55 protein-coding genes, 2 tRNA genes and 1 pseudogene (1 of these 58 cut by a window edge) are annotated in these 56,158 nt (G+C 68.2%); 23 read left to right on the top strand and 35 right to left on the bottom strand.

The genetic code is table 11. The annotated features are described in order from the left end of the window. The 3 genes in view from ABZS29_RS10460 to ABZS29_RS10450 are tightly spaced (at most 19 nt apart) and all read right to left on the bottom strand, a layout consistent with a single transcriptional unit that may run on beyond the window. Nucleotides 1-464: the 5' portion of a glycoside hydrolase family 43 protein gene (locus ABZS29_RS10460; protein ID WP_355460453.1), read on the bottom strand. Its footprint begins 376 nt before the window's first position; only the first 464 of its 840 coding nucleotides appear in the window; its start codon is at nt 462-464; its stop codon lies beyond the left edge, outside the window. Nucleotide 465: 1 nt separating this feature from the next. Next, the gene (locus ABZS29_RS10455) at nt 466-2,685 is read right to left on the bottom strand and encodes a family 43 glycosylhydrolase (protein ID WP_355460451.1); all 2,220 of its coding nucleotides are present in this window, start codon (nt 2,683-2,685) and stop codon (nt 466-468) included. Nucleotides 2,686-2,704: 19 nt separating this feature from the next. After that, on the bottom strand, nt 2,705-4,198 hold the full coding sequence (locus ABZS29_RS10450) for an alpha-N-arabinofuranosidase (RefSeq protein ID WP_355460450.1): 1,494 nt from the start codon (nt 4,196-4,198) through the stop codon (nt 2,705-2,707). 128 nt (nt 4,199-4,326) lie between these two features. On the opposite strand from ABZS29_RS10450, the gene ABZS29_RS10445 reads away from it, so the two are divergent. Further along, the gene (locus ABZS29_RS10445; protein WP_355460449.1) at nt 4,327-5,349 is read left to right on the top strand and encodes a LacI family DNA-binding transcriptional regulator; all 1,023 of its coding nucleotides are present in this window, start codon (nt 4,327-4,329) and stop codon (nt 5,347-5,349) included. Here the strand turns inward: ABZS29_RS10445 and ABZS29_RS10440 are convergent. Both ABZS29_RS10440 and ABZS29_RS10435 read right to left on the bottom strand, forming a co-directional pair. Further along, on the bottom strand, nt 5,335-7,038 hold the full coding sequence (locus tag ABZS29_RS10440) for a M14 family metallopeptidase (RefSeq protein WP_355460447.1): 1,704 nt from the start codon (nt 7,036-7,038) through the stop codon (nt 5,335-5,337). The two genes, ABZS29_RS10445 and ABZS29_RS10440, sit on opposite strands and share 15 nt — an antisense overlap. A gap of 67 nt (nt 7,039-7,105) precedes the next feature. Beyond that, nucleotides 7,106-8,287, bottom strand: coding sequence for an NAD(P)/FAD-dependent oxidoreductase (locus ABZS29_RS10435; RefSeq protein ID WP_355460445.1), 1,182 nt, complete (start codon nt 8,285-8,287; stop codon nt 7,106-7,108). A gap of 76 nt (nt 8,288-8,363) precedes the next feature. Here ABZS29_RS10435 and ABZS29_RS10430 point away from each other — a divergent pair, with 76 nt between their 5' ends. Further along, nucleotides 8,364-8,921: a TetR family transcriptional regulator gene (locus ABZS29_RS10430; protein ID WP_355460443.1), complete on the top strand. Its 558-nt coding sequence runs from the start codon at nt 8,364-8,366 to the stop codon at nt 8,919-8,921. Here the strand turns inward: ABZS29_RS10430 and ABZS29_RS10425 are convergent. The 3 genes from ABZS29_RS10425 to ABZS29_RS10415 form a co-directional block, all read right to left on the bottom strand. Next, nucleotides 8,908-9,675: a sugar phosphate isomerase/epimerase family protein gene (locus tag ABZS29_RS10425; protein ID WP_355460442.1), complete on the bottom strand. Its 768-nt coding sequence runs from the start codon at nt 9,673-9,675 to the stop codon at nt 8,908-8,910. The two genes, ABZS29_RS10430 and ABZS29_RS10425, sit on opposite strands and share 14 nt — an antisense overlap. A 2-nt stretch (nt 9,676-9,677) precedes the next feature. Continuing rightward, the gene (locus tag ABZS29_RS10420) at nt 9,678-11,786 is read right to left on the bottom strand and encodes a DUF4328 domain-containing protein (RefSeq protein ID WP_355460440.1); all 2,109 of its coding nucleotides are present in this window, start codon (nt 11,784-11,786) and stop codon (nt 9,678-9,680) included. A 205-nt stretch (nt 11,787-11,991) separates the two neighbouring features. Further along, on the bottom strand, nt 11,992-12,660 hold the full coding sequence (locus ABZS29_RS10415) for a DUF4328 domain-containing protein (protein ID WP_355460438.1): 669 nt from the start codon (nt 12,658-12,660) through the stop codon (nt 11,992-11,994). A gap of 172 nt (nt 12,661-12,832) precedes the next feature. On the opposite strand from ABZS29_RS10415, the gene ABZS29_RS10410 reads away from it, so the two are divergent. The 3 genes from ABZS29_RS10410 (at nt 12,833) to ABZS29_RS10400 (ending at nt 14,395) form a co-directional block, all read left to right on the top strand. Next, nucleotides 12,833-13,381: a rhomboid family intramembrane serine protease gene (locus ABZS29_RS10410; protein ID WP_355460436.1), complete on the top strand. Its 549-nt coding sequence runs from the start codon at nt 12,833-12,835 to the stop codon at nt 13,379-13,381. Between the two features lie 12 nt (nt 13,382-13,393). Next, nucleotides 13,394-13,903, top strand: coding sequence for a methylated-DNA--[protein]-cysteine S-methyltransferase (locus ABZS29_RS10405; RefSeq protein ID WP_355460434.1), 510 nt, complete (start codon nt 13,394-13,396; stop codon nt 13,901-13,903). A 162-nt stretch (nt 13,904-14,065) separates the two neighbouring features. Next, on the top strand, nt 14,066-14,395 hold the full coding sequence (locus tag ABZS29_RS10400; protein ID WP_355460432.1) for a hypothetical protein: 330 nt from the start codon (nt 14,066-14,068) through the stop codon (nt 14,393-14,395). 63 nt (nt 14,396-14,458) lie between these two features. Here the strand turns inward: ABZS29_RS10400 and ABZS29_RS10395 are convergent, their stop codons facing one another. Further along, nucleotides 14,459-15,202, bottom strand: a complete 744-nt coding sequence (locus ABZS29_RS10395) for a DUF5324 family protein (protein WP_355460430.1) — start codon at nt 15,200-15,202, stop codon at nt 14,459-14,461. Nucleotides 15,203-15,369: 167 nt separating this feature from the next. On the opposite strand from ABZS29_RS10395, the gene ABZS29_RS10390 reads away from it, so the two are divergent. Both ABZS29_RS10390 and ABZS29_RS10385 read left to right on the top strand, forming a co-directional pair. Further along, nucleotides 15,370-15,900: a peptidylprolyl isomerase gene (locus ABZS29_RS10390; protein ID WP_355460858.1), complete on the top strand. Its 531-nt coding sequence runs from the start codon at nt 15,370-15,372 to the stop codon at nt 15,898-15,900. A 64-nt stretch (nt 15,901-15,964) separates the two neighbouring features. Then, the gene (locus ABZS29_RS10385) at nt 15,965-16,708 is read left to right on the top strand and encodes a rhomboid family intramembrane serine protease (RefSeq protein ID WP_355460428.1); all 744 of its coding nucleotides are present in this window, start codon (nt 15,965-15,967) and stop codon (nt 16,706-16,708) included. 170 nt (nt 16,709-16,878) lie between these two features. Here the strand turns inward: ABZS29_RS10385 and ABZS29_RS10380 are convergent, their stop codons facing one another. Genes ABZS29_RS10380 through ABZS29_RS10370 form a run of 3 tightly spaced genes read right to left on the bottom strand, consistent with a single transcriptional unit; the run spans nt 16,879 to nt 20,185 of the window. Continuing rightward, nucleotides 16,879-17,898, bottom strand: coding sequence for an S-adenosylmethionine:tRNA ribosyltransferase-isomerase (locus tag ABZS29_RS10380; protein WP_355460427.1), 1,020 nt, complete (start codon nt 17,896-17,898; stop codon nt 16,879-16,881). Next, entirely contained in the window at nt 17,895-18,614 is a 720-nt protein-coding gene (locus tag ABZS29_RS10375) for an SDR family NAD(P)-dependent oxidoreductase (protein WP_355460425.1), read from the bottom strand. Before ABZS29_RS10375 ends, ABZS29_RS10380 begins: the two co-directional genes overlap by 4 nt. A gap of 29 nt (nt 18,615-18,643) precedes the next feature. Beyond that, nucleotides 18,644-20,185, bottom strand: coding sequence for an FAD-binding oxidoreductase (locus ABZS29_RS10370; protein ID WP_355460423.1), 1,542 nt, complete (start codon nt 20,183-20,185; stop codon nt 18,644-18,646). Between the two features lie 114 nt (nt 20,186-20,299). On the opposite strand from ABZS29_RS10370, the gene ABZS29_RS10365 reads away from it, so the two are divergent. From ABZS29_RS10365 to ABZS29_RS10355, 3 genes are read left to right on the top strand one after another with little or no spacing between them, the layout of a single operon-like run. After that, nucleotides 20,300-20,920, top strand: a complete 621-nt coding sequence (locus ABZS29_RS10365) for a helix-turn-helix domain-containing protein (protein WP_355460421.1) — start codon at nt 20,300-20,302, stop codon at nt 20,918-20,920. After that, nucleotides 20,920-22,446 carry a glycerol-3-phosphate dehydrogenase/oxidase gene (locus ABZS29_RS10360; RefSeq protein WP_355460419.1) on the top strand — a complete coding sequence of 509 codons (1,527 nt, stop codon included), beginning with the start codon at nt 20,920-20,922 and terminating at the stop codon, nt 22,444-22,446. The genes ABZS29_RS10365 and ABZS29_RS10360 overlap by 1 nt, the downstream gene beginning before the upstream one ends. 44 nt (nt 22,447-22,490) lie before the next feature. Next, nucleotides 22,491-23,369, top strand: a complete 879-nt coding sequence (locus ABZS29_RS10355) for a DUF4328 domain-containing protein (RefSeq protein WP_355460417.1) — start codon at nt 22,491-22,493, stop codon at nt 23,367-23,369. On the opposite strand, the gene ABZS29_RS10350 is transcribed toward ABZS29_RS10355, so the two are convergent. Both ABZS29_RS10350 and ABZS29_RS10345 read right to left on the bottom strand, forming a co-directional pair. After that, complete coding sequence (locus ABZS29_RS10350; protein ID WP_355460415.1) at nt 23,351-24,112, bottom strand: protein phosphatase 2C domain-containing protein; 762 nt, start codon at nt 24,110-24,112, stop codon at nt 23,351-23,353. The genes ABZS29_RS10355 and ABZS29_RS10350 overlap by 19 nt on opposite strands. 4 nt (nt 24,113-24,116) lie before the next feature. Next, entirely contained in the window at nt 24,117-25,013 is an 897-nt protein-coding gene (locus ABZS29_RS10345) for an NAD(P)-dependent oxidoreductase (protein ID WP_355460414.1), read from the bottom strand. A 105-nt stretch (nt 25,014-25,118) separates the two neighbouring features. On the opposite strand from ABZS29_RS10345, the gene ABZS29_RS10340 reads away from it, so the two are divergent. Beyond that, a complete protein-coding gene (locus ABZS29_RS10340; protein ID WP_355460412.1) occupies nt 25,119-25,730 on the top strand; it encodes a pentapeptide repeat-containing protein in 612 nt (203 codons plus the stop codon). Nucleotides 25,731-25,827: 97 nt separating this feature from the next. Here the strand turns inward: ABZS29_RS10340 and ABZS29_RS10335 are convergent, their stop codons facing one another. Continuing rightward, entirely contained in the window at nt 25,828-26,460 is a 633-nt protein-coding gene (locus ABZS29_RS10335; RefSeq protein WP_355460411.1) for a VanZ family protein, read from the bottom strand. Nucleotides 26,461-26,697: 237 nt separating this feature from the next. On the opposite strand from ABZS29_RS10335, the gene ABZS29_RS10330 reads away from it, so the two are divergent. Genes ABZS29_RS10330 through ABZS29_RS10320 form a run of 3 tightly spaced genes read left to right on the top strand, consistent with a single transcriptional unit; the run spans nt 26,698 to nt 28,830 of the window. Then, entirely contained in the window at nt 26,698-27,108 is a 411-nt protein-coding gene (locus ABZS29_RS10330) for a hypothetical protein (protein WP_355460410.1), read from the top strand. A gap of 10 nt (nt 27,109-27,118) precedes the next feature. Next, complete coding sequence (locus ABZS29_RS10325; protein ID WP_355460408.1) at nt 27,119-28,228, top strand: sensor histidine kinase; 1,110 nt, start codon at nt 27,119-27,121, stop codon at nt 28,226-28,228. Further along, nucleotides 28,225-28,830: a response regulator transcription factor gene (locus ABZS29_RS10320; RefSeq protein WP_355460406.1), complete on the top strand. Its 606-nt coding sequence runs from the start codon at nt 28,225-28,227 to the stop codon at nt 28,828-28,830. The genes ABZS29_RS10325 and ABZS29_RS10320 overlap by 4 nt, the downstream gene beginning before the upstream one ends. Here the strand turns inward: ABZS29_RS10320 and ABZS29_RS10315 are convergent. Next, a complete protein-coding gene (locus ABZS29_RS10315) occupies nt 28,827-29,369 on the bottom strand; it encodes a hypothetical protein (protein WP_355460404.1) in 543 nt (180 codons plus the stop codon). The genes ABZS29_RS10320 and ABZS29_RS10315 overlap by 4 nt on opposite strands. Then, complete coding sequence (locus tag ABZS29_RS10310; protein ID WP_355460402.1) at nt 29,366-29,926, bottom strand: RNA polymerase sigma factor; 561 nt, start codon at nt 29,924-29,926, stop codon at nt 29,366-29,368. The genes ABZS29_RS10315 and ABZS29_RS10310 overlap by 4 nt, the downstream gene beginning before the upstream one ends. Nucleotides 29,927-30,136: 210 nt before the next feature. Between ABZS29_RS10310 and ABZS29_RS10305 the strand changes: the two genes are divergently transcribed. Next, nucleotides 30,137-31,723 carry a M1 family metallopeptidase gene (locus ABZS29_RS10305; RefSeq protein ID WP_355460400.1) on the top strand — a complete coding sequence of 529 codons (1,587 nt, stop codon included), beginning with the start codon at nt 30,137-30,139 and terminating at the stop codon, nt 31,721-31,723. 13 nt (nt 31,724-31,736) lie between these two features. Here ABZS29_RS10305 and ABZS29_RS10300 read toward each other — a convergent pair whose 3' ends face one another. The 3 genes from ABZS29_RS10300 to ABZS29_RS10290 form a co-directional block, all read right to left on the bottom strand. After that, the gene (locus tag ABZS29_RS10300; protein WP_355460398.1) at nt 31,737-32,345 is read right to left on the bottom strand and encodes an FMN-binding negative transcriptional regulator; all 609 of its coding nucleotides are present in this window, start codon (nt 32,343-32,345) and stop codon (nt 31,737-31,739) included. 93 nt (nt 32,346-32,438) lie between these two features. Next, nucleotides 32,439-32,864 carry a hypothetical protein gene (locus ABZS29_RS10295; protein WP_355460396.1) on the bottom strand — a complete coding sequence of 142 codons (426 nt, stop codon included), beginning with the start codon at nt 32,862-32,864 and terminating at the stop codon, nt 32,439-32,441. Then, the gene (locus ABZS29_RS10290; protein WP_355460394.1) at nt 32,861-34,150 is read right to left on the bottom strand and encodes an epoxide hydrolase; all 1,290 of its coding nucleotides are present in this window, start codon (nt 34,148-34,150) and stop codon (nt 32,861-32,863) included. The genes ABZS29_RS10295 and ABZS29_RS10290 overlap by 4 nt, the downstream gene beginning before the upstream one ends. Nucleotides 34,151-34,225: 75 nt before the next feature. Here ABZS29_RS10290 and ABZS29_RS10285 point away from each other — a divergent pair, with 75 nt between their 5' ends. The 3 genes from ABZS29_RS10285 to ABZS29_RS10275 all read left to right on the top strand — a co-directional run bounded on the left by ABZS29_RS10285 (nt 34,226) and on the right by ABZS29_RS10275 (nt 36,545). Further along, on the top strand, nt 34,226-35,218 hold the full coding sequence (locus ABZS29_RS10285) for a pyridoxal-phosphate dependent enzyme (RefSeq protein WP_355460392.1): 993 nt from the start codon (nt 34,226-34,228) through the stop codon (nt 35,216-35,218). A 253-nt stretch (nt 35,219-35,471) separates the two neighbouring features. Next, nucleotides 35,472-35,963, top strand: coding sequence for a GNAT family N-acetyltransferase (locus ABZS29_RS10280; RefSeq protein WP_355460391.1), 492 nt, complete (start codon nt 35,472-35,474; stop codon nt 35,961-35,963). 15 nt (nt 35,964-35,978) lie between these two features. Next, complete coding sequence (locus ABZS29_RS10275; protein ID WP_355460389.1) at nt 35,979-36,545, top strand: ATP-binding protein; 567 nt, start codon at nt 35,979-35,981, stop codon at nt 36,543-36,545. Here the strand turns inward: ABZS29_RS10275 and ABZS29_RS10270 are convergent. Beyond that, a complete protein-coding gene (locus ABZS29_RS10270) occupies nt 36,483-37,178 on the bottom strand; it encodes a nucleotidyltransferase domain-containing protein (protein WP_355460387.1) in 696 nt (231 codons plus the stop codon). The two genes, ABZS29_RS10275 and ABZS29_RS10270, sit on opposite strands and share 63 nt — an antisense overlap. A gap of 4 nt (nt 37,179-37,182) precedes the next feature. Beyond that, on the bottom strand, nt 37,183-38,130 hold the full coding sequence (locus ABZS29_RS10265; RefSeq protein ID WP_355460385.1) for an aminoglycoside phosphotransferase family protein: 948 nt from the start codon (nt 38,128-38,130) through the stop codon (nt 37,183-37,185). A 163-nt stretch (nt 38,131-38,293) separates the two neighbouring features. On the opposite strand from ABZS29_RS10265, the gene ABZS29_RS10260 reads away from it, so the two are divergent. After that, nucleotides 38,294-38,857 carry a dihydrofolate reductase family protein gene (locus ABZS29_RS10260; RefSeq protein WP_355460383.1) on the top strand — a complete coding sequence of 188 codons (564 nt, stop codon included), beginning with the start codon at nt 38,294-38,296 and terminating at the stop codon, nt 38,855-38,857. A 379-nt stretch (nt 38,858-39,236) separates the two neighbouring features. On the opposite strand, the gene ABZS29_RS10255 is transcribed toward ABZS29_RS10260, so the two are convergent. The 6 genes and pseudogenes from ABZS29_RS10255 to gyrB all read right to left on the bottom strand — a co-directional run bounded on the left by ABZS29_RS10255 (nt 39,237) and on the right by gyrB (nt 45,421). After that, nucleotides 39,237-39,309: transfer RNA gene (locus ABZS29_RS10255), tRNA-Ala, on the bottom strand. 12 nt (nt 39,310-39,321) lie between these two features. After that, on the bottom strand, nt 39,322-39,450 hold the full coding sequence (locus tag ABZS29_RS10250) for a DLW-39 family protein (protein WP_338033958.1): 129 nt from the start codon (nt 39,448-39,450) through the stop codon (nt 39,322-39,324). Nucleotides 39,451-39,486: 36 nt separating this feature from the next. Beyond that, nucleotides 39,487-39,563 (bottom strand) — tRNA-Ile (locus ABZS29_RS10245). A gap of 96 nt (nt 39,564-39,659) precedes the next feature. Then, nucleotides 39,660-40,592, bottom strand: coding sequence for a DUF3566 domain-containing protein (locus ABZS29_RS10240; RefSeq protein ID WP_355460381.1), 933 nt, complete (start codon nt 40,590-40,592; stop codon nt 39,660-39,662). 209 nt (nt 40,593-40,801) lie between these two features. Continuing rightward, a pseudogene (gene gyrA, locus ABZS29_RS10235) lies at nt 40,802-43,285 on the bottom strand (DNA gyrase subunit A); the annotation flags it as partial. A 93-nt stretch (nt 43,286-43,378) separates the two neighbouring features. Next, nucleotides 43,379-45,421 (bottom strand): DNA topoisomerase (ATP-hydrolyzing) subunit B, encoded by a 2,043-nt coding sequence (gyrB, locus tag ABZS29_RS10230; protein WP_355460380.1) that lies wholly within the window; start codon nt 45,419-45,421, stop codon nt 43,379-43,381. 328 nt (nt 45,422-45,749) lie between these two features. Here gyrB and ABZS29_RS10225 point away from each other — a divergent pair, with 328 nt between their 5' ends. Genes ABZS29_RS10225 through ABZS29_RS10215 form a run of 3 tightly spaced genes read left to right on the top strand, consistent with a single transcriptional unit; the run spans nt 45,750 to nt 47,538 of the window. Continuing rightward, nucleotides 45,750-46,382, top strand: coding sequence for a hypothetical protein (locus tag ABZS29_RS10225; RefSeq protein ID WP_355460378.1), 633 nt, complete (start codon nt 45,750-45,752; stop codon nt 46,380-46,382). Nucleotides 46,383-46,384: 2 nt separating this feature from the next. Continuing rightward, nucleotides 46,385-46,984 (top strand): hypothetical protein, encoded by a 600-nt coding sequence (locus ABZS29_RS10220; RefSeq protein WP_355460376.1) that lies wholly within the window; start codon nt 46,385-46,387, stop codon nt 46,982-46,984. Then, entirely contained in the window at nt 46,981-47,538 is a 558-nt protein-coding gene (locus ABZS29_RS10215; RefSeq protein ID WP_355460374.1) for a hypothetical protein, read from the top strand. The genes ABZS29_RS10220 and ABZS29_RS10215 overlap by 4 nt, the downstream gene beginning before the upstream one ends. A 13-nt stretch (nt 47,539-47,551) precedes the next feature. On the opposite strand, the gene ABZS29_RS10210 is transcribed toward ABZS29_RS10215, so the two are convergent. The 7 genes from ABZS29_RS10210 to dnaA form a co-directional block, all read right to left on the bottom strand. Further along, the gene (locus ABZS29_RS10210) at nt 47,552-48,865 is read right to left on the bottom strand and encodes a hypothetical protein (RefSeq protein WP_355460372.1); all 1,314 of its coding nucleotides are present in this window, start codon (nt 48,863-48,865) and stop codon (nt 47,552-47,554) included. A 46-nt stretch (nt 48,866-48,911) separates the two neighbouring features. Continuing rightward, nucleotides 48,912-49,439, bottom strand: a complete 528-nt coding sequence (locus tag ABZS29_RS10205; RefSeq protein ID WP_355460370.1) for a hypothetical protein — start codon at nt 49,437-49,439, stop codon at nt 48,912-48,914. 52 nt (nt 49,440-49,491) lie between these two features. Further along, complete coding sequence (locus tag ABZS29_RS10200) at nt 49,492-50,004, bottom strand: DciA family protein (protein WP_355460368.1); 513 nt, start codon at nt 50,002-50,004, stop codon at nt 49,492-49,494. 55 nt (nt 50,005-50,059) lie between these two features. Next, complete coding sequence (gene recF / locus ABZS29_RS10195) at nt 50,060-51,199, bottom strand: DNA replication/repair protein RecF (protein ID WP_355460367.1); 1,140 nt, start codon at nt 51,197-51,199, stop codon at nt 50,060-50,062. A gap of 1 nt (nt 51,200) precedes the next feature. Beyond that, nucleotides 51,201-52,124 (bottom strand): phosphogluconate dehydrogenase (NAD(+)-dependent, decarboxylating), encoded by a 924-nt coding sequence (gene gnd, locus ABZS29_RS10190; RefSeq protein ID WP_355460365.1) that lies wholly within the window; start codon nt 52,122-52,124, stop codon nt 51,201-51,203. Between the two features lie 26 nt (nt 52,125-52,150). Continuing rightward, nucleotides 52,151-53,296 (bottom strand): DNA polymerase III subunit beta, encoded by a 1,146-nt coding sequence (dnaN, locus tag ABZS29_RS10185; protein WP_355460363.1) that lies wholly within the window; start codon nt 53,294-53,296, stop codon nt 52,151-52,153. 457 nt (nt 53,297-53,753) lie between these two features. After that, the gene (dnaA, locus tag ABZS29_RS10180; protein ID WP_355460856.1) at nt 53,754-55,343 is read right to left on the bottom strand and encodes a chromosomal replication initiator protein DnaA; all 1,590 of its coding nucleotides are present in this window, start codon (nt 55,341-55,343) and stop codon (nt 53,754-53,756) included. Between the two features lie 414 nt (nt 55,344-55,757). On the opposite strand from dnaA, the gene ABZS29_RS10175 reads away from it, so the two are divergent. After that, nucleotides 55,758-56,158: hypothetical protein (locus tag ABZS29_RS10175; protein ID WP_355460361.1), on the top strand; the 401-nt coding region annotated here is incomplete at its 3' end.

Genomic DNA, 56,158 nt, shown 5'->3' with positions numbered 1-56,158 from the left:
CGGCCGTCGGGGGAGAGCTGCTGGGCGTAGATCCAGGTGTCGACGCCGATGGCGTTGCCGTCGTTCTTCCAGTAGAGGTAGGTGCGGAAGGGCGAGGCGTCGATCGAGCCGCCTTCGTCGGCCTGGCTGATCAGGGGATGAATAGATTTGTCGACATAGGGACCTTCGGGGGTCGTGGCGACAGCGACGCCGATCGCCTGGTGGCCGGTGGCCACGTCGGCGGAGGTGTAGTACATGAGGTAGCGGTCGGGGCCATGGGCAACTACCTCGGGGGCCCAGACGCGGCCGGGGGTGGTCCACGCCGGCAACGTGGGGAGCGCGTCGCCGACGGGCTGCCAGGACTGCAGGTCGGTGGACCTGAGCGTTTGCACGTTGCCGAGCGGGCCGTTCGTCGCGAAGGCGTAGAAGATATCGCCTACGGCCAGGACGAACGGGTCGGCGAAGTTGCCGGCGTAGACCTCCATGTCACTTGCTCTCGTAGAACCGCAGGTAGTCGAACGTCGCGACCGGCGCCGGGTTCGCGCCGGTGAACTCACCGTGCGCGAAGAGCCCGAGCTTCGCCGGGGCCGACAGCACCCACGCCGCACCCCAGGTCCAGTGCTTGCCGTCCACGCTGGTCCCGGCCTGATAGACGTGCTCGCCGGCCGCGTTCTGGTGGTACGCCAGCCGCATCCACTGTGTCGGCGCCGAGCGACCGATCGCAGCGCCGCCATAACTCGTCGCGCCGTCCGACGCCCGAGCCACCAACTCGCGGCCGTACTCGATCTGCCGCGTCTTCCAGATCGCGACGTTGCCGAGCCGCGCGAAGTCGCTGTCGTTCAGGTACGCGATCATCCCGGCCTGCTGATAGTTGCGGACGTCGCCGGACCCGGTGTCGAGGTGCAGCTTCGTTTCCGCGATCCAACTGTCTCCCGCCGGAGTGTTGTGGAACAGCAGCCCGGCATTGTTCCCGCTGCCGACCAGGTCCGCGTTCTCCAACGGCCACGACAACTTGCCGTCGGCAACTACTGCTTTGTCGTCCTTGCGCACCCACGACCAGTCCGCGCCCAACGGACCGTCGAAGTCGTCACCAGCGAGCAGCTTCCCAGTCCTCGGTACGGCGGCCATCCGTCGTACCGGCGGCGCCACCGGGCGCACGGTCAGGTTGTCCACCTCCGCCGACCCGAGCCACCGCACGGGCGCCGCAGCCAGCTTCAAACCCGGTACGACGACCTGCGCCTCGGCGTACACGTCGCCCAACCCGGCATCGTTGACGCGAGCGGTCACCGTGGACCCCGACACCTGGACGATCAGCTTGTTCCACTGGCTTCGATCGAAGTCCGCCGGCAACGGAGCGGACGCCGCACGACGCCCTGCCGCCACCGTGACCTTGCCCTGGGCAACCGCTGCGACGACCTGATGTCCACCGAGCACCGTGCTGAACGACGAGCCCAACCGAACATCAGCCTCGACCCGGATCGAACCACCCGGAGCGGACTTGCGAGTCTGCGCGCCCCCGGAGATCGCCGCGGTCGGTCCGCCGAGCGCGTCACCAGGACGCCGCGCCGCGAACTGAAGACCACCGGCCGGGTCCGTGGCGTCAATCCCCAGACCGGAGCCCGTGACCGGCGCCGGCACTGAACCTTCGGACGGACCGGCACCCGCGCGGGTCCGCGGCCAGCCGTCGATCCAGTCGATCCGATCGATCAGCATCGGCCGCCGGTTGATGCCGAACGGGTCGGTCAGCCACGCCTGATTGCGGTCGATCGCGTGATAGACGATGTGATCCTGCCCCGCGGCGTCCGTCAGGAACGCGTGGTGCCCGGGACCGATCCACTTGTTGCCGTTCTGCGTGATGACCGTCGTCCCACCGACGCGGGACTCCGTCATCGCGACGCCGTCGGCGTCCAGGAACGGACCCTTCGGGGAGCGCGAGCGGCCGGCGAAGACCGAGTAGCCGGTGGTCGGGCCGGCGCAGCAGTTCATCGACGACGCCATCAGGTAGTAGTAGCCGTCGCGGTAGACGACGTACGAGCCTTCGTAGCGGTCGCCGATGGTCACCTGGGTCGGTTCGCCGACCGCGTGCATTCCGTCGGCGCTCAGTTCGGTGACCGAGATGCCGCCGTAGAAACCGCCGTAGTACATGTAGCGCTTACCGTCGGCCGCGGTCAGCAGCGCCGGGTCGATAGTGTTGTAGAAGCCGCCGTTGCCGTCGGACTTCGGCGTGACCACCGGCCCGTCCGAAGCAGTCCACGGCCCGGTCGGCGTCGGCGCGGTGGCGACACCGATCGCGAAGTCACTCCCGGGGTTGGCCAAGGTGTCGGTGACCGTGAAGTACATGACGTACTTGCCGTCGAAGTAGCGGATGTCCGGTGCCCAGAAGAACGAGCCGGGCGCGGCCCAGGACGGCTTGGTCTGGTCGTTGAAGACCGTGCCGAGGTACTCCCAGGAGCTGAAGTCCTTGGTCCGCGCCATGTGCATCAGCCCGAACGGACCATTGGCGACCAGAGGATCCGAGGTGGCGTAGGCGTACCAGTAGCCGTCGCGGCCCTGGATGATCGACGGGTCGGCGAAGGTGTCGGCGAAGCTCGACGAGATCGCGTTGGTGGTGGTCGGCGGTGGCGGCGCGGCGGTCGCGGCCGCCGACGTACCAGCGGCGACCGCGGCGACAGCGAGCGCTGCGGCCAGGAGGCGTTTCGAAGGCACGGGCGGGTCCCCTCTCGAATCACACGGTGAGCTGAATCAGATGCCACGACGCCGGCGGCAGCGTGGCGGTGCAGACGCCGTCGACGATCCCGGTCCCCTCGATCACCCGGGGCACCACCCGGTCCGGTTCGTCGGCGGTGTTCACGGCAGTACGGTCGTCGTCGTACAGGGCCAGGTGCCGGGCGACCCGCAGGCCACCGCCGGCCGGGATCTCCAGGTCGATCTTGTCGGTCTCGCTCCGGTTCACCACGAAGATCGCGATCTCGCCGGTGCTCTCGTCGTACGTCGCGGTGCTCCACAGCGCGGGCACCCGGCCGAACGCGGCCGTGTCGATCTCCGGCCCGTCGCTGATCGCGGTCTGCAGCACGGTCGGACCGGCGTACTGGGCGGTCAGAGCGAACGGATGGAAGATGGTCTGCCGCCACGAGCGGCCGCCGGGTTCGGTCCGGATCGGGCCGATCACATTGACCAGTTGCGCGAGGCAAGCGATCTTCACCCGGTCCGCGTGCCGCAGCAGCGTGATCAGCAGGCTGCCGACGACGACCGCATCGTCGACCGTGTAGGTGTCCTCGATCAGCGGGCTCACCTCGCGGATGCCGAGGCCGAGTTCACCGGGAAAGTCCTGCTGGCGCCAGACGTTCCATTCGTCGAAGGAGAGCGTGATCTCCTTCGTACTGCGCTTGAGCGCCTTGACGTGGTCGGTCGTCGCGATCACCGCCGCGATCATCCGGTCCATCTCCTCGGCCGCGGCCAGGAAGCTCGCCTGGTCGCCGTCGCGAGGTTCGTAGTACGCGTGCAGGCTGATGTGATCGACCAGCTCGTAGGTGCGCTCGAGGACGACCCGCTCCCACTCACCGAACGTCGGCATCCCGCTGTTGCTCGATCCGCAGGCCACCAGCTCGAGGCCGGGATCGACGCGGCGCATCGCGTTCGCGGTCTCCTCGGCCAGCCGCGCATACTCCTCGGCGGTCTTGTGGCCGATCTGCCAGGGCCCGTCCATCTCGTTGCCGAGGCACCACACCGTGATCCCGTACGGCGCCTCGTGGCCGTTCGCGACGCGGCGATCGGGGAGCTCGGTCCCGGCCGGAAGGTTGGTGTAGGAGAGCAGCTCGACCGCCTCCTTGATCCCGCGGGTACCGAGGTTGACCGCCCAGACCGGTTCGACGCCGGCCTTGCCGGCCCAGGCCATGAACTCGTCGGTGCCGAACTGGTTCGGCTCGATCGCCCGCCAGGCCAGATCGAGTTTGCGCGGCCGCTGGTCCTTCGGCCCGACGCCGTCCTCCCAGTCGTAGTTCGAGACGAAATTGCCGCCGGGATAGCGGACGGCGGTCACGCCGAGCTCGCGCACCAGCTCGAGCACATCGGTCCGGAAGCCGTCGGCGTCGGCGGCCGGATGCCCGGGCTCGTAGATGCCGGTGTAGACGCAACGGCCCATGTGCTCGACGAACGAGCCGAACAACCGCCGGTCCAGCGCGCCGACGACGAAAGCCGGATCCACCACGAGCCGCGGCATGAAACCTCCTGCTGAACGAGCATTACAACGTTTACCGGGATTCTTACAACGATTGACTTCCGCGGTAAAGAGTTCGGGCCCGGCGAGCGTGGCACACTCGGGCGACAGGTCTGCACGAGGAGGTATTTATGGCGACCAGGCTGAGCGATGTGGCGGCGCGCGCCGGGGTGTCGGTGAAGACGGTCTCGAACGTCATCAACGACTACCCGCACATCACCGCGCACACCCGGGCCAAGGTCGAGGCCGCGATCGCCGACCTGGACTACCGGCCGAACGTCAGCGCCCGGTCGCTGCGCAAAGGCCGCTCCGACTTCATCGCGCTGGCGATCCCGGAGATGGCTTCGCCGTACTTCGCCGAGCTCGGGGCCGCCTTCTCCCGGGCGGCCAAGAAGCGCGGCATCACCGTACTGATCGAGCAGACCGAGGGCGAGCCGGCCGCCGAGCAGATGGTGCTCGACGGGATGCGCGGCCAGCTGATCGACGGCATCGTCTTCTCCCCGATCACCAGTTCACCGGCGAAGATCAGCGCGGCGGTGGGAAGCGGCAAGCCGCTCATCCTGCTCGGTGAGCGCACCACCGGCGGCACCTTCGACCACGTCGCGGTCGACTCCGTCCAAGCGGCGTACGACGCGACCACCCACCTGATCTCACTCGGCCGACAGCGGATCGCCGCGATCGGTGTTGGTGGCGGCGGCGCGTCGGGCACAGGCGCCGTACGGCGTCGTGGGTATCGGAAGGCGTTGAAGGCGGCCGGACTACCGCACGATCCGGCACTCGAACTGGCCGGGACGGGCTACCACCGCCTGGACGGTGCGGCCTCGATGCGTGCGCTGCTGGAGTTGCCCGAGCCGCCGGACGCGGTGTTCTGCTTCAACGATCTGCTGGCTCTCGGCGCTTTGCGTACCTTGGCTGACGCTGGGTTGTCGGTGCCGGACGATGTGGCCGTGGTCGGCTTCGACGACATCGAGGACGGCCGGTACCACTCGCCGTCGCTGACCACGATCTCGCCGGACAAGGAGTGGCTGGCCGAGCAGACCGTCAGCCTGCTCCTCGAGCGGATCGCCGGGACCGGTGAGGATGCTCGACGCACCCTCACCGTCCCTTACACATTGGAGATTCGCGAATCGACGGCTGGCTCAGAAAGCCGCTGAGCAGGCCGTCAGGTTGGCGGTGACACTGCCGCCGCGGGCGACGGTGATCGAGCGGGTCTCGAGCACCTGACCGCTCGGACGTTCACAGGTCAGCGTCCAGGACTCCGTGCCGCCGCCGTTCTGGATGGTGATCGGCCGCGTCGACGGGTTGGTGTGCCACGTGTAGGTGCCACCCGCGGGCACCGTCATCGTGGTCTCGAGGACGTCGGGCAGCTGAGTGCCGTTCCACGTCTTGGTGGTGAACGACTTCTTCAACCGCAGTACGGCGCCGGCCGGGCCGGTCCCGGTGACGACCGAGTGCCGGGCCGGGTTGATCGTGGACTCGGCCGCGATCAGGTACGCCTCACGGTTGCCCTTGCCCGCCGTACTGCCGGAGCCGTTGTAGTAGTTCACGACGTTCGAGAAGGCCGGGTGGAAGCTGCTCGCCCCGTGCTCGAAGGTGAACCCGAGCCCGCCGGTCGCGTAGTACGACCAGTCCTCGGTAGTGCCGGTGGTGTCGTACAACTGGTAGGCCTTCTGGCTGGTGTAGCCGTTCTGCGCGGCCAACTGGTCACCGAGCGCCTTGTACATCGTCTCGTCCGGAGTGTTCGCGGCCGCGGCATAGCCCGGCTCACGCAGGACGAGGTTCGAGTACGTGTGGTTGGTGATCAGCGTGGTCACCTGATGCGCGGAGACCAGCGCCTGGATGTTGCGGGTCTCCGGCTCACTGAACGCGCTTGCCCCGCGGTAGGTCTCCGAGGTCAGGCTGGTCGACGCGCCCGGACCGCCCCAGAAGCCGGAGTAGTTCCGGTTCGGGTCGACACCGCGGGACTGGTTCGACGACTGCGCGCACTGACCCGCGGTCGGGATCTGACCATTGGTGATCCGGCAGTTCTTCCGCTTCATCTCGTAGCCCAACGTGCGGCTGAGGTTGAAGCCGTCCGGGTTCACCACCGGGACGATGATCACCTTGGACTTCTCCAGGATGTTCGTGATCCGGGTGTCGCTGCCGTCGTTCTTCAGCAGGTCGTAGGCGAACTCGATGGTCAGCTCACCCGACGGCCACTCGCGGGCGTGGTGCAGACCCATCATCAGGAAGACCGGCTTGCCGCTGCTGGTCGCGACGTCGTGCGAGATCTCCAGGCCCTGCACGGCCCGGCCCTCGAGCGACTTCTCCTTGAGGGTGATCAGCTTCGCCGTGGTTGGGTACTGCTGCGCCAGGCTCGCCAGGTTGCTGGTGAAGTCGGCCAGCTGCCGGTACGCCGTCCGCCCGCTCGGCAAGGTGGCCAGAACCGCCTTGTTACGCACGGCTTTCGCGTACTCCGCGTCGGCCTTCTCACGCTCGCGATCAGCGCCCTCGAGGTCGTCCTCCAGCACCGACCAGGTGAACCCGGCCAGTCTCAGCAGCCGGAGATCACTCTTGCCATAGGCAACAATATCGGTGTACGTCGGTCCGGCCGACTCGGCCTGGTCGAGATCCAGGCTGGTCAGTCGCTTGCGGTCGGACTGCGTCGGGGTGTTGACCCGGAGCAGCTGGATCAGCTCGTCGTTCTGCTCTGCCACGGCCTTGCGGTCCGGTGGCGCCGAGGCCTGCACGGTGGCAGGCAGTTGGCTCCCGGCACCGACGGCGAGGACGGCCGCCAGTGCGAGGGGAACGAGTCGAGTCCATCGGGCGGGACGGAACACGATGACCTCCAGTAGTTGAGGCATTGCATGCGGTAACTGGAGACTAGAGGTCGCTTCGGTCCCGGGGAAGCGATTGGCCGCGCGGCGAGGGCTAACCTTCGTCGCTCAGCCCGGCGAGCTGCTTCGCCAGACCGCGGGTCGCCGAGTGCGAGCCGGCCACCAGATGCAGTACGGCGTTGCGCAGCGGCCGGACCGGACGCGGCACATTGGCCAGCCGGGTCAGCCGGTGGGCGAGCGCGATGACGCGGACGGCTTCGGCACGAGCCTGCTCGGCATACCGATCGAGACTCTCGTCGCCGGAGGCGAGGGCACCCGAAGTGGACGCGTCAGAGGCCCGTCCATCCGCCTTCAGCGCGACGGAGATCGCGTCGGCGAGGGCGATCGCATCACGCAGACCGAGGTTCATGCCTTGGCCGCCGGCCGGGCTGTGCGTGTGGGCCGCGTCGCCGGCCAGGAGCACTCGACCGGCGCGATAGCTGTCTGCCACCCGCTCATGGATCCGGAACCGCGATCCCCAGACGACCTCGGTCACCTTCGGCGCGCCGGTCCGCGGGCCGCGCTCGGCGAGCAGCCGCTGGGCGTACGCGAGGTCCGGATGCTCCGGCGCCTCGGCCACCTCGGCGACCAGCCGGAACGAGCCGTCCGCGAACGGTGCGACCACGAGCAGCCCGGCCGAACCGAAGTACAGGGCGACCTCGTCGGTGCGCAGGCCGGCATCGACGCGAACGTCCACCAGGCTGCAGGACAGTGAGAGCGTGTCACCAGGCATGGTGATCCCGGCGAGCTCGCGGATCGTGCTGTGCATACCGTCGGCGGCGACGACGTACTTCGCGTCGATGACTTCACCGGAGTCGAGCGTGACGTGGGCACCGGCGTCGTCCTGGGTCAGCGCGACAGCGCTCCGCGGCCGCAGCACCTCCCCGCCGAGCTCGATCAGCCGATCCAGCAGCACCTGCTCGGTGACGGGCTGCGGGATCATGAGCGTGAACTGGTAGTCGGACGGCAGCTCCCGCATGCTGACCGGCACGAGCACCCGGTCACCCTCCCGGATCGTGAAGTCCTGCAGCGGCAGTCCCAGCTCGATCAGGCGGTCCGCAACGTCGATCTGCTTGAGCACCTCAAGCGTCCGGGCATGGATGACCGCGGCCCGCGAGGTGTTCGCCCCGGCGGCCAGCCGGTCGACGACCACGACGCTGTGCCCGTGCTGCCGGAGTGCGGCACCCGCGGCGAGCCCGACCGGGCCTGCCCCTACGACGACGACATCGACGGTCATCCCTGCCTCCTTTATCAACGCTTGTTGACTTCGACGATAGCACGGAAGTCAACAGCTGTTGGCATATGCTGCAGCCATGGCACAACGGAAGTCCGAGCGGACGCGAGCGGGGATCCTGGCCGCGGCCCGCGAGCGGTTCGGCGCCGACGGCTACGAGCGCGCCACGGTGCGCGCGATCGCGGCCGACGCGGCGATCGACCCGGCGATGGTGATCCGGTACTTCGGCAGCAAGGAGAAGCTGTTCGCCGAAGCGGCCGAATTCGATATCCGGCTCCCCGATGTGAGCGGCGTACCGGCTGCCGAGGTCGGTACGACGCTGGTTCGGCACCTGGTCGCGCGGTGGGAGGAGGACGACACCTTCCGGGTGCTGCTGCGGACCGCGGCGACCAACGAGAGCGCGGCCGAGCGGATGCGGCACGTGTTCGCCACTCAGCTGGCTCCGACGCTGGCCGGCTTGGCCGTGGATCAGCCCGCGCTACGGGCCGGACTGGTCGCCACGCAGGCTCTGGGCTTCGCGTTGTGCCGCTACATCCTGCAGTTGCCACCTGTGACCGCACTGACGGCGGACCAGGCTGTCGCCTTCCTCGCGCCGACGATCACGCACTACCTGACGGCACCGCTCAGCGCGGAGTGAGCCAGTGGGCAACCGCGGGCAGCGTCTCCTCGAGCGGAGGCAAGTGCGGGTGCCACTTGGTCTCCCACTCGAGCGAGAGCGGGTAGTCGGTGCCTTCGAGCGCCCGGAGCAGGTCCTGGATCGGGAAGTCGCCGTCCTCGATCGCCACCGGTCGATAGTTCTGCGTCGAGTCGCTCTGCTTGATCTGAACGAACTCCAGCCACGGCTGCAGCAGCGCGAAGGACTCGGCCGGCGTCTCGCCGTGCGACCAGGTATGCGCGCTGTCCCAGATCACCCGCACGTTGTGCCCGGCGACGTTCGAGTCGATCAGGCTCAGCAGGGCGGCCATCTTCCGGCCGGCCGAGTGCGAGTCGTGGGTCTCCAGCAGGATCCGCGCTTCCTTCGGCGCGGTCGCGATCCGGTCCAGTGCCCGGAATTCGCCGGCGCTGGGGGAGTCCGCCGTATCGGTTTCGTCTCCGGGGAAGACGCGGACGCCACGGGCGCCCAGGTCGGCGGCGAGCTCGAGGTGCGCCTCGAGCGGCTGCTCCTCGACCGCGCAGAGCTTCACGTAGCTGCTGACCGCGAGGATCTCGAGACCGGCGTCCTCGATCCGGTCACGCAGCTCGCGCCGCTCAGCCGCGGAGAGCCCGGTGTGGGTGAACTCCTCGGGCGCGGCGCGCAGCTCGAGACCGGTCGCTTTGTTGCTGAGGGCAAGCTTCAGGACGTCGTCCAGGGGTGCACCGTGGCACCCCAGGGTCGAGAAGGCGAGCGGCACGATCAGGTCCAGCGCCGGCGCGGGTGGGTCCGCGGACCGGTGGGCTGCTCCTGCTCCGACGGCGGCTCCTCCGGCGCGTACTCCGCCGGCTGCTGCCCATAGGTCTCGCTGCTGTAGCCGTAGTTGTCGTACGACGGCGTGGGCTCGGTGCTGCTCGAGTAGTCCGAGCCGCTGTACGAGGTCGGGCTGTACGAGTCGTAGGACGGGGTCGACGGCTCGTACGCGCTGCTCGTGTAGTCCGAGTTGTACCCGTACTGGCCCGCGTCGTAGCTCGTGTACTCCGAGTCCGAGCTGTACGACGAGGTGTACTCCGTCGCCGGCGTCTCGTACGACGGGTAGCTGGACGACTCGTACGACGAGCTCCCGTACTCCGAGCCGTACGTCGTCGCAGGCTCCGGGCTGTACGACGGCTCCGGCCCGTACTGCGGGACCGAGGGGAGCGGCTTCGACGGTGTCAGGAAGTCGTCCGGCGGCGGCGTCGGCTCGTAGTACCCACTGGAGGCCGGCTCGTGCGACGGCGGGTAGACGCTGTGCGACTCCGTCGAGTGGATCACCGACGGGCTGTCCACCGCGACCCGAGCGGCCCTGCGACCAGCGCGCGCAACGGGCGCGGGCTCAGGCTCGGGTGCGGGCTCGATCGACGGCGAGGCCGTCGAAGTCAGGTAGTCCGACGTCGTCTCGTACGACGTGTACGGCTCGGCGTAGCTGCTCGCCCAGGACGGCTCCGGGTCGGCCTGCTGCTGCGGCTGGTACGCGTACGGATCCGGCTGGACGGTGGTCTGCGCCGGCTCGTCGCTCATCCACCGGCTCTTGGCCGCGGCCAGCGGGTCCTCGTCGGCCGGGTTGTTGAGGAACTCGCTCCAGGACGGCTTGAGCGGCTGGTACGCCGTCTGCTCGGCCGTGCTGCTGGTGTCGTCCTGCCAGGTCGACACCGCGTCGAACTGCTCGGTGGCCGGGCCGGCGTCGACGGACTGGTTGTTGTCGTGCCAGCTCTCCGCCGGGGCCGGTGCGAACGGGCTCCACTTGGGCGCCTCTTCCGCAGGCTCCAACGGGCTACCGCCGTGGAAGGCGGCCGCGCCGTCCCCGGGGAACGCGCTCGCGGCGGCCGCGAACGGGCTACCGGCCACCGGACCTGCCTCAGCCGCCGGGAGCGAGCTGCCGCCCAGCGGACCGGGCCCGGCCGGCGCAGCGAATGGGCTGGCGGGTGCGCCACCGCCGGCGAGCTGCAGCTCCGGCTGCCGCTCGAGCCGGCGGGTCGGCGACGAGGCGAGACCGACCTGGGCCGAGGTGGCGATCGGCTCGGCGATGGCCGGCTGCTCGTCGGTGTCGTCGTTGGCGTAGGTCGGGACCGCGGTCAGCTTCGGCTCGCGCTGGTCCCACCACGGGGTCCACTCGCGCTCGGTCTGCATCGCGGTGATCTTGCGGATGACCAGGGTCGCGGCCACGGCCGACACCGCGGTCAGCAGCAGCGACGCCGTACCGGCGAAGGCGATCCCGCGCAGGGAGCCGACGGTCGCCTCCATCCACATCAGGAAGCGGCGGACGACGACGTCGAACGTGAGAGCGCCGATCCAGGCGACCCACCACACGGAGGTGAGGGCCGGCGGCCTGAATCGGCGCAGGTCGTCGGTGTAGACCGGAGTCTTCGGATCGCTCGCGAGCCAGACGTCGTCGACGATCTGTTTCGGGTACCAGAGGTTCGGGCCGGGCACGAACCAGCTCGCCAGCACCCAGCCGTGGCTGCGGCGGTGGTCGGCCTGGCAGAACACCTCGGAGTTGACCCGGGAGCGCCACAACCAGATGACGAAGACGACCGCGGCCGCGACCGAGATGATCACGTTCGGGATCGCGGTGACCTTGGCGATCGCGTCGGCCCGGTTGAGGTCCGCGTCGTCGACGTTCGGCATCCCACCCAGGTAGCGGTGGACCACGGAGTACGTGTTCCAGTCGGACCAGGTGGAGAGCAGGTGCGTGACAGTCGACGCGCCCAGCAGTCCGATCGCGATCTTGCCGACCGTTCCTACCTGCTGGAACTCTTCAGTCGCGTGCGGCTGCCACTCATCGTCTGGGCTCTGTACGGATGACAGAACTGTGGGTTGCGGGTGGCTCACGTCGTGCGTCCCTCGCGTTGCCGGAACTCCGTCTGTTAGTCGGTTCGGCCAGAACCTGCCCCCGCATGACCGAGCCACATTGATACCACGAAGTAGGTATGCCAAGGGAGCCGGTCCCAGCACGGAGGGTGTCGACTTAACGTGTTCTTTTCGTACGGCCATCACCTCATGTAACGAGGAATTCGACACGGTGTAACGGTTTGGTTTACCGCGCAGGAGGTTGGAACCCCTGTTGCGCCTGATCGACCGACCACCACGGCACCCAGGGCCGGTTCGTCTGCAGGTCGTCGATGCGCGCGATCAGCTGGACGGCGAGCACCGCGGCAGCCGAGGTGGACAGCGCCGAGATCGTCGACAGGATCACGTTGGTCCGCAGCTCGCCGACCGTTGTCGCCCCGGCGAGGACACCGCGCTGCACGATGTTGCCCGACACCAGACCGACCACCCAGGTCAACCACCAGGCCCAGACCAGCCGCGTGCCCGGCAGGTCGCGCAGCGACTCGGTGTGCGGCGGCGTCTGCGGATCGCTGGCCGCAACGATGTCGTCCACCACCTGCTTGGGGTACCAGAGGTTCACCACCGGGCAGATCCAGCTGCCGAGCACCCAGCCACGGGTGAACCGGTGCTCGCCGCGGCAGAACATCTCCGCGTTCCACCGGACTCGCCAGAGCCAGACGATGAACACCGCGGCCGCCGCGAACAGCGCGATCCCCGACACGATCCCCAGCGACCCGGAGAACAGGTCCGCCTCCGCGAGCCGGTCCGGATCGTCGCCGTACCGCTCGACCGTGCGGAAGGAGTACCAGTCCGACCAGGTGGTCGCCCAGGTGGTGAGCGTGACGATCCCGATCAGCACGGAAGCTGCCAGGCCCATCGTTCGCTCGGAACTGAACCATCGGTCCAGCGGCGGTTGCGGCGGCCGGCTCGGCATGGATCAGATGTAGCACAACTCCGCGTGACCGGGCGAGAACATCATGTCGCCGCTCGCTGGTGTTTCGTGACAAACGTCGGAGGAGCGGACGCCGTACCGGCTCTAGATTTTCGACATGACGCAGCGGAGGCCGTGGCTGACTGCGGCGGTGTTCGTGGTGACCCTGGCCTGTGGGATCGCGCAGTTGCTGCACCGCCCGCTGTACGACGTCGTGGTGCGCGACCCGGCTCGGATCAACGATGGGCAGTGGTACCGGCTGGTGACGGCCATGTTCTTCCAGGACGGCTGGGCGGCCGGACTGATCACCAACCTGATCCTCCTCGCGGTGCTGGGCTCGGTCGCCGAGCGAGTGTTCGGGCGGGGGCGCTGGCTGGTGCTGTACTTCGGCTGCGGCCTGTTCGGTCAGTTGATGAGCTACCTGTGGCTGAACCCCGTCGGAGCCGGGAACTCGATGTGCTGCGCCGGGCTGCTGGGCGCACTCGCGTACGTCGCTCTGCGGCCACCCGCGGGTCTTGCCGTGCAGCCCCACCTCCGGATCATGGCGATCGCGGTCCCCGTGCTGGCTGTCGTCGGCACGGTCCTGCACGACAACCACGGGCTCCCCGCGCTGCTCGGGATCCTGCTGGCGTTCCTGATGCGGCAGAAATTGTCGGTGGCGCCGTAGAAGATGGGTGTCATGCGCTGGTCTGTGGTCGACTCACCGATCGGGGAGCTGTCGCTCGCCGTGGACGAGACCGGCTTGTGCCGGGTGGCTTTTCAGATACCTTCCCCGCCCCGCCGCCCCGAACGCCAGCGGCTCGACCGGCCGGCGGAGTCGGATCCGCTGCTGACCCGGACCGCCGAGCAGCTCGCGGCGTACTTCGCCGGTGAGCTGCAGGAATTCGACCTGCCGCTGTCAGTGCGCAGCGGCACGGAGTTCGAGCGCGCTGTCTGGACCCAGCTCTCCAAGATCCCGTACGGCGAGATGCAGACGTACGGCGATGTCGCGAAGATCGTGGCGAAGGACGTGGGTGCGTCCCGAGCCGTCGGGACCGCCTGCAACCGCAATCCGCTGCCGATCGTGGTGCCCTGCCATCGGGTCGTCGGGGCCGGCGGGAAGATGGTCGGCTTCGGCGGTGGGATCCCGACCAAACGGCATCTACTCGAGCTCGAGGCCCGGGTCAGCCTCGAGACCCTGTGGTCCTGAGCAGACACGCAGCGAAACCTGACGAAGATCTGACACCGACATAGCCTCGTGCGGCGCGCCTCGTTGGACATCACAGGACTACCGTTGCTAACAGCGATCGGATCGTCACGTTTGAAGTGAGCGATTCAGTCGCGGCCACCTCCTGCCTCGGAAGACGCCCATATGACGAAGACTCGTACGATCGCCCACCCCCACCCCCACCCCGACCTGAGCGCGCTGATGGACAAGAGCGCCGAGGAGTGGTCCGCTCCCGAAATCCAGGACGCCGCGCGCGAGGCGATGCAGACCCACGCGCCGGACCGCGAACCACTCACTCGCACCAAGCGGTTCGGCATCCTGCCCTGGATGCACCGCAACCACGCGCTCTGCACGCACTGCGGCGGCACGTATCCCTGCATCACCCACCGCTACGCCAGCCAGTTGCTCTCCGCGGGTCGCTACACGATGGCCGGCGGTCCGCACCCCGAGCCGGCGGACACCACCGCCACCTGATCCGAACACCGCGAAGGGCCGCTTCCCACCTGGAAAGCGGCCCTTCGTGATTGCGGTGTTAGCTCAGGAGTCCGACGGCTTGCTCTCCGTCGACTTCCTCGGGGTGGGGGCCTTCTTGGCCGTGCCGTTCGACGCGGCCTTGACCTCGTCGGCCGGCTTGGTCTCTTCAGCCTTGGTCTCGGCCGTGGGGGTCTCCGCCTTCGGAGCCTCCGGCTTCGGCGTGTCCTGCTTCGGGGCCGTGTGGCCGTTCGAGCTCTCCGGGCGCGGGGCCGCGGCAGAGCTGTAGTCACGGCCGCTGGTCGGCGTCGACTGCCAGGCCGGCTCCGGCGGCGTCAGCAGCTTCTTCACGGCCGCGGCGGCCAGCGCGCCGAAGCCGAGCAGCAGCACTGCCGTGCGGAGCTTGTGGCTCTTCTTCGGCACCTCGAGCTCACCGCGCAGCGCGGCCTTGGTGGCCTTGCCGCGACGCGAGCTCTCCTCGATGACCGGCTCGGCCGCCGCTGCCAGCGACGCGAGCGCCGCGGACACCTTCGGGAGCACGTCGTCGTTGAACCGCTCGCGGGCCTTCTCGGCCGCGTGCTCGGTGGCCGGTCCGACCTTCGACAACGCGTCGTCGATCCGCGGTCCGGCCTTCTCGACCGCCACGTGGGCCAGGTGCGCACCCCGCTCGACAGCCTTCTCGGCGTACGGCGACACCTTCTCCCGTGCAGTGCCCACGGCCGGGCCGAGCTTCTCCGATGCCGTCTCGGCGAACGGCCGGACCCGGTCCTTCGCGATGTCGATCCGGCCCTTGGACTTCCTCAAACCCACAATTCCTCCATGGACGCAACTGATACCGCTCTGGACAAATCCGGTCTCATCTGCATCGTATCCGTACCCACCTGTCAAACCCCCGGTACCACGGAATCTTGCGTGGACGTGACAGGATCGATGGCGTCAGATGTAACTACCGAGGAGTGACTCCCGTGGCCGAAGAGCTGTACGCAACCCTGCAGACGACGAAGGGTGACGTCGTCATCCGGTTGTTCCCCAACCACGCACCGAAGACCGTGGAGAACTTCGTCGGCCTGGCCGAGGGCACCAAGGAGTGGACCGACGCCCAGACCGGGCAGCCCAGCCACGAGAAGTTCTACGACGGCCTCGGCTTCCACCGCGTCATCGAGGGCTTCATGATCCAGGGCGGCTGCCCGCTCGGCACCGGCACCGGCACGCCGGGCTACTCGTTCGACGACGAGATCCACCCGGAGCTCCAGTTCGACCGGCCGTACCTGCTCGCGATGGCGAACGCCGGCATCCAGTTCGGCAAGGGCACAAACGGCTCGCAGTTCTTCGTGACCGTGACGCCGACGCCGCACCTGAACCGCAAGCACACGATCTTCGGCGAGGTCGCCGACGACGAGTCGCGCAAGGTCATCGACGCGATCGCCACCGTGCCGACCGCGGCCGCCGACCGCCCGATCGAGCCGGTCGTCATCAACCACGTGGTCATCGAGCGCAAGAACGCCTGATCCACCCCCCGCGGGACCGGTCCGACAGGCCGGTCCCGTTCGCTTCCCTCTCGGAGGACCCCGCGTGACGACCGCATCCGTCTGCTACCGGCACCCGGACCGGCCCGCCGGTGTCCGCTGTCAGCGCTGCGAGCGCCCGATCTGCCCGGCCTGTATGAACAGTGCCGCGGTCGGCTTCCAGTGCCCGAGCTGCTTCAACGAAGGCGTGAAGTCGATCCCGCGGACCCGGACGTCGCTCGGCGGGATCCAGCGCGGGAACCCCCAGGTCATCACGATGACTGTGCTCGCGCTGAACGTGCTGGTGTTCATCGCGGTTCGGGTCGGCAGCCCCCGGGTGCTGAACGATCTGGTGCTCTTCCCGGTGCTGGTGGAGACCGAGCCGTGGCGGCTGCTCACGTCGGCCTTCACCCACGTGCAGATCTTCCACATCTTCTCGAACCTGTTCATGCTGTGGCAGATCGGCCCACCGCTGGAGCAGATGCTCGGCCGGCTGCGGTTCACGATCCTCTACCTGCTGTCCGCCCTCGGCGGCGGCGTCGCGGTGTGGCTGATCAGCTCGCCCACTTCGGCCACCCTCGGCGCGTCCGGCGCCGTGCTCGGCCTGGTCGGCGCCCTGCTCGTGGTCAGCCGCGCCCGCAACCTCGACGTCACCTGGATCCTCGGCTACGTCGCCGTCACGGCCGTGCTCTCCTTCCTGATCCCGAACATCTCCTGGGAAGGTCACCTCGGCGGTTTCGTGACCGGCGCGGCCGTCGCCTGGCTGTTCCTGCAGGACACCGAGCGCCGCCGCAAGAAGGTGGCCCGCTAAAACGGGCTAGGCCACAATTGGTGCTCGGTTCGATCAAGAACCGTGACACTCGCCCGCCGGGCTGGGTCTAATCGAAGCACGTCCCGACGGGGGACCCAGGCGGTTAGGACAGTTCGATGAGCCCACGAGCAGTGGACAAACGCGCCCGGCCGGGCAATGAGCCGGCCCAGTTACCTGAGAACGAGGCAACTGTCTCCGAACTCGTGCCAGAGGTATCGCTCATGCAGAGCCGCGTCGTAGGCCTGCTGCACGGTGCCACCTCCCGCAACGGCCTCCAGCAGGAGCAGGTGCGAGGCCTCGGGGGCGTGCATCCCGGTGACGAGGCCGTCGACGACGGCAGCGGGATGGTCGGGACCGAGCACGAGGTCGGTCCAGCCGCGGGCAGCGACGACTGACCCGTCGGCCGCGACCGCCGACTCGATCGCCCGGACCGCAGTGGTACCCACTGCCACGATGCGACCGCCGTTGCCCTTCACCCAGTTCACCAGCCGTGCGGTGTGCTCGGGTACGTCGTACCGCTCGGGCAACGGCGGTTCGTGGCTCTCCAGCGAGGAGACGCCGCAGTGCAGCGTGATCGGTGCGATCAGCACTCCCTGCGCGGCCAGGTGGCTCACCAGTTCGAAGCTGAACGGCCGGGCCGCACTCGGCATCTCCGCACTGCCGGGGTCGCGCGCGAACACAGTCTGGTACGACGCCAGCGGCCAGCGCCGACTCACGTAGCTATAGGTGATCGGGCGCCCGTGCCGGTGCAGGTAACCGACCATGTCGGTCACCGGCGGCTTGGCCCGCCAGAGGCGATTGGACTCTGGCTGATAGGGAGCCATCAGAGTGAGGAGTCCGCGTGGGAGCTCCACCTGGTCGCCCGCCGTACCGCCGAGCATCGGTGCGCCATCGCTACGCAGCTCGACCACCCAGTTGCCGTCGTCGAGGGCTGTCGAGAAGTGCACAACGACGGCGCCCCTGATCCACTTGCCATCGACTGCGGCCGGCAGCGTGCCGGAGGTGTTCACCAGCAGCAGATCACCGGGCCGAAGGTGTTCTCCGATCCGATCGAAGCGGGTGTGCGTGACGGTCGACCCCTCCGCGACCAGCAGCTTCACCTGATCCCGCGACAATCCTCTGGCCTCTGGCGGCTCGGTGGCGTTGAGCGAATCCGGCAAGACGAATCTCGTGTGTGGCTGGAGAGTCACGGTGTCACCGCCGGCGCGAACTCCGCAGCCCGGTAGCGACCGCTCGCCGGCCGCTGGTCCAGCAAGGCCAAGAACGCCGGTACGACGCTCGCCGGCTCCGGGCGGTCCGAGATGTCCTCACCCGGGAACGCGGCCTGGTGCATCGCGGTGCGCAGGTCACCCGGATCGACGGCGTACACGGCGAGCGATGGGTGCTCTGCCCCTAGGACTCGGGATGCGTGGTCGAGTGCGGCCTTGGACGAGCCATAACCGCCCCACGTCTCATAGGGCTCGACTGCGGCATCGGAACTGACGTTGACGACCACACCGGTCGCCGTGGTGAGCGCCGGAAGCAGAGCCTGGGTCAGAGCGATCGGCGCGACCACATTGACCTCGTAGACACGACGTAGCTCGTCGAGGTCCGCAGAACCCAGTGCCTGCAGGGGACTGGGCCCGAGATAGCTCGCGTTGTTGATCAGCAGGTCGAGGCGGCCGAGCTCGCCGATCACGTCGGCCAGATCGGCGCGGTGCTGAGCATCGGTCACATCACCGGCCAGCGGTACGACGTCGGTGCGGTCGGCCAGGGCGTCGGCGGCATCCTTTAGCGCATCTGCGCCGCGAGCATCGATCACCAGCGCCCAGCCCCGGTCGGCCAGCCCGTGGGCCAATGCGAGTCCGAGGCCGGCCGAAGCACCGGTGATGAGAGCGACAGGACGGTTGGCGGGTTCTGGAGTCATGCCCGCAACTGTCATACCTCAAGTGAACTTTAGGTCAAGAGGATGCCGGGATTGAGCACTCGCGACGGATCCAGCACGCTCTTGACCGCCTGCAGCAGCTCGACCGCCAGCGGGCCGATCTCGGCTGCGTAGGCCTCGCGGTGGTCAGCGCCGACACCGTGGTGATGACTGATCGTGCCGCCGGTCGCAGCGATCGCAGCGTTCGCTGCGAGTTTCGCCTTGTGCCACTGGGCGATGGGCTCATCGGTCTGCGCGCAGATGATGGTGAAGTACAGCGAAGCGCCGGTTTCGTACACATGCGACACGTGGCAAAGCACCAGCGGCGGAGTGCCCTGCTCGCTCAGCGCCTTCACCAGCGCCTCGGTCACAGCGGCCTTCAGCGCGGGGATGCGCGACCAGAACGCCGCAGTCTCGAGTGTTTCGACCAGTGCGCCTTCGTCGAGCAGTGGATCGCGCAGGTACGGCGCTTTGTACCGCCCGATCCGCCAAGCCTCACCCGCTTCCGCACCAAGGTTCTGGCCGCCCGCAGCGGTCAACACGTCAGCAGTCGCCTGCTGATAAGGACCGTCGAAGCCGATGATCGCCAGTACGCCGCCTGCTCCGTCCGGATGGTTCACCGCGGTCTCGGCTTCGTCCGACAGCCGGAGCACGGTCGGCAACGGCCCGTCCTGCGCCAATCGCCGTACGGCGGTCAGTCCGGCGTCGAAGGTGTCGAACCGCCAGCCCTCGAAGTGCCGGTCCGTCGGCCGCGGGCGGATCCGGACGACGACCGAGGTGATGATGCCGAAGGCACCCTCGGAGCCGAGCACCAGCTGGCGCAGATCCGGACCGGCCGCGGACATCGGCGCCCGACCGAGCTCGACCGTGCCGCGGGGCGTTGCGAGCGTCAGCCCGACCACCATCTGGTCGAACCGCCCATAGCCTGCGGACGACTGCCCGCTCGAGCGGGCGGCGGCGTACCCACCGATGCTCGCGCCTTCGTAGGACTGCGGGAAGTGGCCGAGCGTGTAGCCGTGCTTGGCCAGCAGCGCCTCGGCCGCGGGACCACGCACCCCCGCTTGCAGCGTCGCCGTCCGCGAGATGTCGTCGACCTCGACGAGTTGGTCCAATCGGCGCAGGTCCACGGTCACGAAGCGCCGCGACGCCGCGAGCCCGCCGACGACCGACGTACCGCCCGAGTAGGGCACCACGGCCAGGTCGTGCTCGGCGCAAGCAGCCAGTAGCGCCAGGACCTCGTCATGGTCAGCGGGAAAGACCACTGCGTCGGGCATGTCCGAGGTGTCGCCGGCGCGATGCCGCAGCAGGTCCGGCGTGGAGTAGCCCCGGGTGTGCGCCCAGCGCGCGGCCAGATCCGTCGAGACGTGCTCCGCGTCGACAACGCCGGCCAGCACGGCCACCTGCTCGGCGCTCAGCCCCCGCCGATCCGCCGGAGCGACCGGCCCAGCCTCGGGTCGCCGGACGCCAAGGTGCTGAAGCGCCGCCAGCGCAGCCGCCGGAACCTCGACCGAGACCTCGGGATCACCCCAGCGTCCGGGCGTGAGTTGCACCACCGGGAGGTCGGACTCGGTCATTGCTGTCTCCCCATCGCGCGATCGGCGGGGTAGCGTCCTGGGCAGATGAAACCCCTGATCCCACCTGCCCAGGACTGTCTGGAACGTCGAGTCGCTGATACACTCTGACGTGTGATGTCTCAGCGTAGCAGCGAATCAGGGTCCGAGACCAGCAGTCGTCCCACGCCCGCGAATGCGATCGGCGAGGAGCGGATCCTGGACGCGGCGTACGAGTTGCTGCTGGCGATCGGGATGCGCCGGATGACGATGGCCGATATCGCCCGGCACGCGGAGGTTTCGCGGGCCACGCTCTACCGCCGCTGGCCGAATGTGCAGGCCGTGGTCGCCGCCCTGATGACGCGGGAGTGGACCACCGCGCTGATGTCCGCCTTCCAGCCGGATGCCGCCGACGGCCGCACCCGCTTGGTCGAGGGTGTGGTCGAGGTCGTCGCGCACACGCGCGTGCACCCGCTGATGCGCAAGATCATCGAGCTCGATCCCGAGTTCCTCACGCCGTACCTGCTGGAGCGCCGGGGCAGCAGCACGGTCGCCCACCTCGCACTGGTGGAGGAGGGCGTGAAGGCCGGGCAGTCGGACGGTTCGATCCAGGGCGGCGATCCGGTCTGGATCGCCCGGCAGATCATCCTGGTGGCGCTGGCCTCGGCCGTCTCCGGGCCCGTGATGGCCGCGAAGGACGAGTACCCGAAGCTCGACGAGCAGCTGCGCGACATGCTGACGAGGTACCTGCAGCCGTGATGACCGTGGGCAACGCCAGCCTGAACGCGGCGCGCCGCGCCCGTGAGCTCGACTGGCTGGAGACGACCGGCAAGGTCGACGTCCTGGTGATCGGCGGTGGCGTCACCGGCGCCGGCGTCGCGCTGGATGCGGCCGCTCGGGGTCTCACCGTTGCCCTGGTGGAGAAGCACGACCTGGCCTTCGGGACCAGTCGCTGGAGCTCGAAGCTCGTCCACGGCGGTCTGCGCTACCTGGCCTCGGGCCACGTGGGCATCGCCTACGAGAGCGCTGTCGAGCGCGGCATCCTGATGAAGACGACCGCGCCGCATCTCGTCCATCCGGTCCCGCAGCTCGCGCCCTGGCTGCCGCAGGCCAAGGCCTCGCAGGCAGCGCTGTTGCGGGGTGCCTTCCTCGGCGGCGACATCCTGCGCACGGTCGCTCGGACCAGCGACGACTACCTGCCGCACTCCCGCCGCGTCAGCTCCGCGGAGGTCCTGCGCTACGCACCGACCCTGCGGCCGGAGGGACTGCGTGGCGGCTTCCTCACCTGGGACGGCCAGCTGTACGACGACGCTCGCCTAGTGGTCGCGATCGCCCGGACAGCCGCCCAGTACGGCGCCCGCGTGCTGACCCGGGTCTCGGCCACCGAGGTGACCGGCCAAGGTGCAGTGCTGATCGACCAGCTGACCGGACACCGGATGACTGTCGACGCGAGCGTGGTGATCAACGCGGCCGGCATCTGGGCCGGACAGATCACCGACGGCATCAAGCTCCGGCCGAGCCGCGGCACGCATCTGGTCTTTCCACAGGCAGCCTTCGGTGGCCTGTCCGCGGTGCTCACCGTGCCGGTGCCAGGCGAACTGCGCCGGGTGGTGATGGCGATTCCCGCGCCGGACGACCGCGTGTACGTCGGTCTGACCGACGAGGACGCGCCTGGTCCGGTGAGCGACGTACCGCGGGCGACCGACAGCGAGATCGACTTCCTCCTCGACACGATCAACCGCGCGGTGCAAACACCGCTCACCCGCGCCGATCTGCTCGGCACGTACGCCGGACTGCGCCCGCTGCTCGACACCAAGCACGGCAACAAGACGGCCGACATCTCCCGGCGGCATGCGGTGATCACCGGCTCGGACGGGCTCGTGACGATCGTCGGCGGCAAGCTGACCACCTACCGCCGGATGGCGCAGGACGCCCTCGACACCGCGCTCGCCCAATCGACGCTGGACGCCCGTCCCTGTCAGACGCATCGGATCCCGCTTGTCGGTGCGGCCGATCGAGTGCGGCTGGCTGCCGTGGCCGCTCCGCCCCGCTTCGTCCACCGGTACGGCGTCGAGGCGCCGCAGGTGATCGCCGCGGCCGGCGCCGTAGTCGATCCGATCGCGCCCGGTCTCAAGACGACGTACGCCGAGCTGCTGTTCGCCGTGCGGCACGAGGGCGCGCTCGACGAGGACGACGTACTGGATCGGCGGACCCGGATCGGGCTGTCGGCCGCTGACCGGGAGCTGGCCCTGCCTGCGGTCCGGGAGGCATTCGCGGCGGTCTGATCGCTCCCTTCCCGGGATACCGTTGTCCGCGGGGAGGGCCGTCGATGACACAGCCGTACTATCCGGCGCCGGGGCACGTGCCGTACCAGGTTCTGCCGCGCTACCGGCAGCTGCGTACGTTCGCTGTGGTCGCCATCGTGCTGATGGGGCTGACCGCGCTGGTCGCGGTGCTCCAGTCGGTGCTGATGTGGCGTTCCTACGACAAGGTCAAGAACTTCATCTTCCTGAACCTCACCGAGGACGAGCTGGACGGCGCGATGAGTGCGGCCGTCGGCGGCGGCTGGGTGGTCAACATCCTCGGCTATCTGCTGTTCGGGACGGCGATCGCGTACCTGCTGTGGCTCTGGTACGCCCGCGAGAACACAGACTTCTTGAACTCCCCGCTGGCGCCGCGGCCGCCGGTGCGACCAGGTCAGGGTTTGCATCGGCGGAGCTCCGGTTGGGTCGTCGGAGCGTGGTTCTGCCCGATCGTCCAGTTCTGGTACCCGCTCCAGGTCGTCCAGGACGTCGTCGCGGCCAGCGAGCCGCTGGAGCAGCCAGGTGCGGCAAAGACCCCGCAGATCCGCACCCTGATCTACAGCTGGTGGGTGGGCTGGGTCGGCTACTGGGTGATCATCCTCGCCGGTCTGCTGACCGCAGCCGTGGGCACGATCGCGTTCATCGTCCAGCTGGTCGACGTCACCGAAGACCGCGACCGCTCGGTCGCCTTCTACGGCTTCCAGGACGTCATGGTCCAGGTAGCTCTCTGGGTTGACATCGGCTTCTCGGTCGCGGCCCTGTTGCTGATGGTCGCCACGGTGGCCATGGCGCTGCTCATGCTGCAGGTCGGCCGGTGGCAACAGCAGCAGGTGACGTTGCCGCCGATGGCACCGGTCCAGGACTTCCGGCCGCCGAGCTTCCCGTCCTACCGCCCGATGTCGTAGAGCACGGCCGCGGTCGCGTCGTCGTAGCGTTTCCACCGGATCGTTTCCGCGGCTTCGTCGTACTGACGGACTCGCCGGATGAGCGCCGCCGGTCCCTCGGTCGTCAGCACGTTCATCAGGTCGTCCCAGCTGCGGCCGTAGCGTTCGGCGTACCTGGAGGCGCCATCACTCAGTACGCCGATCGCCGCTACCTCGGCGGGGTCCGTCGTACCGGTGACAGCTTGGTACGCCGCTGCCGGGTCAGTACTCGCCACCCAGAAACCGCCGGGTGCGTTCCGGAGGCGGCGGACGCTCTCCACCGTCCGCTCGGGCAACTCTTCGAGCCGGTCGTCGCTGTGGACAGTGATGACGCCGTCGGGCGAGCGGTAGACGACAGGTGAGTCGGCCAGCACCAGATGCTCGATACCGTCCGGCCTGACGCGCACCATGGCCACCGTGGACGACGGACTGTCCCGGTTGGTGAGGTCACAGCCGTCCGCGTGCTCAGCGCAGACCGCAGCGATCGCCTCAGCCAGTACGTCGGCCAGCGGCGCCGTCGACGCGGTCAGCAGCGGAGGTGCGACGTACCGGACGATGCGGCCGACCAGCCAGGACACTGTGTGCCGGCAGCCGGAGTCGATCCCGGCGAACGGAGTGGCGCCGTCGAGCACGACTGCGAAGTCAGGTCCGGTCAGAACGAAGTCTTCGTTCACCGCAGGCGGTCGGCGATCCGGTGCGGGCTGGCAGCTCGAGCGGATCTCCACCTGCTCAGTCTGCCGTGGAAGCGGCCCAACTGTCGGCGAGCGCCTGGTCGAGCGCGATCTTGGGCGACCATCCGATCCGCTCACCGATCAGTCCGATGTCGGCCTGCTGCCATGGCTCACCGAGAGCGCCGTCGTGCGCCGGGTCGTCGACGATCCGGGCCGGCTGCCCGCTCAGCTCGAACAACTGACCGGCCACGTCGCGCGCCAGCGTCGCGCGACCGCTGCCGATGTTCAGCACCGCGGGCAGCTTGTTGTCGGTGAGGGCGACGGCGACGACCGCCTCGGCGACGTCGCGGACATCCACGAAGTCTCGCCAGACGTCGAGCGCGCCGACATCGATCTGCTGCCGGTCGCGGAGGTCCTGGATCACCCGGCCCGTCACGGTCGTCACCGGTGCACCTGGCCCGAGGACATCGAACAGCCGCAGCACGACGGCATCGGCGCCGTTGCGCTGGGCCCGGACAACGAGCTCCGAACCGGCCAGCTTGGTCAACCCGTACGGCCCGGCCGGCCGTAGGTCCGCTCCCTCCGACTGACTCGCGCCGTGCGGACCACCGCCGTACTCGGCGGCTGATCCGAGGTGGACGAAACGGGCGTGCCCGGCGTTGTCGCGGGTCGCGGCCAGCAGCGCCTCGACCGCGGTGACGTTCGCGGCGACCAACTCGGACGCGTCACCCGACGCGCAGCCGACGGCGTTGATCACCACCGTCGGTTTGTAGAGACCGATCTGGGTCTCCAGGGCGTAGGAATGCATCGTGGCCAGGTCGCAGCGCAGGTGCGGCTCACCCCGATTCCGGCTCAGTCCGCGGTACTCGACGCCCCGATCGGCGAGCAGCGCACAGATCCGGGCACCGAGGAAGCCACTCGCGCCGAACACCATCACCCGCTCAGATCCGCTCACCCTTCCATCGTGCGGCCCGTACTTGAACGTTCTCCGGCGGCGCCATCACAACCTGACTCGTAAGCATCACAACTGTCTGTCGGACGCGCGTGGGAAGGTGAGGGGATGGCGAGCAGGCAGGGTGGGCGGAGTGCGGTCCCGACGGAGTCGACGGTGCGGGACTGGGAGGATCCGGAGCTGTCCGGGCAGACCCAGCGGCGGGTGCTGTTCATCGACACCGACCTGACCGAGGTGGAGAACCGCGGCGGGGTGTTCGAGGAGTGCACGTTCCGCGGGGTGCGGTTCAACGCCTCGACGCACACCGACGCCGCGTTCGTGAACTGCACGTTCGTCCGGTGCTCGCTGTTCGACACCACGTTCACCGGCTGCAAGCTGGTCGGCAGCTTCTTCGACGACTGCACCTACAACCTGCTGAAGGTCTCCGGCGGCGACTGGTCGTTCACCGGCCTGCCCGGCGCGGACCTGCGCGGCACGGAGTTCCGCGGCACGAAGCTGCGCGAGGCCGATCTGACCGGCGTCCGCGCGGCGAAGGCCGTCCTGCGGGACGTCGACCTGTCCGGCGCATCGCTCCAGCGCGCCGACTTCACCGGCGCCGATCTGCGCGGTTCAGAGCTGTCGACGCTCGACCCGCTCACCGTCGGACTCAAGGACGCGCGCATCGATTTAACCCAGGCAATGGTCATCGCGAGCGCTCTGGGACTGGATGTGCGGCCCTAGCCTGTGGATAACTTTACGTAGCTGAGCGGTCATCCCCCGGGTTACACACAACCTGTGGATAACCCTCCGGATAACTTTCTGTCGGCGCAGTGATCGCTCAGCGCGTCCTGACCATCGGCCGGAGCCGGTTCGCCGGCTTCGCGGTGACCTGCTCGTGCCGGCGGTGCCGCGCGGGCGGCCGAGGCCGTACGACGAACACGGCTCCGTGCTCGACGACGTACGGGTCGGTGACCAGCTGATGCCGTCGCGCGATGGACTGTACTCCAGCCACCACCCCGACACCGCAGAACGCACCGGCCGTGTTCGCGATCAGGTCGTGCAACTGGCAGGAGCGGCCGAGCTGGGGGATCAGTGCCTGGACCGCCTCGACCGAGGCCGAGAGGCCGATCCCTGCAGCGATGCCGTCACCCGGGCGGCCGCTGGCCAACGCGAGCAGGGCGGCGGCCGGCACGAAGAGCAGCACATTGAGCAGGCCCTGGACCGACGTCAGTCCACCGGTCGTGGCCAGGTGGGTGCCGCACTGACCGATCACCGAACGGATCCGGTGCGGCGTCGGGCTGAGCGTCGCCGCCAGTACCAGCGCGAACGCCGCCGGCATCCCGAACGCTGCGAGGCGAGGGGGCATGGCCCCCGGCCGCCGCAGCGACGAGAGTGCGACCGGCAGTGCCATGCCGCTCAGCACAAGCCAGGTATCGAACAGATGTGGGATGCCGCGATAAGTCTCGAGCACTCGTCGGACCCTCCCGTGGTCGACCGCCTGACTCGATCTCTTCCTGCTCTCGACGATCTGTCGTCACCCGCACCAGCCGCCACCCTTGTCCGGACATCTGCACGCAGCCGCAAACAACCCGTGACAATCCGTGTACAAACTGTCACGACACAATGGTGCCTAAGGCAACGATCTTTTGCGCTGTGGATCCACCGATCGGTGGAGGCGCTCGCTCGGGCTGAGGCCGAGAGTGGAGCCATGCCGACCGATCTGAGCGCTTCCCGGACCAGCAGCACCTGGCGCAGCGTCACGCTGCTGATCACCGCCTACCTCGCCGTCAGCGTGCTGACGCTGGCGGGCATCATCGCGCTGCGCAACAACCCCGCCGCGGTCAACGACGCCGTCTGGGTCCGCGGCACGATCGTCGTCGCGAGCGCCGTCCTGACGCTGTCGTTCGCCCGCCGCGCCGCCCGCGGTTCGGCCCGCGCCTACCTCCGGCTCCGCCTGGTCAGCGCGATCATGCTCGTCGCGATCGTGGTGATCGACGTGCTGCCGGGGACCTTCCCGCTGTGGATGAAGGTCGAGCAGGCGATCTGCGGACTGTTGCTGCTCGGCGTCGTACTGCTGGTCAACGGCAAGCACCTCCGCTCGGTGTTCACTGGAGCCTGAGGAGGCGCGGATGAGCGAGCGGGTGTGGCCGGTCCGGCTGACCGTCGTGCCGTACGCCCTGCTCGCCGTACTGACCGCCGTCACGGTGCTGATCCGGCAGTCCGATGCGCGACCGTTCGGCGCCGATCTCGCGCTGTGTGCGGCGATCGGAGCGTGGATGCTCTTCGGGTTCACGCTGCGTCCCGCCTGGCGGGAGCGGCCGGGCGCGATGGGCGTGTTCCTGGCGGGGTTCGTCGTACTGATGGGCTGGCTGGTACTGCGGGATCCGTGGTTCGGGTTCTTGACGCCGGCCGGCTATTTCTACGCGTTCGGGCTGTTGCCGTGGCCCTGGCGACTGGCGGGGATCAGCGCGGTGGGGGTGGTAGCGGGGACCGCCCAGGCGTACGGCGTACCGAAGGACAGTTGGTACGGGTGGTTGACGTATGCCGCAGTCATCGCGGTGAACGTCCTGGCGATGTGCCTGGCAGCGTGGCTCGACTGGCAGCGCGCCACTCTGCAACGGCAACTGGGTGTCAGCGACGAGCGTGAACGCCTGGCCCGCGAGATCCACGACACCCTCGCCCAAGGCCTCACCGGCATCATTACTCAGCTCCAAGCCGCCGAACACGCCACCGACGACCGCCGCCCACACCACCTGAACGCCGCCATCGGGCTGGCCCGCGAGAGCCTCCGCGAAGCCCGCCGCTCCGTCAACGCCCTTCGCCCCGAGCCCCTCCAGTCCGCCGCCCTGTCCGACGCGCTCGCCAACGTCACCCACCACTGGTCCACCCGCCACAGCATTCCCGCAGCCTTCACGCTCACCGGCACCCCGGCTCCGCTGTCCGAGGAAGTCGAGTCCACGCTCCTCCGAGCCGCGCAGGAAGCCCTCGCCAACGTGGCCAAACACGCTCGGGCCACCCGCGTCGGCGTCACGCTTTCGTTCCTGGACGCCCACGCCGCCTTGGATATCCACGACAACGGCACCGGTTTCACGCCCAAGCCTGATTCCGATGACGGTGGATTCGGGTTGATCGCGATGCGGCAGCGAGTCGAGGCGCTCGGTGGTTTGCTGTCGGTCGAGAGCGAGCCTGGGCGCGGAACCACCGTCGCCGTCATCGTTCCTCGCGGAGGTACGTCGTGATCCGGTTGCTGATCGTCGACGACCATCCGGTCGTCCGGGACGGGTTGAGCGGGATGTTCGCGGCCGACCCGGAGTTCGAGGTGGTCGGTGAGGCGGCCGATGGCGCGGCGGCGGTCCAACAGGCGGAGGTGTTCCGGCCGGACGTGATCCTGATGGACCTGCAGATGCCCGGTGTCGGTGGGCTCGACGCGATTCGGCAGCTCGCCGCTCGCGGCAACCCCGCGCGCGTCCTGGTCCTCACCACCTACGACACGGACACCCACGTCGTGCCAGCCATCGCGGCCGGCGCCACCGGCTATCTGCTCAAGGATGCGCCCCGCGCCGACCTCCTTCGCGCCGTCCGCGCCGCCGCCGCGGGCCACGCCATCCTCGCTCCGACAGTCGCCGACGTCCTCGCGAACCACACCCCTGACCTACTCACGCCACGGGAGCTCGAGGTCCTCCAGTTGGTGGCCGGCGGCAACACCAACCGCGAAACCGCCGCCCACCTGTTCATCAGCGAGGCCACGGTGAAGACCCACCTGATCAACATCTACGCCAAGCTAGGCGTCCCGGATCGCGCCTCCGCCGTCGCCGAAGCCTTCCGCCGCGGCCTGCTCTAACGGTCGGCCACCACAACACAGGGACCGTAGCTCCCGGTCTTCACACGCCCCACACCTATGCCCGGGACCGAGTTCTTGTCGGGGCCGATAAGCGCGACCACCAGCGTGTAGCCACGGAACTTGGCCGGGTCGATCAACACACCGAAGGCGCCGGAGCTGCTGATCGTGTGCATCAGGGCACCCGGCTCCTCCCGGTTCACGGCGGCAGGGGTTCGGCGGCATTTCTTCCCCGCCGGGACGAAGGTCACTTCCGCGGTCACCCCAGTGGCCCGAATCTTCTTCTCCAGCCCTTCGGCATCGTCGCGGCGGTACACCACCACGCGCACCATCCCGTTCGGTTCCTGGGTCACCGCGTACGCCGGCGACGTTGCCTGCTCACCGCCGAGGATCGGTACGGCGACCGCCGTACCGGCTGCGAGCGTCAGGCACGCGGCGACTCCGACCAGCACTCGCTTCGGCCGCTTCTGTCGGATGTCGGCCGGTCGCTCGGCGACCACTGTGCGGAGTTCGGCCAGTAGCTTGTCTTCGAAGGTGTTCATGAGGTCAGCTCCGTGGGAGTCGGTACCAAGTGGAGTGACTGCGACTTGAGCCGCCCGCGGGCCCGGTGCAGACGCACCCGCAGCGTCGCGAGCCGAATGCCGAGCACCTGCGCGGCGTCGGCCGGCGAGAGTCCGTCGAGCGCGACCAGTTCGAGCGCGGCGCGCTCGCCGTCCGGCAGTTCGTCCATGGCTCGTAGCAGCGCCCGCGCCGAGGCTTCGGCGTCGATCCGCTCCTCGAGCCGCGTGACGTCGTCCGCCGTGAGCAACCGCCGGCCCGAGATCCGCTGGTTCGCCCGCAGTTCCCGGGCATGCCGCCGCTTCTCCGCCGACACGACGTTCCGCGCGATCCCGTAGAGCCAGCCGATCGGCGTACCGAGGTTGGCCCGGTAGCCGCCCGCCGCGTCGATGGCCGCCAGGAACACATCGGCGGTCAGGTCCGCGGCCAGGTAGGGATCGTCGACCCGGCGGGCCACGAACCGTTGAATCCGCTCGATGTGCTCGGTGTAGAACGCCTCGAACGCATCCGGGTCCCGCCCGATCTCGGCTGTCTGAGTCACGTCCGTCCTTCCGTCGCAGTCGGAAGTACTTGGTCCGAGCCCTCCGCGACGTTACGTCCGGATCAGGTCGGCCGAGGCCGAAGGCCCTTTTCAACCGCCGACGAAAAGGTTGAGCCGTGGTCGCCCGGCACGGTTACTTGCTCTTCCGGCGGATCCCCCGATCGCCTTCAGGAGGCGTAACTGATGCACGTACGACGAGGAATAGGGGCCATGGCGCTGGCCCTCGCCGTCGCCATGGTGGCACCGGCAACGGCAAGTGCGGCCCCGAGCCCGGGCGGGCCCGGGCTGGGCGAGCCGTTCGAGATCTACAAGTGGCAGGGCAACGGCGGGTACGACGTCCAGAACTACGACATCGACCTGACCTACCAGCCGTCGACCGATCACCTGGCCGGCCGGGCCGTCATCACCGCCCAGGCCACCAAGGAACTCTCCGAGTTCAACCTGGACTTCTGGCTGAAGGTGAGCTCGGTCAAGGTCAACGGCGTCGAAGCGTCCTACCGGACCATGACCGAGGACCAGACCGAGCTGGTGGTCACCCCGAAGACCCCGATCCTCGGCGGCACCTTCCAGGTCGAGGTCGTCTACTCGGGCACACCGTCCGAGGCGGGTCAGGGCGTCGAGCGCGTCCGCTGGAGCCGCTCCGGCCCGAAGGACTTGTCCCTGCCGAGGACCGGCGGCCTGTCGGTCAACCAGCCCCGGACCGCCGAGTGGTGGTACCCGGTGAACGATCACCCGTCCGACAAGGCGACGTACTCGGTGTCGGTGAACGTGCCCAAGGACTACGTCGCGATCTCCAACGGTCACTACCTCAGCACCAAGGACGACGGGCCCGGCCGGGTCCGCTGGAGCTGGTGGAGCCGGGAACCGATGGCACCGTACCTCGCGTACGTCGCGATCGAGCGCTTCCAGTACGAGACCGGTACGGCGCGGATCAGCGGTCGCGACGTGCCGTACTTCCGCGCCTACGACCCGAACCTGGAGAGCTTCGGCCTGATGCCGACCGCGAAGAAGGTGCTCGAGTCCTCGGACCAGATCACCGACTTCCTGGCCTCGCAGTTCGGTCCGTACCCGTTCGACACCACCGGCGGCGTCGCGTCCAGCGGGATCCCGTTCGCGATCGAGAACCAGAGCCGATCGACGTACGGAACGATCGCCATGGCAGCCGGCGACTACGGCCAGGACGAGACCTGGGTGACCGCGCACGAACAGGCACACCAGTGGTTCGGCGACTCGGTCTCGATCGGCAACTGGAAGCAGATGTGGCTGAACGAGAGCTTCGCGACCTACGCGGAGTGGCTCTGGTCGGAGCACCGCGGTGGGCCGACCGCCGACAAGCTGGCCAACGCGTACTACAACCGCGACTGGGCGGCCGCACCGTGGAGTGACCCCACGTTCTGGAACAACTCGGTCGCCGATCCCGACGGGATCTTCGGCTACCCGGTCTACTATCGCGGCGCGATGGGGCTGCACGCCCTGCGCAAGAAGATCGGTGACGCGAAGTTCTTCCTGCTGCTGAAGCGGTACCACAGTGAGCACAAGTACCAGAACGCGTTCACGACCGACTTCACCGCGCTCGCCGAGGAGATCGGCGGCCCCGGGGTGCGCGAGGTGTTCGACACCTGGATCTACAGCGAGACCAAGCCGGCCACCAGTCCGGCCGGGCTGGCCGTCACTGTCGACGCGAAGACCGTGCGTCAGGCCGCAGCGATGACGCGGGTCCACGACGCCCTGATCGCCGCAGGCCACGGCGACCATGGGCACGGCGCCGAAGCTCCGGACGCGCAAGCACCCAAGTAGTTCCCGCCTCAGTTCAGCGGTGCCGCTCGACTGCCGCGGCCGCCTGCGCGTCACCGTCGGCGCGCAGGCCGGCGATCACTCCGTCGACGTCCGCGGGGGACCGGTTCTGCGACAGCTTCGCCTTCGCCTCGATGCGGGTGATCGCGAGTTCGACGCCCACGATCGCCCGCAGTTGGCCGGTCACGAACTTCGCCGGCGCGTCATCCACCGACCACGGCTCAGCTCGCGTCCCCTCGTGCAGCTGCGTCAACCGCCGTACGAGGTCACCGACCCAGTCCGGGTCGTCGTGCACGGTCAGCTCGCCGTACACGTGGGCGGTCACGTAGTTCCACGTCGGTACGACGCGCCCGTGCTCGCGCTTGGCGGCGTACCAACTGGGGGACACGTAGGAGTCGACCCCGTGCATGATCACCAACGCCTCGCCGACGACCGGCCGCTGCCACTGCTCGTTGTTCCGCGCCAAGTGCCCCTGCAGCACCTGTCGCTCGGCGTCGTACACGAACGGCAGCATGGTCGCCAGCAATCCTCGATCGGTCATCGTGACCAGATCAGCCGCCCCATGGGTGGTCAGCAACTCCGCGACAGCCTCGTCCTCCACAGCGAAATGCGCAGGCACATACATCCGAACTCCCAGCCTCGACCGAAACCTCAAGCCTGCCCGGCGCTGCCCAACCCGCACAGAGCCAATTCGCACTGCCTTCCGCCCGGAACCGGCCTACGTTGTTGCCGGGATGGGCGGTAGCCACATGAGGGTGGTCGGCTCGACAGGGTCGTGATGAGGGACGACCACGACTTGGTGCTCGTCTTCGTAGAGAACGCGGCCGGGGTCGTCGGAGGTGAAGCGCTCGCACGGAAGGTTGTGCGCGGCAAGGATCGCCAAGTACTGCGGAACCGGGCCGAGCAGCTCGACGGCCGTCGTACGGAACCAGGCCGCGGCGAGCGGGTTGGCACCGTAGACGGCCGGATCCACGGTCGACGGGTCCGTGTACGTCGCGTCGTACCAGGCGTTCGTCGTCCGGCGGAACTCCTCTTCCGCCGCGGTGAGCAGACCGCGCTTGCCGAGCATGTTCACCAAACCGAAGAGTCCGATCCGCCGACCGTGCCGATCGGGGACCGGACTCTGGAAGCGCACGAAGGTCATCGCCCCATTGTGCGCAGTGTCCTGAAGAAGGTGCGGAGGTCGGCGGCGAGGAGGTCCGGGACCTCCATCGCGGCGAAGTGCCCACCGCGCTCGTACTCCGTCCAGTGCGTCATCGCGCCGGCGGGGTCGGCCAGGCTCTTGATCGCGGTCTCGGCGCCGAAGACGGCAACGCCGGTCGGGGGAGGGGTGGCCGGGGCCCACTCCTGGGCGGCGTCGTCGCCGTCGCTGGTCCGCTCGGCGCCGACGCCAGCGCTGTCGCTGCTCCAGTTGCCGCCGTCGCCCTCACCCTCGCCCCAGCCGCCGGAGCGCTGCTGGGCGAGCATCGCCTTCCACGCCTGCATGCCCTCGTACACCGCGTGCGCCGACGAAGCACCGGACTGCGTGAACCAGTACAAGCTCACATTGGTCAGCAGCTGATCGCGATCAACCGCCTCCTCCGGCAGCTTGTGCGCGGGATCGGTCCACTCGGCGAACTTCTCCACGATCCAGGCCAGCTGCCCGACCGGCGAATCGTTCAACCCGTACGCCAGGGTCTGCGGCCGCGTCGACTGCTGCACCAGGTAGCCCAGCCCGTCGTCGACATACCGGTTGAACGCCTCCGCCCGGACCTTGTCGCTCTCGGAGAGGCCGTCGGTGGCGATCGGTCCGGCGAAGGGCGCCGCGGCGAGTACCCCGGCCAGGTGCGCGCCAACCACGTGCTCGGGGTCGATCATCGTCAGCATCCCGGTCACTCCGGACCCGGCGTCGGTTCCGTGCGCGGCGTACCGGTCGTAGCCCAGCCGGGCCATCAGCTCGGCCCACATCTGCGCGACCCCGAACAGGTTGAACCCTGCCGGTCCGAGCGGCGTGGAGAACCCGTACCCCGGCAGCGACGGCACTACGACATGGAATGCATCCGCCGGATCGCCGCCGTACGCGACAGGGTCGGTCAGCCGCCCGATCATCGCCTGGAACTCCACCGGCGACCCGGGCCAGCCGTGCGTCAGGATCAGCGGCAGTGCGTCCGGCACGGCCGACTTCTGGTGGAAGAAGTGGATCTGCTGGCCGTTGATCTCGGTCGTGAACTGCGGGATCGCGTTCAGCGCCGCCTCGGCCGCGCGCCAGTCGTAACCGTCGGCCCAGTACGCCGCCAGCCCGCGCAGGTACCCGACCGGCACGCCGCGGCTCCAGTCGTCGACCGCCGGCGCCACCGGCCACCGCGCACTGTTCAGCCGCGCCTTGAGGTCGTCGACCTCGGTCTGCGGAATCTCGATGGTGAAGGGCTTGATCTCCGTGTTCGTCGTCATGTCTCTTACGGTAGAAACGATTGCGGCGAGCTTTCTTCCGCGATTGAGAACTCCTTTCAATGAGAATCTGGGGGAGTGGACACCCGCCTGAACACCGCCCGGATCCGAGCGGCCCGCGAGGTCATCGATCCGGTCTTCCTGAACACGCCGCTCTACGACTGCGAGGCCCTCACCCCGGAGCTCGGCTGTTCGGTGAGCATCAAGCTCGAGACCGCGAACCCGGTCCGCAGCTTCAAAGGCCGCGGTACCGAACTCGTCGCCGACCAACTCACCGGCACCGCCGCGGTCTGCGCCAGCGCCGGCAACCTCGGCCAAGCCCTCGCCTGGTCCGGCCGCAAACGCGGGCTCGACATCACCGTTGTCGCGTCGCGGTTCGCCACCCCTGCCAAGCTCGACCGCATCCGCGCGCTCGGCGCCACCCTCGAACTGGTCGACGGCGACCACGAACTGGCCCGCGACCGCGCTGCGGCGATCGCCCGCCGTACCGGGATCCGGCTCGTCGAGGACAGCCTCGACCTGGAAACCTGCGAAGGCGCCGCCACCATCGGCCTCGAGCTGGTCGACCCGTCGTTCGATACCGTCCTGATCGCGCTCGGCGGTGGCGCGATGGCGACCGGCATCGGCCACGTCCTCAAGGACCTGTCACCGCAGACCGAGGTCGTCTGCGTCCAGCCAGCCGGCGCACCCGCGATGACGCTGTCCTGGCGTCAGGGACGCGTGGTCACCACCGACTCCGCCATCACCATCGCCGACGGCGTCGCCGGCCGCCGCCCGATCCCCGAAGTACTCGTCGACCTCCTGCAGGTCGTCGACGACGCCGTACTGGTCGAGGAATCCTCGATCGTCACTGGCGTCCGCCTGCTCCACACCCACGCCGGCCTGGTCGCCGAACCCTCCGCCGCCCTAGGGCTTGCCGCCCTCCTGGAAAACCCCGCCCGCTTCGCCGGCCGCCGGGTAGCCACCATCATCTGCGGCAGCAACGTCAATCCGCCCGACCACCACCGCTGGACCTCAACACCCGACAGGTCGCCCACGCACCGAGCACCAGAAACCCCACCGCGGCAATAGCGAGCAACACAACAGACCCGGTGAACGTCGCGACCGCCATCGGCACGAACGCCGCAAACGCGGCTCCCTCGTACCAATCCCCGACCCGCTCCCACCGCTGCCCCAACCGCCCGAACACAGCCGTCAGCAGCACCCCCACCGCAAACACCAACACCACCCACCACGGCGCGTCCACGGCCCTCCTTCAGAAATCCCCTCGCGTCCTCGGGCAACACCCCCTAGCGTGCACACATCCCACCAAGAGGTGAAGTGCATGCCCGAAATCGTCGTCCCGCTGACCATCCGCGATCTGACCCCCGACGACCTCCCGTCGCTGGGGGAGTCTCCGGCCAAGCTCACCTCCATGGTGGAGGAGCTGACCCGCGCCCAACGCGGCGAGGTCGACTACCTAGCCGTCTGCACGCCGTCCGGCCACCCCGTCGGCTACGGAGCAGTCGACTACACCAAGCCCCCCGGCGGCGCGACTCTCTACCAACTCACAGTCATAGAACCCCTCCAGTCCTGCGGCATCGGCACCATCCTCATCCGCGCCCTCGAGCAACGAATCCGCGCCCGAGGCATCCCCCTCGCCGAACTAGGCATCGACGACGCCAGCCCCCGCCCCCAAGCCCTCTACGAACGCCTCGGCTACCAAGTCAGCGGCACCGAACCCGGCGCCTGGGACATCACCACCCCCGACGGCGGAACCGCCCGCTACGAAACCACCATCACCCTCCTCCGCAAGCAACTGAACGACGACGTGTAGGGCTCAATGCAATCTGTGGAACCGAACGGCCGCTCGGCGAGCGTCTATCTGATCGTCGGGTTGCCCGGCGCGGGAAAGACGACGCGTGCAAAGGCCCTGGAGCTCAGCGAGTCGGCGCTTCGCCTGACGCCGGACGAGTGGCAGATCGCCTTGTTCGACTACGAAAACCCGCCGGACAAGCGCGATCTGGTCGAGGGCAAGCTGATCGAGATCGGCATGCGCGTCGCGCAGCTCGGTACCAACGTGGTGTTCGACTTCGGCTTCTGGAGCAGGGACGAACGCTCGGCACTCCGTTGGATCGCCAGCGAATTAGGTGCCCACAGCACCGTTGTCTATCTGCCCATCACGCCTGAAGAGCAACGCGAACGCATCACGCACCGCTTCGCCACCGTGCCCGAGCAGACCTTCTCCATGAGCGACGCCGAACTGGCAGAGTGGCGCACCCTCTTCGAGCCCCCGGACCAAGCAGAACTCCAAGGCGCTCACCTCCCGCCCGTCCCGCCGGACTATCCCACCTGGTCAGCCTGGGCTTCCGCCCGCTGGCCGTCCCTCCCCGAGCTCATTCAGAATCCAGTCATATAAGGAAAGCGCGACCTCGACCCGCCGCTCCGCGTTCCCCAGGAACAACTCGCGATACAACGTCTCCACCTCGGGCGGGCCTGCCAGATCTTTGAGATGCGGCCGCACTGAACTGTTCGGCGGCAGCGGCCGATCGTTGGCCGCCCACAACCCCTCCATCAAGAACCACGACGTAGTCCCAGTAACGAAAGCCGCCTTCAACAAGTCGCCGCCCGCCACCGCGACCCGGATCTTCTCTGCCGGATACCGAAGGTTCGCCGCTATCGCCGCCTTCTCGGCCGCCCCGACGCGATACCCCTCGAACCGCTCCACCGCCCGCTCCCGCAACCGCCCCAACGCACCCTGCGGGTCATAAAGCACCCGCCCATCCAAGTACGCGTAGACATGCATCGGGTTCGACTCCATCGCCGCCCGTGCCTTCGCCTCGTCCGCAAACCCCCACTCAACCATCACCCCCTCGCGAACCTCATCCACAGCCGCCCGCTCAACCCCATCAGCCAGGATCACCCGCAGATCAACATCAGTCCCCGGCAACGCATCCCCCCGCGCCAACGACCCCGTCAACAACACCCCGACAACCTCGGCATCCGCCGTCGCCTCGGCCAGCAGTCGCTGCAACAACCCGTCGTACAGCACCGAGCTATCCACCCTTCGCACCGGCTTCGATGTAGGTCTCGTTCTGCTGCCGCCACACCGAGGCCGCCCGCCAAGCGCTGTCCGGCGTGGGCCCGAGCATTCCCCACATCCGCAGCGCGTACCAGCCGAGCGCAATGGCTCCCGCCCGCTTCAGATCCTCGTCTGCGCAGACCGGCAGACCATACGCGCTACGGCAGTCAGCCATCTGCCCAACCATGTCCTGCCACCCGGTCCTCGCGGGATCCGAGTTCAGCACCTGCGGATAAGCGGCATCGAACACCCACGGCATTTGGCAAGGTTCGAAGTCGATCAGCAGCGCCGGACTGATCTCAGGCGCCGGCGTCCGCATCAGCACGTTCCCCATATGCAGGTCCCCATGACAGACCTCTGCCGGACAGACCTCGTTGACGAACCGCCAGTCCTCCTCGAACCGCTCCAGTACGACGTCAACTGGCCCCGGCGCACCACGTTCCTGACCTCGCACGAGCCATTCGTGCACAGCATCTGCCGTCAACTCGCCGTACGGCGCGGACACGATCGTCCGCGCAAGTCGCTGAAATCGAACGCCGGCATCCATCAGCAACCCGAACTCGATGCCGCCCCAGCCGTCATGCAATCCACCCGGCAGCCGCTCCATCACGACCCACCCGACCTCGACTCCGCTCAGCCGATCCCCAACCGCGAAGACCCGCGGCGCCAACCCAGGATCCCGCTCCGCGACGACCTCACTCCAGAACCGCTGAGTCCCCGAGACCCCAACCTTCACCAGCACATCAACGCTCTCCGGCGCCCACCGTCCCGTGAAGTACATCCCTGAGACACCCCAGGGAATCAACTCCGGAACCGGCTCAACAAGCTCCGCCAGCGCCGCCTCGTCCTTCACTAGGCCGTGCAGATACGCAACAACCTCAGCACTTCGTCGTACCCGCCCGAACTCGTCGAAGGTCTCCATCCGCCTCCTCCGCGACCGCGGCCAGCCTGCCACCTCCTGCGACCTCGCGCGACCGACTTACGCCGACCACGCGCGTCTAGACTCCCGAGACCAACCAACCTGTCGAAGCCGGAGCGAGGCGTTCGTAGCAAGAGTGACGAACGATCCGACAGAAGGGCTCGCCATGCGGAAACTCATCTACGGCATGAACCTCAGCCTGGACGGCTACATCGCCGCCCCCGACGGCGACATCAATTGGGGCGTACCGAGCGACGAACTGTTCCAGTGGTGGCTCGACCAAGAGCTAGCGATCGGAATGTTCCTGTACGGGCGCAACCTGTGGGAGACCATGAGCTCCCACTGGCCGACCGGCGACCAGCAACCCAACGCCACCTCGGCGCAGATCGAGTACGCCCGCAACTGGCGGGACACCCCGAAGGTCGTGTTCTCGTCCACCATCGACAAGGTCGACTGGAACACCCGCCTGTACGCCGGCGACGCCGTACCGGAGATCACCCGACTCAAAGCCGAAGACGGCAAGCCCCTCAGAGTCGGCGGCGCCACCCTCGCAGCCGCAGCCATGCGAGCCGGCCTGATCGACGAGTACGAGATCGTCACCCACCCAGTACTGGTAGGCGGCGGCAAACCATTCTTCACCGCCCTCGACAACTGGATGAACCTCAACCTGGTCGAGACCCAGACCTTCCCCGGCGGCGTCGTACTGACCAGATACGAAACCAGGCGCTGATCCGGGAGACCGGAATTCGCGTCGATGAGTATCGCCGGGGAGCTGCAGAGCGACTTGCGCAAGCAGTCGTGTCCAGCCTGGATGTCCCAGCACGCCGGCCACGGGTGGTCGATCGCGGGCGGTAGCCCGCAAGGTGCGCGGTAGCGCGCAAGAGGCTGGGGTGGGTGGGGTGGTCGCGTAGCGCGCGACGAAGGAGTGGGCGTAGCGAGCGCGGGGGGACTCAGACCGCGGCGCCCAGCCACAGCGGGCGAGCGAAGCGAGGCCGAGGGGGTGCGGGTGGCGGAGCCCCCGCCGGCGGCAAGCGAAGCGCAGCCGCACAACACGACGAAGGCGGCCCGCTCCGCGCTTTCCGCGGACACGGGTCGCCCATCGACCTTCGTGGAGACGAGGGGACTTGAACCCCTAACCCCTGCCTTGCAAAGGCAGTGCTCTGCCAGTTGAGCTACGCCCCCGTGGTGGGGTGGTCAGCGGCCCGGGGTGACCGGGTCGACGGCCTCGGCCCAGAGGTCCTTGTCGGCGCGGGACTGCTGGGTCTTCTTGTAGGCGAAGTATCCACCGATACCGGCGAGCAGCACCAGCAGAATCTTTCTCAGCACCGCGGGACTCCTCGGATCGGGGGTTTCACGATCTGGTGGGCCTAACTGGATTTGAACCAGTGACCTCTGCCTTATCAGGGCAGCGCTCTAACCAACTGAGCTATAGGCCCGTATCTACGGGGTCGAACTCGGGAGAGATTACCGCACCAGGTGCCTGTCTCCCAAACCGGTTCCGGCCGGACCCTGGTGGGCCCGGCCGAAAGGGCTCAGTCCTCCGACGCGAGCGTGACTTCGAGGCCGCCGAGCAGGGTGGCGGCGATGTTGTAGAGGAAGGAACCGAGGGTGGCCAGGGCCGTGATGATCAGCACATCGGCGCAGGCCAGCAGGGTGGTGAAACCCATCACCTTGCCGGTGTTGATGTAGTTCTCGATCCGGAACGGCTCGGTGTTCGGGTTGCCGAGCACCTCGGTGACGGTGTTGTTGATGTTGTCGAAGACGCCGGCGGCGCCGATCGCGGACCAGACGATGAAGACCGCGACCCAGGTGACGATGCCGAAGGCGATCGCGAGCAGGAACGCCGTCTTCATCACCGACCACGGGTCGATGCGGGACATCCGCAGGCGGGCCTTGCGGGTCTGGCCGCGCGCGGAGGTCTTGGTGGTGTCACCGACCTCGACGCTCTCTGCGTCGGACTTGCCGGTGACGGCGGCGGCCTTCTCCAGGACGGCCTGCCGGGCGGCGCTGACCTTGTCGCCGAACGACTCGGTCTTGCCGCCGAACGTGCCGGGCTTGTCCGCACGCCCAGTCACCCCGTACGACGATTCGCCGTCGCCCGCCTTCGTGGGCGGCGACCACGGTTCCGGGCGGCCCGGCGTACTGGGTGCCGGGGTCGGCCGAGCGGTACCGGGCTGGGCGCCACCCGCCGGGCGGACCGGCGGCTGCTGGGCGGGGCGGGCCGGCGCACCGGCCGTGCCCGGTCGCTGCTGCTGCGGGCGGAGCTCCGCAGCCGGACGCTGCGCGCTCGCGGGCGGCGTAGCGGGGCGGCCGTTTCCAGCCGGAGTGGAGCCACTCGGGGTGGAGCCGGAGCGACCGTTGGAGGCCGGAGTGGCCGGGGTGGACTGCTTCGAGGTCGGCGCGGTGCGCTGAGTCTTGGAGCTGTCCGCACCTTCGGGCCAGGTCGGCCTCGCGCGGTTGGTCATCAGTTACCCTCCTGGCCGGCTTCGTCGTCTTCGACGGTAGCCGCGCCGTTCACATCCGTCGAACGCTCGTCGGAAGTACTGACGCTCCCAGACGGGGTTTCGGTTGTCGAAGCGTCCACATTCTGGGCATCCGTGGACACCGCAGCCGCCTCGGCTCCCTCCACCGCCGCACCGTCGACGTCTTCGGCACCCTCAGCAACCTCGAGGCCGTCGACGGTCAGATCGGTGTTCCGGGCGATCGCGACGACGGCATCGGACTCGCCGACCCCGGCGAACCGGACGCCCATCGTGTCCCGGCCCTTGACCGGCACGCTGTCGACCCGGCTGCGGACGACCTGGCCGCTGGCCTTGATCGCCAGCACCTGGTCGTCGTCGACGACGATGATCGCGCCGACCAGCGAGCCGCGCTCGTCGTTCAGCTTGACCGCCTTGATGCCGAGACCGCCACGACCCTGCTGCCGGTACTGCGAGACCTGCGAACGCTTGGCGTAACCGGCGTCGGTGACGGTGAAGACGTACTGCGCCTCCTCGTCGTCGCCGGCCCGGATGACCGACATCGACAGCAGTTCGTCGCCGTCGCGGAACTTCATGCCGGTGACACCGGACGTGGCCCGGCCCATCGGCCGGAGCTGCTCGTCGTTTGCCGTGAAGCGGATCGACTGGCCCTTGCGCGAGACCAGCAGCAGGTCGTCGGACGCGGTGGCGACGTCGGCGCCGATCAACTCGTCGTCGTCCTCGCGGAAGTTGACCGCGATGATGCCGCTCTGCCGGGCCGAGTCGTAGTCGGTCAGGGCGGTCTTCTTGACCAGGCCCTTCTTGGTCGCGAGCACCAGGTAGTCGGACTGCTCGTAGTCGCGCAGCGTCAGGACCTGCGCGATCTCCTCGTCCGGCTGGAACGAGAGCAGACCGGCCACGTGCGAACCCTTGGCGTCCCGCGCCGACTCCGGCAGCTGCCACACCTTGGCCCGGTAGACCCGGCCCTTGGTGGTGAAGAACAGCATCCAGTGGTGGTTGGTGGTGGCGAAGAAGTGGTCGATCTCGTCCTCGGCCCGCAACTGCGCGCCGCGAACACCCTTGCCGCCGCGGTTCTGGGTCCGGTACAGGTCGGCCTTCGTGCGCTTCGCGTAGCCGCCGCGGGTGATCGTGACCACGACGTCCTCGTCGGGGACCAGGTCCTGGACGGACAGGTCGCCGTCGGCCGCGATGATCTCGGTACGCCGCTCGTCGCCGAACTTCTCGACGATCTCGGCCAGCTCGTCGCGGACGATGTTCCGCTGCCGGACCGGGTCGGCCAGGATGTCCTCGAGGTCGGCGATGATCGCCTCGAGCTCGTTCAGCCGGTCGACGATCTTCTGCCGCTCCAGGGCGGCCAGCCGGCGCAGCTGCATGTCGAGAATCGCCTGCGCCTGGATCTCGTCGATCTCGAGCAGGCTCATCAGGCCCTGGCGCGCCTCTTCGACGTCCGGGCTGCGACGGATCAGCGCGATGACCTCGTCGAGCGCGTCCAGCGCCTTCACGTACCCGCGGAAGATGTGCGCGTTCTTCTCGGCCTCGCGCAAGCGGTAGCGGGTCCGCCGCTGGATGACCTCGATCTGGTGGTCGATCCAGTGCGTGATGAACAGGTCGAGGCTGAGCGTGCGCGGTACGCCGTCGACCAGCGCCAGCATGTTGCACCCGAAGGTGTCCTGCAGCTGGGTGTGCTTGTAGAGGTTGTTCAGTACGACGCGCGGCTGGGCGTCACGCTTCAGCACGATCACCAGGCGCTGGCCGGTCCGGGACGACGTGTCGTCGCGAATATCGGCGATGCCGGTCATCTTGCCGGTGTTCACCAGCTCGGCGATCTTCTGCGCCAGGTTGTCCGGGTTGACCATGTACGGCAGCTGGCTGACGACGAGGCTGGTCCGGCCCTTGGCGTCCTCCTCGATGTCGACCACCGCGCGCATCGTGACCGAGCCACGACCGGTGCGGTAGGCGTCGTCGATGCCCTTGTAGCCGACGATCAGGGCGCCGTTCGGGAAGTCCGGGCCCTTGATGTGCTCCATGCACGCCGCCAGAACTTCTTCCTGGGTGGCGTCCGGGTTCTCCAGGCACCAGTTCGCGGCGGCGGCGACCTCGCGCAGGTTGTGCGGCGGGATCTGGGTCGCCATGCCGACCGCGATACCGGCCGAGCCGTTCACCAGCAGGTTCGGGAAGCGGCTGGGCAGGATCACCGGTTCCTGCGAGCGGCCGTCGTAGTTGGGGCGGAAGTCGACCGTCTCCTGGTCGATGTCGCGCACCATCTCCATCGCCAGCGGGGCGAGCCGGCACTCGGTGTACCGCATCGCGGCCGCCGGGTCGTTACCCGGCGAACCGAAGTTGCCCTGGCCCTGGATCATCGGCGCCCGCATCACCCACGGCTGCGCGAGCCGGACCAGGGTGTCGTAGATCGCGGAGTCACCGTGCGGGTGGTACTGACCCATCACGTCACCGACGACGCGCGAGCACTTGGAGAAACCGCGGTCCGGCCGGTACCCGCCGTCGTACATGGCGTAGAGGATGCGGCGGTGCACCGGCTTGAGGCCGTCGCGCACCTCGGGCAACGCGCGGCCGACGATGACGGCCATCGCGTAGTCGAGGTACGACTGCTGCATCTCCGTCTGCAGATCGAGCGGCTCGATCCGGTCGTGTCCAGGAGAAATGGGGGTCTCGGTCATCTGATGCTCGTCCCGTTCGTGTCAGACGTCGTACGTCGGTGAAGTCGGCGCTGGAGTGGTCGCGGCCCAGCGGGGGCGGGGCCGCGACGGCACTCAGATGTCAAGGAACCGAACGTCCTTGGCGTTGCGCTGGATGAAGTTCCGACGCGCCTCGATGTCGTCACCCATCAGGGTGGCGAAGGTTTCGTCGGCCCGGGCGGCGTCGTCCAGGGTGATCTGCAGCAGCACCCGGTTGGCCGGGTCCATCGTGGTCTCCCACAGCTCCTGCGCGTTCATCTCACCCAGACCCTTGTAGCGCTGGATGGCGTTGTCCTTCGGCAGCTTCTTGCCGGCCTCGACGCCGGCCTCGAGCAGACCGTCCTTCTCCCGCTCGGTGTAGGCCAGCTCGTGCGGCTGGTTGCTCCACCGGATCTTGTACAGCGGCGGCTGCGCGGCGTACACGTGACCGCGCTCGATCAGCGGCCGCATGAAGCGGAACAGCAGCGTGAGCAGCAGCGTGCGGATGTGCTGACCGTCGACGTCGGCGTCGGCCATGATCACGATCTTGTGGTACCGCAGCTTCTCCTCGTCGAAGTCCTCGTGGATACCGGTCCCGAGGGCGGAGATGATCGCCAGCACCTCGTTGTTCTGCAGGACGCGGTCGATCCGGGCCTTCTCGACGTTCAGGATCTTGCCCCGGATCGGCAGGATCGCCTGGTACTTCGGATCGCGGCCACCCTTCGCGGAGCCACCGGCCGAGTCACCCTCGACGATGTAGACCTCGCACTCCTCGGGGTTCGTCGACTGGCAGTCGGACAGCTTGCCCGGCAGCCCGCCGCCACCCAGCAGACCCTTGCGGTTGCGGGCCAGCTCGCGCGCCTTGCGGGCGGCGATCCGGGCGCTCGCGGCCGCGGTGGCCTTGCGAATGATCTCGCGGCCTTCCTGCGGGTTCTGCTCGAACCAGGCCCCGAGCCGGTCGTTGACGACCCGCTGGGTGAAGCCCTTCACCTCGGTGTTGCCGAGCTTGGTCTTCGTCTGGCCCTCGAACTGCGGATTGCCCAGCTTGACCGAGATGATCGCGGTCAGGCCCTCCCGGATGTCGTCACCGGTGAGCCTGTCCTCCTTCTTCTTGATCATGCCCTGGTCCTCGGCGAACGAGTTGACCAGCGAGGTGAGCGCGGCCCGGAAGCCCTCTTCGTGGGTGCCGCCCTCGTGGGTGTTGATCGTGTTCGCGAAGGTGTGCACGGACTCCTGGTACGAGCCGCTCCACTGCATCGCGACCTCGAGGCTCAGCGACCCGTCGGCCTGCGCGGCCTCGAACGCGATCACGTCGCGGTGCACGGTCTCGCGGATGCCGGTCAGGTACTTCACGTAGTCGACCAGGCCGTCGTCGTACTTGAAGGACTGCTCGACCGGGTTGCCGTCCTCGGTGTGGTCCGGCCGCTCGTCGCGGATGACCAGCTCGAGGCCCTTGTTCAGGAACGCGTACTCACGGAAGCGGGTGGTCAGCGTCTCGTACGAGTACGTCGTGGTCTCGAACACGTCCGGGCTCGGCCAGAAGGTGATCGTGGTGCCGGTGGAGTCCGCCGTACCGACCTCGGCCAGATCCGCGTCCGGAACACCGATGGTGAAGGACTGCGTGTAGGCCTTGCCGCCGGTGCGGACATCGACCTGGAGCCGGTTGGACAGTGCGTTCACCACGGAGACACCGACGCCGTGCAGACCGCCGGAGACCTTGTACCCGCCGCCGCCGAACTTGCCGCCGGCGTGCAGGACGGTCAGCACGACCGTGACGGCCGGCTTGCCCTCCGACTCGACGATGCCGACCGGGATACCGCGGCCGTTGTCGACGACGCGGACGCCGCCGTCGGGGAGCAGGGTGACGACGATCTTGTCGCAGAACCCGGCCAGCGCCTCGTCCACGGCGTTGTCGACCACCTCGTAGACCAGGTGGTGCAGACCGCGCTCGCCGGTCGACCCGATGTACATACCGGGGCGCTTGCGGACCGCGTCGAGGCCTTCCAGGACCTGGATCGCGCTGGCGTCGTACTCACGCTCGACGACGCTGCTCTGGATCTCGGTCAGCAGTGCTTCTTCTTCGATGCCGGTGCTGTCTGCGGACGTTGTTTCGTCGATCTCGGTCGGCTCGTCGGTCACCGGCTGTTGTCCTCCTCGGGCCCCGCGTTCGCGAGGCATCGCGGCACAGTGGAAGCCGCCTCTACAGTGTTGTTAGGGGCACGGCTCGTCGTACAGGGTCCATCTTACCCGTCGACCGAAGCAGAACCTGCCACCAGCCGCCCGAAACTCACCTCAGGGCGTCTTTTCGCCCTCCTCGCCATGTCCCCTCTCGCGGGTGGGGGGCCGGAAAGCGCTCACGGGCGCTCAGTGGCCTCCGGTCGTTTCACCACTGACTCGGTACGCCGGCCGCCTGGTTCACCGGTCCAGACCACCCCGCGCGCACCCGGCGCCCCTTAGGATCGCTGCCGTGGAGAGTCTCGACGACGTCATCGACGACCTGATCGCCGACCGGGTGATCCGCCGGCACCGGCGGACCTGGCTGATCGTCATCGGGATCGTCGTCGTACTGGCGCTGCTGGTGCTGTTCACCGGCGGCTGGAAGCAGCGTGTCGGCCGTGCGGTCCCGACCATCGACGCGCCGACCACGGTCACGGCGGGGCGCTGGGAGTTCAGTTTCACCAAGGCCGAGATCATCCGGGAGCCCAAGACCGAGTACTCGGCCGCCAAGGCCGAACTGCGGGTCTACTTCGACGTCCGGAACGTCGACACCGAGGCGCACACCAGCACCGAGGTCCGCAACTCGGTCCTGCGGCTGGTCCCGGGCGGAGGCAAGGATCTGGTGGAGTCCAGCGGCGCGAACTGCCGTGGCGAGGTCGGCTGGGTGATCGTCTACGGTCTGCCGCCGGAGAGCTGCTACACGAAGTTCGAGATCGAGCCCGACTTCACGGCCGACCAGATCGAGGTCGGTGTCCTCGGTGAGCAGTACATCTCCGACAACGGGCTGATGGGCGCGAACGAGGACCCGTACTGGCAGCAGCCGAAGGCCGCCGCCGTCGTCCGGCTGAAGCCGACCGTCGTCGTCAAGGACGAGGAGAAGTAGGAGTGAAGCTCTACCGCCCCGCGACCGTCCTGGTCGGCGTTCTCTTCATCCTGCTCGGCGGGCTCACCCGCCTGGCGACGCCGGACCATGTGTTCGACGAACAGAACCTGATGGTCAGCAAGGGGACCATCGGCCAGCAGTTGCGGTTCGGCCAGGAGGCGACGCTTACCATCGTCCGGATGCAACTGGCCAAGTCCGTGCTCGACGCCAACTCGTCGTCCGACGACAAGCCGATCGAGACCAACGGGGTGTTCGTCGCGCTCGAGTGGGAGACCACTCGGGGCGTCAACGACCCCGAGCGTCCCACGCCGTCGCTGACCTCGAACGGCGATGCCATCTACCAGCCGCTCCCGTTGACGTACTCCGGGATCGAGTTCGGCGACGCTGGTTTCACGACCTCCGGCGCGATCGTCTTCGAGGTCAACCCGACCGAGCTCGAGGGCCTGACGCTGGACGTGCGGCCGCAGCAGTTCTGGAACGTGCTGAACCGGAAGGTCTCGGTCGATCTCGGGATCCCCGGCGAGGACAGCGCCCAGCGGTTGATCGACTCGGCAGTGGATCTGTACGAGATCCCCACGCGGGACGTCCGGGTGGCGTCATGACGGGCGCGTCCCGCGCCGCCCGGCTGGCGGCCCAGATCTCCTTGCTGCTGGTCCTGCTGGCCACCGGCTGCTTCCTGACGCTGAAGACGTACCTCGGCGATCCCGAACAGAACTTCGAGGACGGCGCGATCCAGCACGTGGTCGCAAAGGGTCCGGTCACCATCGGGAGGGTCGGCTGGCAGCTCGACTCGATGAGCGTCTACACCCGGCTGGTCGACGAGAAGGGCAAGGAGATCTCCGTCAACCGGCCGGCCGGTGCGGTGATCGTCGTTGCCCAGCTGCGGGTCACCCCGCTCGACGGGCTGCGGCTGAAGGACGGCGGCTTCACGTGCGGCACGAGTCTGCGCGACGACCGCGGCAACCGCTGGCAGACCACGAACGCCTTCCAGTTCCCGATCCCGACCAGCTGCTCGGACTCCGACAAGCCGATGGTCCGGAACAAGCCGAGCAAGCTCGCGCAGATCTTCGTCGTACCGGCGGAGGCGGTGCCGCACCTGCAGGGCATCGTGGTCACCAACCGCGACGAGTACGAGCGGTTCCTGATCACCACCTGACGGCGGCGATGGCTCAGGCGGTCGCCGGCTGCTGCGCCACGGCCGCCGCCTCGTCGCGGCGCTCCCGGCCGACCGAGATGCACAGGTCGAAGGCGGCTGCCAGCAACGCGATCCGGATCGGCTCGAAGATCAGGCTGCGGATCAGGTCCGCGATCTCGTGGTTCATCAGACCCCAGCGGACGCCGTGGATCCCGATCGTGCGCTGGATCAGCACGAACAGCCAGTCGTCGCCGAGCAACCAGACCGTGTAGAGCATGCAGACCACGCCGAGGAAGACCGGGCCGACCCGGACCAGCAGCCGGAACGCGTTCAGCGTCGGGTAGAACTTCTCCCGGAATCCGCCGAGGACGAGATCAGGCGCCTTGTTGGTCAGAGCGACGAAGCGGTTCGGCTGCGGCGCGGCCTCGCTGACCCGGCCGCCGAGCCGGCGCTCCAGCCTGGTCCCACTCAGTACGCCGTGACTGGACAACACCCGGTGGCCGAACACCACGGTCGTGATCGCCAACCAGGTCAGCGGTTCGGCGACGCCCAACTTGAACAGCGGCCAGAGCGTCTCCCAGGTGAATCCCCAGAGGAACTCGACGCCGGCGGGCAGCGGGATGTTGATCCCGGCCCAGAAGCCCTTCCACGCGTCCCACCAGTCCACCGACCAGTACCAGAAGCTCCGGTCCTTGAACCAGTCCTTGCCGTCCTGGATCGCGTACGACGAGACCACCACGGTCAGCAGCAGGAAGAACGACTCGGCCCAGACCTGCGCGAACTTCACCGGCCGGCTCGGCCACTTGTCGTCGACCGCCTGCAGCGCCCGCCGCAGTACCAGCAGGATGACGATCGCCGGGAGGTACTTGTGCCAGGCGCCGTTGGTCAGCTCGAAGAATCCGGCCCCCGCCTGGAGACCACGCTCCACGTTGTTGCTCGTCGAGAGCTCGGTGACCTGCCCCTCGAGGAAGCCCCACGCCGACCAGACCGCGACCAGCGGCAGCAGCGTCACCGCGACCAGCTCCAGGAAGCCCTGCTGTGTCGGGTCCGAGGTCTCCTCGGACTTGTTCCGAGCTGCGTCCCGCCAGCGGTACAGCGAGGTCGCACAGGTCCGGATCATGCCGATCGCCGCGGTGATCTGGATCAGCACACCGATCGCGAAAACGCCGACACCGAGACTGCCGTGCGCGTGCTCGTCCAGCCAGATCGCGGCGCGCGTACAGGCCTTGAAGCCCGCGTAGCCCACCAGCCACCAGGTGGTCAGAGGCAGCAGGTTCCGCCACCAGAGCCGGAAGGTGTCTCCGATCAGCTGGACCATCTCGCGGAAGCCGTCGACCAGGGTGCGCATCGCGGACGATCCTAAGTCATGCCGGGGCGACCAGACCCCGCGCGGGCTAGCCGGGACGAACCGCGCGCGCACTCACCACACTGGGCTTCGGCAGCATCAGCCGGAGCACGACCCGCGGCCGCCAGGTCTGTTTCCCGTAGAACCTGAACGTGCAGTTGTGGTCGTCGTGGTACGTCTGGATGAACAGGTTCCAGGTGAAGTCGTGCCCCATCGTGGAGTCCCAGGTCTTCTCCGACCACTTCTTGATCGAGTCGGCGCCCCGCGGGGGATTCCCGTTCCACTGCCCGAAGACCTCGCCGGCGCACCGCTCGTCGTTCTTGCGGATCTTCCAGGTGGCCGACCGCTTGGTCGAGTCGATCGAGTACTGCGACGGTTTGCCGATCCAGCTCCAGCAGTACTGGACGGTCTGGGTGTAGCTGCCCACGACATGGTCGCCCCGGTCCGAGAGCAGATTGGCTGTGCCGCGGGCCGTCGTACAGCCGCTGCCGCCAGGTGCGGCACTCGCGGGAATCGCCGAGGTCAGCTGAACAGTCAGTACGCCGATCGCCAGGGTGCCGACCAGAAGTCGTCGCATGGTCGCGACGATAGTTACCTAGGATGACGGCGACGTCACGAATTGCTACCGGTCAGCCGTAGGTATCGCGGGGGCCGCGGCCGCCGCGGACGGTGCGGGGACCGCGGCGCCAACTGGGGGCGTGCGGGCCTTGCACGTTGACCTGGGTGACGGTGCCGTCGCCGAGTTCCGCGTTCAGGCGGCGTACCAGGTCGGGGGCGAGGAGTTTGAGCTGAGTCGCCCAGGCGGTGGACGAGGTGCGGACGGTCAGGATGTTGTTCTCGTAGGACTCGGGCGTGCAGTGCTGCGCGGTTTCGGGGCCGACGATGGACGGCCAGCGCGCCATCACACCGTGTACGGCGACGTCCACCTCCCAGCCCTGGTCGCGCATCAGGCGGCCGAGAGTGTTGGTGAGCTTCTGCGGATCCCGGTCGTCGGGGCGGGCGCTGCTGATCTGGGCGCCGTCGATACGCGGCCGACGACGGCGCTTGACCGGCTTGAAGCCGCCGTTCGCCGCCTGCTGCTTGAGCCGGCCGGCGAGCGATTTCGCCAGGTCCAGGCCCTGCTTGTCGTGCTCAGTCTCCACCGGCAACTCCGGAGCGACTTCGTTCTCAAAGCCGCTCTCAGAGGAATTCCCGGGTTCAGGCACGACTGACGACCCCGTCGCCGACGTTGAAGCGCGCTCCCTGGAGCTCAGCGGGCACGTCCGCACCGACGGCCGCGGTCACCAGCACCTGCTCGGCCGGCGCAACCAACTCCGCCAGGCGATCCCGGCGACTGGTATCGAGCTCGGCGAACACGTCGTCGAGGATCAGCACCGGTTCACCTCCGTCCGCCCGCAACAGCTCGTACGACGCCAGCCGCAGCGCGAGTGCGTACGACCAGGACTCACCGTGACTCGCGTACCCCTTCGCAGGCAAGTCCCCGAGCCCCAGTACGACGTCATCGCGGTGCGGCCCGACCAGCGAGACTCCGCGATCCAGCTCGTCCTGACGCTTCTCGTGCACAGTCGCGAGGATGACCTCGGCCAACTGCTCGCGAGACGTGACACCTGGTTCGAGCGGCACCGACGACTTGTACTCGAGCCGCGCATCACCCTTGCCTCGGGCAACAGCGTCGTACGCGTCGGCTGTCAGTGGACGGAGGGCTTCCAGCAACTCCAGCCGGGTCGCCAGCAACTCGGCGCCGGTGCGAGCGAGGTTCGAGTCCCACACTTCGAGCGTGCGCAACTGTCCCTCGGCCGCACTCGTCCGGTTCTGCCGACGAGCCTGCGATGCACTGCGTAGCAAGGAGTTCCGCTGCTTCAGCACCCGGTCGTAGTCGGATCGAACGCCGGCCATCCGAGGCGCTCGCAGCGTCAGCAGCTCATCAAGGAACCGGCGTCGTTCCGACGGATCGCCCTTCACCAGCGCGAGATCCTCCGGCGCGAACAGCACCGTCCGGAGCAACCCGAGCACTTCCCGAGGCCGCGGTACCGGCGAGCGGTTGATCCGGGCCCGGTTTGCCTTCCCAGGATTGATCTCCAGCTCGACCACGACATCGCGGTCGTACTGACTGCGGATCTCGGTCCGCACGATCGCGCGTGGAGCACCGGCTCGCACCAGCGGTGCGTCGGTCGCCACCCGGTGCGAGCCCAGCGTCGCGGTGTAGTGGATCGCCTCGACCAGGTTGGTCTTGCCGTGCCCGTTGGGCCCGACGAAGGACGTCACGCCCGGAGCGAGCTCGACCTCCGCCTGCTGGTAGGACCGGAAGTCGAGCAGACCCAGGGCGGTGACATACACCTCAGTGCTTGGTCGGCGGTGTCGCGTACGACGGATCGGCCGCGTCGGCGCCCTTCACGGCGTGCCCACCGAACTGGTTGCGCATCGCGGCGATCGCCTTCATCGCCGGCGAGTCGTCCTGCCGGGACGCGAACCGCGCGAACAGCGCCGCCGCGATCGCCGGCACCGGTACGGCGTGGTCGATCGCAGCCTCGACGGTCCAGCGTCCCTCGCCGGAGTCGTCGGCGTACCCGCGAATCTTTTCCAGGTGGGTGTCGTCCTCGAGTGCGTTGACCAGCAGGTCGAGCAGCCAGGACCGGATCACCGTGCCCTCGCGCCAGGAACGGAACGCCTCCGGCACGTTGTCGACGACATCCGCGGCCTCGAGCAGCTCGTAGCCCTCGGCGTACGCCTGCATGATGCCGTACTCGATGCCGTTGTGGACCATCTTCGAGAAGTGGCCCGCGCCGACCTTGCCGGCATGCACGAAGCCGAACTCGCCCTCGGGCTTGAGCGCCTCGAAGACCGGCATCACCGTCGCCACGGTCTCCTTGTCGCCGCCACACATCAGCGCGTAGCCGTTCTCCAGGCCCCAGACACCGCCCGAGACACCGCAGTCGACGAACTTGATGTCCTTCTCGGCGAGCTGTGCCGCGCGCCGGGTGTCATCGGTCCACCGGCTGTTGCCGCCGTCGATCACGATGTCGCCGGGCGAGAGCAGCTCGGCGAGCTCGGTGACGACGGGGTCGATCGCCTGCACCGGAACCATCACCCAGACGACCTTCGGCTGGTCGGACGCGGTGAGCTTGCCGACCATGTCGGCCAGGTCCGTCGCGTCGGAGATCTCTTGGTTGTGGTCGAAGCCGACAACCGTGTGACCAGCGTTGCGGATCCGCTGGCGCATGTTGCCGCCCATCTTGCCGAGACCGACAAGGCCGAGCTCCATCGTGAATCCCCTTGTTCTGTTGGCGTTCAGCTGTTCAGGCGGACCGGCATCAGGACGTACCGGAACTCACTGATCGGGTCACCGTCGAAGTCTCGCACGCCGGTCAGTTCGGCCGGCTTGGTGGCCTGGGTGAAGGCGAGGTGGGCGACCGGCGTACCGATCGCGCCGAGACCGTCGAGCAGGTACGTCGGGTTGAAGCCGACCGTGACCGGATCACCGACGACGCGCGCCTCGATCGACTCCGAAGCCTGCGCCTCGTCACCGCTGCCGGCGTCCAGCGTCACGCTGTCCTCGGCGAAGGTCAGCCGGACCGGAGCGTTCCGCTCGGCGACCAGGGCGACGCGCTTGACGGCCTCGACCAATACGGCGGTCTCGATCCGGACTCGGGTCGCGATCGCGGCATCGGTCGGGATGATGCCCCGAACCTTCGGGAACTCGCCGTCGAGCAGCCGGGTCGTGGCGCGCCGGTTGCCGCCGGAGACCTCGCCCTCGAAGCCGACGATGCCGTCGCCGGATCCGGGTGCGGCCAGCGAGACCGTCACGTCGGAACCGGTCATCGCCTTCGCGGTCTCGGACAGGACGCGCGCCGGGACCAGCGCAGCGGCGGAGGCGTCGGGGGACTCGGGGTTCCATTCGAGCTCACGGATCGCCAGCCGGTAGCGGTCGGTCGCGAGCAGCGAGATCGTGGATCCCTCGATCTCGACCCGCACACCGGTCAGCACCGGGAGCGTGTCCTCACGGCCGGCCGCGGTGACCACCTGCGAGACGGCTTGGGCGAAGACGTCGGCCTTGATCGTGCCGCTGGCCGCCGGGAGGTCCGGCAACGCCGGATATTCCTCTGTGGGAAGCGTCTGGAGCGTGAACCGCGAACTGCCACAGGTGACCTGTGCCTTCGCGCCGTCCACGGCGAAGTCCACCGGCTGGTTCGGAAGACTCTTGGAGATGTCGGCGACGAGCCGGCCGGAGATCAGGCATTTACCGGCGTCGGCCACCTGGGCCGGCACGGTGACCCGGACCGAGGTCTCGTAGTCGAAGCCGGACAGCGTGATCTGTCCGTCCTCGGCCTCGACCAGCAGGCCGGCAAGGATCGGAACGCTCGGACGGCTGGGCAAGCTGCGCGCGGCCCAGGCCACCGACTCGGCCAGTACGTCGCGCTCGACGCGAAACTTCACCGCGGGGTGCCTCCTGATTCGGCTGGGTGCCGGACAGATCCTGCCACGGACACGGGTGGTGTTTGCCCATCGGGGATGACGTGGCGCTCTCGGGCGGGTCGCGTCGACATCTTGGTGAGGGGTCCTACGGGTGCTGAAGGGACCAGCCTGACAGGTCTCGGCAATCGACGCGAGACGAGGTTTTCCCCAGGTTGGGCCGTTCGTTCAATTTGTGGACTCAGATTCCTCTACAGGTTCCATAAGGTTCTTAGCACCTGTGGATCCTGTGGGAAACCGGAGACTTCGCAGGTCAGAGGCCGAATTGCCCTGTGTACGCCGTGTGGACGGCCGCCGCTTCGTCTGTTGACGGCCGTGGATGAACTTTTCTGTCCCCACAGGGCGTCCACAACACACACCGAGGTTTCCCACAGTTTTCCACAGCTGTGTCCCCAGCCTGTGTGCCCACGACGGGTCCCCGTTACTGCTGTTTCGCCTGGTGTTTGATCCGGTTCGTCAGCTCGGTCACCTGATTGAAGACAGAGCGACGCTCTGACATGAGTTGGCGGATCTTCCGCTCGGCGTGCATCACGGTCGTGTGGTCGCGGCCGCCGAACTGCTGGCCGATCTTCGGCAGCGACAGGTCCGTGAGTTCGCGGCACAGGTACATCGCGATCTGGCGCGCGGTCACCAGCACCCGGCTTCGGCTCGACCCACACAGGTCGTCGATCGACAGACCGAAGTACGAGGCCGTTTGTCCCATGATCATGCTGGCCGTCACCTCGGGCTTGCTGCCCTCGGGGATCAGATCCTTCAGCACGATCTCGGCGAGGCTCAGGTCGACGGGCTGCCGGTTCAGGCTCGCGAACGCGGTGACCCGGATCAGTGCGCCCTCGAGCTCACGGATGTTGGTCTGCACCTTCGACGCGATGAACTCCAGGACCTCCGGCGGCGCGGTCAGCCGCTCGGTGGCCGCCTTCTTCCGCAGGATCGCGATCCGGGTCTCGAGGTCAGGCGGCTGGATGTCGGTGATCAGACCCCACTCGAACCGGTTGCGCAGCCGATCCTCCAGCGCCTCCAGGCGTTTCGGCGCCCGGTCGGAACTGATCACGATCTGCTTGTTCGCGTTGTGCAGCGTGTTGAAGGTGTGGAAGAACTCCTCCTGGGTCTGGATCTTGCCTTCCAGGAACTGGATGTCGTCGATCAGCAATACGTCGACATCTCGATACCGGCGCTGGAACTGGGACGCCTTGTCGTCGCGGATCGCGTTGATGAAGTCATTGGTGAACTCTTCGCTCGACACGTACCGGACGCGCGCCCCGGTGTAGAGGCTGCGGACGTAGTGCCCGATCGCGTGCAGGAGATGGGTTTTACCCAGCCCGGAGTCGCCGTAGATCAGCTGCGGGTTGTACGCCTTGCCCGGTGCCTCGGCGACCGCGACGGCCGCGGCGTGCGCGAACCGGTTGGAGCTACCGATGACGAAGGTCTCGAAGGTGTACTTCGGGTTCAGCCGCGCTTCGCCCTGCGCCTCGGTGGCCGGCTGGGCAGGAGAGGGCGCGCCCGGCGGACGGCTGTCCGGACCGGACTGATGCCCGAACGGCTGCTGGGTCGGCTGGCCGAACGGCTGGTTCTGCTGCGGCGCGTACTGCTGAGCGGCAGGCTGCTGCTCGTACGTCGGCGCCTGCTCCTGCCGCGGTGCCGGAGCCGGCTGGGCGTAATGATTGCCCTGGTCCGGATCGGTCAACGCGGACTGGATAGTCGGCTGGTACGAACCCTCGGTGCGCAACGGCTCCCGGACAACCGGTGGCGGCGGAGCCTGCGGCTGCAGTTCGGGATCGAGCGACGGGTCGACGGTGACAGCGATCCGGATGTCCCGGCCGAAGCTCTCGGACAGGATCCGCTCGAGGTCAGGGCGCAGTCGCGTCTCGAGCTGACCGCGGGTGAAGTCGTCCGGAACCGCGACGATCGCCGTGCTCTCGTGCAACGTGACCGGACGCGAGTTCGTCAGCCAGGCGCGCTGGTTCGGCGGCAGGCCGGCCAGTACCCGGGTCCAGGCGTCGCCGAGGTCCATCACCGGCCCGGCCGCCTCGACGCGGGCAGGCGTCTCCACCCGGGGAGCCGGCGTGGGGTTGCTTGCGATGGTGTTGTCGGCCTCTGCACGTCCATCACCTTCGTTCCGCCTCGGCCCGGAGGCCGTTCCACCGCCGACACCCCAGTCGGGTGCCGGGTTCGGTGTCGCGCCAGGTGCTGCTGCACTCACTACCTGCTCAGGCGCTAGCTCAGCCGCCCGCTCCATCGGTCGCTCAACTGCCCGCTCCAGCGGCCGTTCAGTGGTCTGCTCAAGCGGTCGCTCGGTCGCTCGGTCCATCGGCCGGTCAGCCGGCCGCTCCAGCGGCTGCTCAGCTTCCCGCTCAAGCGGTCGTTCAGGGGTCTGCTCCACAGACCGATCAACCGGTTGCTCCGGTGCCCGCTCGGCAGAGCGCTCATGCACACGCTCGACCGGCTGCTCGGGTGCCCGCGGGACAGGGCGCCCGTACGGTCGCTCGACAGTTCGGTCTGCGGGTCGCTCATACGCTCGCTCAACCGACCGCTCGTACGCCGGCCCAACCGATGGCTCGACTGGACGCGCCGCGGCGCGCTCGTCCGCCTGCTCACGCGGTCGCTCGACTGCACGCTCTGGTGCCCGCTCCGCCAGGCGCTCGTCCGCGCGCTCGGCGAGGCGCTCGTCCGCCTGCTCACGCGGTGGCTCCGCTGCACGCTCTGGTGCCCGTTCCGCGAAGCGCTCGTCCACCCGCTCGTCGACCCGCTCGGCGGGTCGCTCGTCCGCCTGCTCACGCGGTCGCTCCACTGCATGATCTGGTGCCCGCTCCGCCAGGCGCTCGTCCG

The organism is Kribbella sp. NPDC005582 (genome assembly GCF_040605415.1).
Classification (GTDB): Bacteria; Actinomycetota; Actinomycetes; order Propionibacteriales; family Kribbellaceae; genus Kribbella.
The sequence above is the reverse complement of the archived record's forward strand: the minus strand, read 5'-3'. Positions and strand labels throughout refer to the sequence as shown.

Coding starts and splice junctions, on each gene's coding strand:
- ABZS29_RS10450 (WP_355460450.1), bottom strand. CDS start 4,198: ATGCCGCGGCTCGTGGTGGATCCGGCTTTCGTCGTCGGCGCGCTGGAC.
- ABZS29_RS10445 (WP_355460449.1), top strand. CDS start 4,327: ATGGCGACCAGGCTGAGCGATGTGGCGGCGCGCGCCGGGGTGTCGGTG.
- ABZS29_RS10440 (WP_355460447.1), bottom strand. CDS start 7,038: ATGCCTCAACTACTGGAGGTCATCGTGTTCCGTCCCGCCCGATGGACT.
- ABZS29_RS10435 (WP_355460445.1), bottom strand. CDS start 8,287: ATGACCGTCGATGTCGTCGTCGTAGGGGCAGGCCCGGTCGGGCTCGCC.
- ABZS29_RS10430 (WP_355460443.1), top strand. CDS start 8,364: ATGGCACAACGGAAGTCCGAGCGGACGCGAGCGGGGATCCTGGCCGCG.
- ABZS29_RS10415 (WP_355460438.1), bottom strand. CDS start 12,660: ATGGGCCTGGCAGCTTCCGTGCTGATCGGGATCGTCACGCTCACCACC.
- ABZS29_RS10410 (WP_355460436.1), top strand. CDS start 12,833: ATGACGCAGCGGAGGCCGTGGCTGACTGCGGCGGTGTTCGTGGTGACC.
- ABZS29_RS10405 (WP_355460434.1), top strand. CDS start 13,394: ATGCGCTGGTCTGTGGTCGACTCACCGATCGGGGAGCTGTCGCTCGCC.
- ABZS29_RS10400 (WP_355460432.1), top strand. CDS start 14,066: ATGACGAAGACTCGTACGATCGCCCACCCCCACCCCCACCCCGACCTG.
- ABZS29_RS10375 (WP_355460425.1), bottom strand. CDS start 18,614: ATGACTCCAGAACCCGCCAACCGTCCTGTCGCTCTCATCACCGGTGCT.
- ABZS29_RS10370 (WP_355460423.1), bottom strand. CDS start 20,185: ATGACCGAGTCCGACCTCCCGGTGGTGCAACTCACGCCCGGACGCTGG.
- ABZS29_RS10365 (WP_355460421.1), top strand. CDS start 20,300: ATGTCTCAGCGTAGCAGCGAATCAGGGTCCGAGACCAGCAGTCGTCCC.
- ABZS29_RS10360 (WP_355460419.1), top strand. CDS start 20,920: ATGACCGTGGGCAACGCCAGCCTGAACGCGGCGCGCCGCGCCCGTGAG.
- ABZS29_RS10355 (WP_355460417.1), top strand. CDS start 22,491: ATGACACAGCCGTACTATCCGGCGCCGGGGCACGTGCCGTACCAGGTT.
- ABZS29_RS10340 (WP_355460412.1), top strand. CDS start 25,119: ATGGCGAGCAGGCAGGGTGGGCGGAGTGCGGTCCCGACGGAGTCGACG.
- ABZS29_RS10330 (WP_355460410.1), top strand. CDS start 26,698: ATGCCGACCGATCTGAGCGCTTCCCGGACCAGCAGCACCTGGCGCAGC.
- ABZS29_RS10325 (WP_355460408.1), top strand. CDS start 27,119: ATGAGCGAGCGGGTGTGGCCGGTCCGGCTGACCGTCGTGCCGTACGCC.
- ABZS29_RS10315 (WP_355460404.1), bottom strand. CDS start 29,369: ATGAACACCTTCGAAGACAAGCTACTGGCCGAACTCCGCACAGTGGTC.
- ABZS29_RS10305 (WP_355460400.1), top strand. CDS start 30,137: ATGGCGCTGGCCCTCGCCGTCGCCATGGTGGCACCGGCAACGGCAAGT.
- ABZS29_RS10300 (WP_355460398.1), bottom strand. CDS start 32,345: ATGTATGTGCCTGCGCATTTCGCTGTGGAGGACGAGGCTGTCGCGGAG.
- ABZS29_RS10295 (WP_355460396.1), bottom strand. CDS start 32,864: ATGACCTTCGTGCGCTTCCAGAGTCCGGTCCCCGATCGGCACGGTCGG.
- ABZS29_RS10290 (WP_355460394.1), bottom strand. CDS start 34,150: ATGACGACGAACACGGAGATCAAGCCCTTCACCATCGAGATTCCGCAG.
- ABZS29_RS10280 (WP_355460391.1), top strand. CDS start 35,472: ATGCCCGAAATCGTCGTCCCGCTGACCATCCGCGATCTGACCCCCGAC.
- ABZS29_RS10265 (WP_355460385.1), bottom strand. CDS start 38,130: ATGGAGACCTTCGACGAGTTCGGGCGGGTACGACGAAGTGCTGAGGTT.
- ABZS29_RS10260 (WP_355460383.1), top strand. CDS start 38,294: ATGCGGAAACTCATCTACGGCATGAACCTCAGCCTGGACGGCTACATC.
- ABZS29_RS10240 (WP_355460381.1), bottom strand. CDS start 40,592: ATGACCAACCGCGCGAGGCCGACCTGGCCCGAAGGTGCGGACAGCTCC.
- ABZS29_RS10215 (WP_355460374.1), top strand. CDS start 46,981: ATGACGGGCGCGTCCCGCGCCGCCCGGCTGGCGGCCCAGATCTCCTTG.
- ABZS29_RS10210 (WP_355460372.1), bottom strand. CDS start 48,865: ATGCGCACCCTGGTCGACGGCTTCCGCGAGATGGTCCAGCTGATCGGA.
- ABZS29_RS10205 (WP_355460370.1), bottom strand. CDS start 49,439: ATGCGACGACTTCTGGTCGGCACCCTGGCGATCGGCGTACTGACTGTT.
- gnd (WP_355460365.1), bottom strand. CDS start 52,124: ATGGAGCTCGGCCTTGTCGGTCTCGGCAAGATGGGCGGCAACATGCGC.
- dnaA (WP_355460856.1), bottom strand. CDS start 55,343: ATGGACCTCGGCGACGCCTGGACCCGGGTACTGGCCGGCCTGCCGCCG.